Origin of the sequence: Pseudomonas sp. HN8-3 (assembly GCF_020790195.1) — a bacterium.
GTDB lineage: Bacteria > Pseudomonadota > Gammaproteobacteria > Pseudomonadales > Pseudomonadaceae > Aquipseudomonas > Aquipseudomonas synxantha_A.
Map to the genome: position 1 here is coordinate 56,080 of NZ_CP086206.1, position 56,060 is coordinate 112,139.

Annotated in this window: 55 protein-coding genes (2 of these 55 only partly in view); 25 read left to right on the forward strand and 30 right to left on the reverse strand. The window is 60.1% G+C overall.

Annotation, left to right across the window (positions count from 1 at the left end):
• Together LJX92_RS00270 and LJX92_RS00275 are read left to right on the forward strand one after the other, a co-directional pair.
• A protein-coding gene (locus LJX92_RS00270; protein ID WP_005783421.1) for a carbonic anhydrase crosses the window boundary here: on the forward strand, window positions 1-486 show its 3' portion. 243 nt of this gene lie to the left of the window's left edge; the window shows 486 of its 729 coding nt (coding positions 244-729); its start codon lies off the left edge, out of view; it ends in the stop codon at window positions 484-486.
• Window positions 487-571: 85 nt separating this feature from the next.
• On the forward strand, window positions 572-2,119 hold the full coding sequence (locus tag LJX92_RS00275; RefSeq protein WP_032878570.1) for a SulP family inorganic anion transporter: 1,548 nt from the start codon (window positions 572-574) through the stop codon (window positions 2,117-2,119).
• Between the two features lie 131 nt (window positions 2,120-2,250).
• On the opposite strand, the gene LJX92_RS00280 is transcribed toward LJX92_RS00275, so the two are convergent.
• Window positions 2,251-2,898, reverse strand: a complete 648-nt coding sequence (locus tag LJX92_RS00280) for a hypothetical protein (protein ID WP_032878569.1) — start codon at window positions 2,896-2,898, stop codon at window positions 2,251-2,253.
• A gap of 369 nt (window positions 2,899-3,267) precedes the next feature.
• Here LJX92_RS00280 and coxB point away from each other — a divergent pair, with 369 nt between their 5' ends.
• The 4 genes from coxB to LJX92_RS00300 all read left to right on the forward strand — a co-directional run bounded on the left by coxB (window position 3,268) and on the right by LJX92_RS00300 (window position 7,575).
• Window positions 3,268-4,395, forward strand: coding sequence for a cytochrome c oxidase subunit II (gene coxB, locus LJX92_RS00285; RefSeq protein ID WP_005783424.1), 1,128 nt, complete (start codon window positions 3,268-3,270; stop codon window positions 4,393-4,395).
• 58 nt (window positions 4,396-4,453) lie between these two features.
• Window positions 4,454-6,037 (forward strand): cytochrome c oxidase subunit I, encoded by a 1,584-nt coding sequence (gene ctaD, locus LJX92_RS00290; protein WP_005783425.1) that lies wholly within the window; start codon window positions 4,454-4,456, stop codon window positions 6,035-6,037.
• 63 nt (window positions 6,038-6,100) lie between these two features.
• Window positions 6,101-6,652 carry a cytochrome c oxidase assembly protein gene (locus LJX92_RS00295; RefSeq protein ID WP_078822713.1) on the forward strand — a complete coding sequence of 184 codons (552 nt, stop codon included), beginning with the start codon at window positions 6,101-6,103 and terminating at the stop codon, window positions 6,650-6,652.
• Window positions 6,653-6,687: 35 nt separating this feature from the next.
• Window positions 6,688-7,575, forward strand: coding sequence for a cytochrome c oxidase subunit 3 (locus LJX92_RS00300; protein ID WP_005783427.1), 888 nt, complete (start codon window positions 6,688-6,690; stop codon window positions 7,573-7,575).
• Window positions 7,576-7,581: 6 nt separating this feature from the next.
• Here the strand turns inward: LJX92_RS00300 and LJX92_RS00305 are convergent, their stop codons facing one another.
• On the reverse strand, window positions 7,582-7,785 hold the full coding sequence (locus LJX92_RS00305) for a twin transmembrane helix small protein (RefSeq protein ID WP_032878566.1): 204 nt from the start codon (window positions 7,783-7,785) through the stop codon (window positions 7,582-7,584).
• 32 nt (window positions 7,786-7,817) lie between these two features.
• Between LJX92_RS00305 and LJX92_RS00310 the strand changes: the two genes are divergently transcribed.
• Genes LJX92_RS00310 through LJX92_RS00330 form a run of 5 tightly spaced genes read left to right on the forward strand, consistent with a single transcriptional unit; the run spans window position 7,818 to window position 11,741 of the window.
• Window positions 7,818-8,582, forward strand: a complete 765-nt coding sequence (locus LJX92_RS00310; RefSeq protein WP_078822714.1) for an SURF1 family protein — start codon at window positions 7,818-7,820, stop codon at window positions 8,580-8,582.
• The gene (locus LJX92_RS00315; protein ID WP_005783430.1) at window positions 8,548-9,132 is read left to right on the forward strand and encodes a hypothetical protein; all 585 of its coding nucleotides are present in this window, start codon (window positions 8,548-8,550) and stop codon (window positions 9,130-9,132) included. Before LJX92_RS00310 ends, LJX92_RS00315 begins: the two co-directional genes overlap by 35 nt.
• Window positions 9,133-9,142: 10 nt before the next feature.
• Window positions 9,143-10,222, forward strand: coding sequence for a COX15/CtaA family protein (locus LJX92_RS00320; protein WP_228309165.1), 1,080 nt, complete (start codon window positions 9,143-9,145; stop codon window positions 10,220-10,222).
• On the forward strand, window positions 10,210-11,109 hold the full coding sequence (gene cyoE / locus LJX92_RS00325; RefSeq protein WP_005783432.1) for a heme o synthase: 900 nt from the start codon (window positions 10,210-10,212) through the stop codon (window positions 11,107-11,109). The genes LJX92_RS00320 and cyoE overlap by 13 nt, the downstream gene beginning before the upstream one ends.
• Window positions 11,106-11,741, forward strand: a complete 636-nt coding sequence (locus LJX92_RS00330) for an SCO family protein (protein ID WP_228309166.1) — start codon at window positions 11,106-11,108, stop codon at window positions 11,739-11,741. The genes cyoE and LJX92_RS00330 overlap by 4 nt, the downstream gene beginning before the upstream one ends.
• A 78-nt stretch (window positions 11,742-11,819) precedes the next feature.
• Here LJX92_RS00330 and LJX92_RS00335 read toward each other — a convergent pair whose 3' ends face one another.
• Genes LJX92_RS00335 through LJX92_RS00345 form a run of 3 tightly spaced genes read right to left on the reverse strand, consistent with a single transcriptional unit; the run spans window position 11,820 to window position 14,323 of the window.
• On the reverse strand, window positions 11,820-12,590 hold the full coding sequence (locus LJX92_RS00335) for a MetQ/NlpA family ABC transporter substrate-binding protein (RefSeq protein ID WP_032878561.1): 771 nt from the start codon (window positions 12,588-12,590) through the stop codon (window positions 11,820-11,822).
• Between the two features lie 51 nt (window positions 12,591-12,641).
• On the reverse strand, window positions 12,642-13,316 hold the full coding sequence (locus LJX92_RS00340; RefSeq protein ID WP_005783435.1) for a methionine ABC transporter permease: 675 nt from the start codon (window positions 13,314-13,316) through the stop codon (window positions 12,642-12,644).
• On the reverse strand, window positions 13,316-14,323 hold the full coding sequence (locus LJX92_RS00345; RefSeq protein WP_103734077.1) for a methionine ABC transporter ATP-binding protein: 1,008 nt from the start codon (window positions 14,321-14,323) through the stop codon (window positions 13,316-13,318). The genes LJX92_RS00340 and LJX92_RS00345 overlap by 1 nt, the downstream gene beginning before the upstream one ends.
• Window positions 14,324-14,588: 265 nt before the next feature.
• Between LJX92_RS00345 and katE the strand changes: the two genes are divergently transcribed.
• A complete protein-coding gene (gene katE / locus LJX92_RS00350; RefSeq protein ID WP_148854271.1) occupies window positions 14,589-16,730 on the forward strand; it encodes a catalase HPII in 2,142 nt (713 codons plus the stop codon).
• Between the two features lie 100 nt (window positions 16,731-16,830).
• Here katE and LJX92_RS00355 read toward each other — a convergent pair whose 3' ends face one another.
• Genes LJX92_RS00355 through zur form a run of 4 tightly spaced genes read right to left on the reverse strand, consistent with a single transcriptional unit; the run spans window position 16,831 to window position 19,621 of the window.
• Window positions 16,831-17,550: a PA5502 family lipoprotein gene (locus tag LJX92_RS00355; RefSeq protein ID WP_032878557.1), complete on the reverse strand. Its 720-nt coding sequence runs from the start codon at window positions 17,548-17,550 to the stop codon at window positions 16,831-16,833.
• Between the two features lie 37 nt (window positions 17,551-17,587).
• The gene (gene znuB / locus LJX92_RS00360) at window positions 17,588-18,376 is read right to left on the reverse strand and encodes a zinc ABC transporter permease subunit ZnuB (RefSeq protein ID WP_032878556.1); all 789 of its coding nucleotides are present in this window, start codon (window positions 18,374-18,376) and stop codon (window positions 17,588-17,590) included.
• A complete protein-coding gene (gene znuC / locus LJX92_RS00365; protein ID WP_005783440.1) occupies window positions 18,369-19,139 on the reverse strand; it encodes a zinc ABC transporter ATP-binding protein ZnuC in 771 nt (256 codons plus the stop codon). The genes znuB and znuC overlap by 8 nt, the downstream gene beginning before the upstream one ends.
• Window positions 19,139-19,621 (reverse strand): zinc uptake transcriptional repressor Zur, encoded by a 483-nt coding sequence (gene zur, locus LJX92_RS00370; protein ID WP_005783442.1) that lies wholly within the window; start codon window positions 19,619-19,621, stop codon window positions 19,139-19,141. Before zur ends, znuC begins: the two co-directional genes overlap by 1 nt.
• A 58-nt stretch (window positions 19,622-19,679) precedes the next feature.
• Between zur and LJX92_RS00375 the strand changes: the two genes are divergently transcribed.
• On the forward strand, window positions 19,680-20,609 hold the full coding sequence (locus LJX92_RS00375; protein ID WP_148854270.1) for a zinc ABC transporter substrate-binding protein: 930 nt from the start codon (window positions 19,680-19,682) through the stop codon (window positions 20,607-20,609).
• Window positions 20,610-20,721: 112 nt separating this feature from the next.
• Here LJX92_RS00375 and LJX92_RS00380 read toward each other — a convergent pair whose 3' ends face one another.
• Both LJX92_RS00380 and LJX92_RS00385 read right to left on the reverse strand, forming a co-directional pair.
• Window positions 20,722-21,675 carry a homoserine kinase gene (locus LJX92_RS00380; RefSeq protein WP_216090524.1) on the reverse strand — a complete coding sequence of 318 codons (954 nt, stop codon included), beginning with the start codon at window positions 21,673-21,675 and terminating at the stop codon, window positions 20,722-20,724.
• 55 nt (window positions 21,676-21,730) lie between these two features.
• On the reverse strand, window positions 21,731-22,021 hold the full coding sequence (locus tag LJX92_RS00385; RefSeq protein WP_032878552.1) for a DUF2782 domain-containing protein: 291 nt from the start codon (window positions 22,019-22,021) through the stop codon (window positions 21,731-21,733).
• A gap of 74 nt (window positions 22,022-22,095) precedes the next feature.
• Here LJX92_RS00385 and polA point away from each other — a divergent pair, with 74 nt between their 5' ends.
• Window positions 22,096-24,891, forward strand: a complete 2,796-nt coding sequence (gene polA, locus LJX92_RS00390; RefSeq protein ID WP_032878551.1) for a DNA polymerase I — start codon at window positions 22,096-22,098, stop codon at window positions 24,889-24,891.
• A 267-nt stretch (window positions 24,892-25,158) separates the two neighbouring features.
• Here polA and yihA read toward each other — a convergent pair whose 3' ends face one another.
• Window positions 25,159-25,800 (reverse strand): ribosome biogenesis GTP-binding protein YihA/YsxC, encoded by a 642-nt coding sequence (yihA, locus tag LJX92_RS00395; protein WP_005783451.1) that lies wholly within the window; start codon window positions 25,798-25,800, stop codon window positions 25,159-25,161.
• A gap of 192 nt (window positions 25,801-25,992) precedes the next feature.
• On the opposite strand from yihA, the gene LJX92_RS00400 reads away from it, so the two are divergent.
• From LJX92_RS00400 to LJX92_RS00425, 6 genes are all read left to right on the forward strand, one after another.
• Complete coding sequence (locus LJX92_RS00400) at window positions 25,993-26,214, forward strand: cytochrome (protein ID WP_228309167.1); 222 nt, start codon at window positions 25,993-25,995, stop codon at window positions 26,212-26,214.
• 33 nt (window positions 26,215-26,247) lie between these two features.
• Window positions 26,248-26,874 carry a c-type cytochrome gene (locus LJX92_RS00405; protein WP_032878549.1) on the forward strand — a complete coding sequence of 209 codons (627 nt, stop codon included), beginning with the start codon at window positions 26,248-26,250 and terminating at the stop codon, window positions 26,872-26,874.
• 167 nt (window positions 26,875-27,041) lie between these two features.
• The gene (gene dsbA, locus LJX92_RS00410) at window positions 27,042-27,677 is read left to right on the forward strand and encodes a thiol:disulfide interchange protein DsbA (protein WP_228309168.1); all 636 of its coding nucleotides are present in this window, start codon (window positions 27,042-27,044) and stop codon (window positions 27,675-27,677) included.
• A 10-nt stretch (window positions 27,678-27,687) separates the two neighbouring features.
• Complete coding sequence (locus LJX92_RS00415; protein WP_103734071.1) at window positions 27,688-28,566, forward strand: endonuclease/exonuclease/phosphatase family protein; 879 nt, start codon at window positions 27,688-27,690, stop codon at window positions 28,564-28,566.
• Entirely contained in the window at window positions 28,563-30,608 is a 2,046-nt protein-coding gene (locus LJX92_RS00420) for a GGDEF domain-containing protein (protein WP_228309169.1), read from the forward strand. The genes LJX92_RS00415 and LJX92_RS00420 overlap by 4 nt, the downstream gene beginning before the upstream one ends.
• A gap of 88 nt (window positions 30,609-30,696) precedes the next feature.
• Window positions 30,697-31,473: an N-acetylmuramoyl-L-alanine amidase gene (locus tag LJX92_RS00425; RefSeq protein WP_032878546.1), complete on the forward strand. Its 777-nt coding sequence runs from the start codon at window positions 30,697-30,699 to the stop codon at window positions 31,471-31,473.
• Between the two features lie 32 nt (window positions 31,474-31,505).
• Here the strand turns inward: LJX92_RS00425 and LJX92_RS00430 are convergent, their stop codons facing one another.
• Both LJX92_RS00430 and algB read right to left on the reverse strand, forming a co-directional pair.
• Entirely contained in the window at window positions 31,506-33,293 is a 1,788-nt protein-coding gene (locus LJX92_RS00430) for an ATP-binding protein (protein ID WP_078822725.1), read from the reverse strand.
• A 10-nt stretch (window positions 33,294-33,303) separates the two neighbouring features.
• Entirely contained in the window at window positions 33,304-34,650 is a 1,347-nt protein-coding gene (algB, locus tag LJX92_RS00435) for a sigma-54-dependent response regulator transcription factor AlgB (RefSeq protein ID WP_032878543.1), read from the reverse strand.
• A gap of 392 nt (window positions 34,651-35,042) precedes the next feature.
• Between algB and LJX92_RS00440 the strand changes: the two genes are divergently transcribed.
• The 5 genes from LJX92_RS00440 to LJX92_RS00460 all read left to right on the forward strand — a co-directional run bounded on the left by LJX92_RS00440 (window position 35,043) and on the right by LJX92_RS00460 (window position 39,441).
• Window positions 35,043-35,327 carry a hypothetical protein gene (locus tag LJX92_RS00440; RefSeq protein ID WP_228309170.1) on the forward strand — a complete coding sequence of 95 codons (285 nt, stop codon included), beginning with the start codon at window positions 35,043-35,045 and terminating at the stop codon, window positions 35,325-35,327.
• A 78-nt stretch (window positions 35,328-35,405) separates the two neighbouring features.
• Complete coding sequence (locus LJX92_RS00445) at window positions 35,406-35,570, forward strand: DUF1328 domain-containing protein (protein WP_003187386.1); 165 nt, start codon at window positions 35,406-35,408, stop codon at window positions 35,568-35,570.
• Window positions 35,571-35,572: 2 nt separating this feature from the next.
• Entirely contained in the window at window positions 35,573-36,040 is a 468-nt protein-coding gene (locus tag LJX92_RS00450; protein WP_216090526.1) for an inhibitor of vertebrate lysozyme family protein, read from the forward strand.
• 741 nt (window positions 36,041-36,781) lie between these two features.
• The gene (gene gltP, locus LJX92_RS00455; RefSeq protein WP_005783475.1) at window positions 36,782-38,113 is read left to right on the forward strand and encodes a glutamate/aspartate:proton symporter GltP; all 1,332 of its coding nucleotides are present in this window, start codon (window positions 36,782-36,784) and stop codon (window positions 38,111-38,113) included.
• Window positions 38,114-38,211: 98 nt separating this feature from the next.
• Window positions 38,212-39,441 (forward strand): nucleoside recognition domain-containing protein, encoded by a 1,230-nt coding sequence (locus LJX92_RS00460; RefSeq protein WP_005783476.1) that lies wholly within the window; start codon window positions 38,212-38,214, stop codon window positions 39,439-39,441.
• 90 nt (window positions 39,442-39,531) lie between these two features.
• Here the strand turns inward: LJX92_RS00460 and LJX92_RS00465 are convergent, their stop codons facing one another.
• From LJX92_RS00465 to LJX92_RS00540, 16 genes are all read right to left on the reverse strand, one after another.
• A complete protein-coding gene (locus LJX92_RS00465; protein WP_103734067.1) occupies window positions 39,532-40,143 on the reverse strand; it encodes an ABC-type transport auxiliary lipoprotein family protein in 612 nt (203 codons plus the stop codon).
• Entirely contained in the window at window positions 40,140-41,078 is a 939-nt protein-coding gene (locus LJX92_RS00470; protein WP_005783479.1) for an MlaD family protein, read from the reverse strand. Before LJX92_RS00470 ends, LJX92_RS00465 begins: the two co-directional genes overlap by 4 nt.
• Before the next feature lies 1 nt (window position 41,079).
• Window positions 41,080-41,883 (reverse strand): ABC transporter ATP-binding protein, encoded by an 804-nt coding sequence (locus LJX92_RS00475; RefSeq protein WP_014716351.1) that lies wholly within the window; start codon window positions 41,881-41,883, stop codon window positions 41,080-41,082.
• The gene (locus LJX92_RS00480; RefSeq protein ID WP_228309171.1) at window positions 41,880-43,028 is read right to left on the reverse strand and encodes an ABC transporter permease; all 1,149 of its coding nucleotides are present in this window, start codon (window positions 43,026-43,028) and stop codon (window positions 41,880-41,882) included. The genes LJX92_RS00475 and LJX92_RS00480 overlap by 4 nt, the downstream gene beginning before the upstream one ends.
• A gap of 54 nt (window positions 43,029-43,082) precedes the next feature.
• Window positions 43,083-44,114, reverse strand: a complete 1,032-nt coding sequence (locus tag LJX92_RS00485; RefSeq protein WP_005783485.1) for a DUF5924 family protein — start codon at window positions 44,112-44,114, stop codon at window positions 43,083-43,085.
• 69 nt (window positions 44,115-44,183) lie between these two features.
• Window positions 44,184-45,569, reverse strand: coding sequence for a M16 family metallopeptidase (locus LJX92_RS00490; protein ID WP_228309172.1), 1,386 nt, complete (start codon window positions 45,567-45,569; stop codon window positions 44,184-44,186).
• Window positions 45,570-45,627: 58 nt separating this feature from the next.
• A complete protein-coding gene (locus LJX92_RS00495) occupies window positions 45,628-47,286 on the reverse strand; it encodes a Na/Pi cotransporter family protein (protein WP_228309173.1) in 1,659 nt (552 codons plus the stop codon).
• A gap of 212 nt (window positions 47,287-47,498) precedes the next feature.
• A complete protein-coding gene (locus LJX92_RS00500; RefSeq protein WP_005783489.1) occupies window positions 47,499-48,266 on the reverse strand; it encodes a TerC family protein in 768 nt (255 codons plus the stop codon).
• 64 nt (window positions 48,267-48,330) lie between these two features.
• A complete protein-coding gene (locus tag LJX92_RS00505; RefSeq protein WP_003187405.1) occupies window positions 48,331-49,638 on the reverse strand; it encodes a CitMHS family transporter in 1,308 nt (435 codons plus the stop codon).
• Window positions 49,639-50,005: 367 nt separating this feature from the next.
• Window positions 50,006-51,967 carry a DUF4105 domain-containing protein gene (locus tag LJX92_RS00510; protein ID WP_032878535.1) on the reverse strand — a complete coding sequence of 654 codons (1,962 nt, stop codon included), beginning with the start codon at window positions 51,965-51,967 and terminating at the stop codon, window positions 50,006-50,008.
• Window positions 51,964-52,284: a DUF2388 domain-containing protein gene (locus LJX92_RS00515; protein WP_005783494.1), complete on the reverse strand. Its 321-nt coding sequence runs from the start codon at window positions 52,282-52,284 to the stop codon at window positions 51,964-51,966. The genes LJX92_RS00510 and LJX92_RS00515 overlap by 4 nt, the downstream gene beginning before the upstream one ends.
• A 26-nt stretch (window positions 52,285-52,310) precedes the next feature.
• Window positions 52,311-52,619, reverse strand: a complete 309-nt coding sequence (locus tag LJX92_RS00520; protein ID WP_032878533.1) for a DUF2388 domain-containing protein — start codon at window positions 52,617-52,619, stop codon at window positions 52,311-52,313.
• A 105-nt stretch (window positions 52,620-52,724) separates the two neighbouring features.
• Window positions 52,725-53,045 (reverse strand): DUF2388 domain-containing protein, encoded by a 321-nt coding sequence (locus LJX92_RS00525; RefSeq protein WP_032878532.1) that lies wholly within the window; start codon window positions 53,043-53,045, stop codon window positions 52,725-52,727.
• 328 nt (window positions 53,046-53,373) lie between these two features.
• Entirely contained in the window at window positions 53,374-53,589 is a 216-nt protein-coding gene (locus LJX92_RS00530) for a DUF1127 domain-containing protein (protein ID WP_005783500.1), read from the reverse strand.
• A gap of 318 nt (window positions 53,590-53,907) precedes the next feature.
• Window positions 53,908-55,401 carry an acetyl-CoA hydrolase/transferase family protein gene (locus LJX92_RS00535; protein WP_032878531.1) on the reverse strand — a complete coding sequence of 498 codons (1,494 nt, stop codon included), beginning with the start codon at window positions 55,399-55,401 and terminating at the stop codon, window positions 53,908-53,910.
• Between the two features lie 179 nt (window positions 55,402-55,580).
• Window positions 55,581-56,060 carry the end of an NAD(P)(+) transhydrogenase (Re/Si-specific) subunit beta gene (locus LJX92_RS00540; protein WP_005783504.1) on the reverse strand. The gene runs 957 nt beyond the window's last position, so only the last 480 of its 1,437 coding nucleotides appear in the window; the start codon falls outside the window, past its right edge; it ends in the stop codon at window positions 55,581-55,583.

Here is a 56,060-nt window from a genome sequence, read left to right on the forward strand (position 1 = left end):
TTCGTGACCCGTAACGTCGGTAACGTGGTGCCTCCCTACGGCCAAATGAACGGTGGTGTCTCCACGGCCATCGAGTATGCGGTGCTTGCCCTTGGTGTACAGCACATCATTGTGTGCGGGCACTCCGACTGCGGCGCGATGCGCGCGGTACTCAACCCAGACAGCCTGGAAAAGATGCCGACGGTCAAGGCATGGCTGCGTCACGCCGAGGTCGCCAAGACCATGGTCCATGACAACTGCGACTGCGCCAACGAAGGCGAGAGCATGGCGGTGCTGACCGAAGAAAACGTTATCGCCCAACTGCAACATTTGCGCACCCACCCTTCCGTGGCTTCGCGCATGGCCAATGGTCATTTGTTTATCCATGGCTGGATCTACAACATCGAGACCAGCGAAATTCGGGCCTACGATGCGGACAAAGCGGCGTTCCGACCGCTGAACGGCACCGAGCCGATCCCTTCAGCGACGCCTAAAGCGCGCTTCTAAAACACTTCCCTGCCGGGTAACGCGGTGGCTGCCATGGACGCAGCCAGGCTTTACCGCGCCCGGCGAATGCCTCGGGAGAGTCATCATGCGTGCTGCTCAATTGAAAGCTGTTTTGCCACGAGAGCTGCTCGCCTCGGTGGTTGTTTTTCTGGTTGCCTTGCCGCTGTGCATGGGCATTGCGATCGCATCCGGTATGCCGCCGGCCAAGGGGCTGATCACCGGGATCATCGGTGGCCTGGTGGTGGGCTGGTTGGCGGGGTCGCCGCTGCAAGTCAGCGGCCCGGCGGCGGGTTTGGCGGTACTGGTGTTCGAACTGGTGCGCCAACACGGCATGATGATGCTGGGGCCGATCCTGCTGCTGGCCGGCTTCCTACAACTGGTGGCCGGGCGTTTGCGCCTGGGTTGCTGGTTTCGTGTCACGGCGCCGGCGGTTGTCTACGGCATGTTGGCGGGGATCGGCGTGTTGATTGTGCTTTCGCAGATCCATGTGATGCTTGATGGGGCGCCCAAGCCATCCGGGCTGGATAACCTGGCAGGCTTCCCGGCGGCGGTGGCTGAAGCGCTTCCGACCTTGGGTGGCGGGCTCGGGTGGCAGGCCGGCCTGCTCGGTCTGTCGACCATGTTGGTCATGTACCTGTGGGACAAATTCCGCCCGCGGCAATTGCGTTTTGTGCCGGGCGCCCTGCTGGGGGTGGGGCTGGCGACCGTCACCAGTCTGGTGCTGGCCCTGCAGGTCAAGCGCGTGGAGGTCCCGGAAAATCTCGCGGATGCCATTGACTGGCTGCGCCCCAGCGATCTGCTCAACCTGGCTGACCCACAGCTGTTGATCGCAGCTTTCGCCGTAGCGTTTATCGCCAGCGCCGAAACCCTGCTGTCTGCCGCAGCGGTGGATCGTATGCACAGCGGCCAGCGTTCCGATTTCGATAAGGAATTGTCTGCCCAAGGTGTCGGCAACATGCTCTGCGGCCTGGTGGGTGCCCTGCCGATGACCGGCGTGATCGTGCGCAGCTCGGCCAACGTCCAGGCCGGGGCTACCACTCGCTTGTCGGCGATGTTCCATGGCCTGTGGTTGCTCGGCTTCGTGCTCTTGCTGTCGAGCGTGCTGCAAAGCATTCCGGTCGCGAGCCTGGCGGGTGTGCTGGTGTACACCGGGATCAAGCTGGTGGACGTCAAGGCGTTCAAGGCGCTGGGACGTTACGGGCGAATGCCGATGTTCACCTATGCGGCCACGGCACTGGCGATCATCTTCACCGACTTGCTGACCGGTGTGCTGGTGGGCTTCGGACTTACGCTGCTCAAACTGGCCTTCAAGGCTTCGCGGCTGAAAGTCAGCTTGATCGACCTGCCTCAAGAGGGGGAGATGGAGCTGCGCTTGACGGGTGCGGCGACCTTTCTGAAAGTGCCGGCGCTGACTCAGGTGCTGTCGGCGGTGCCTGCGGGGACCACGTTGCATGTGCCGCTGAGTAACTTGAGTTACATCGACCACTCTTGTCTGGAATTGCTGGAGGAGTGGGGACGGGCCAATGCGGCCAAGGGCTCGACGCTGGTGATCGAGGCACGGGGATTGAAGCGCCGGCTGGAAGGCCGAGTGCGTACGACGGTGGGAATAGGTTCGGCGCCGTCCGTTACCTGACGAAACCCGATCAAAAAATGTGGGAGGGGGCTTGCTCCCGATAGCGGTGGACCAGTCAAAATCTCTTTGGCTGATACACCCCAATCGGGAGCAAGCCCCCTCCCACATTTGATCGCCGTAAAATGGCAGTTTTATGCAGGCTGATCCAGCGTCAGCTCAACCCCAAGCTGGCGCGACAGGCACGGCCAGCGCTTCCATGCCGCTTCGGTGCTCGGGCTCTTCAGGGTCTCGCGGTACGCCTCGACCGACTCCAGCGCAAAACTGTCTTCGTTGAGCATTTCATCCACTGCGTGGTGTACGGCTTCATCCAATTGGTTGGCGAATGTTTCGCCGATCAATTGATGGGCAATCACGTTGGCCACGGTGGTATCCGCCGGAATCAACGGCTGGCCGAAATGCTTGATATACAGATCGTTGACCTCCTCCACCAAGCGATGGGCCAGGTAAGCTTCGTCCAGCAGGCCGTCCAGACCTTCGTGGCCGGCCAGGATCGCGGGGGGTTGCAGGAAGAAGTGTTCGGCGATTTTCAGCACCGGCTTGATCTGGCTTTCAATTCCGGCCTCGCGGGCCACGTCATTGGCAGCGTCCAGCAAATCGGGAACCAGGTCGATGTAAGCGGTGACAAAGCGCGTCATAACGATGTTGCGATCACCGTCAGCCAGGGAAATGGCCGAGTGCAGGTGCGGCAATTGTTGTCCCAACTGAGTGGCAAGTTGGCCGGTGCTGGCTTCGTGTTGATGGGCACGGGAAATCTGCTCGCGCAATGCGGCGGTGTTCATGAAGGCTCCAGTGAAACAGGCGTAGGAAAAGGGAGAGGATAAGGTAGTTCGTTTATACGAGCGCCTAAGACGCATTTGTCATAATTATTTCATGGTTATACGCAGGCGTTATATCGAAATGCCATCGTTCGTCGGATAAACGATTCCGCCGCCCATTTTACGGGGTCCGTCTGTCTGTTTCTATTCATTTGCCCCCACACATTGCGGGGTTGCTAGGGCTGTCTATACTCGATTTTGTACGCAATTAGCTGATGACGCCCAACTGCATGGCGCAGGCAAGGCTTGGCGGTTGTAAGCAGTATGGAAGCCGCTCCCTTGGCCGCAGGTGCAAACCGGCGGGATAACAAGAAACATAAAGGGGAACCCGCAATGACGCGACATCCACACGTATGGATGGGCCTCCTGTTGTGGTCGGTATTCGGCCAGGCGCACGCCGCCTGGACAACGAATATGGCGCCAGGGGCTACTGAAGTCAGTCACGCCGTGTTTGACCTGCACATGACCATTTTCTGGATCTGTGTGGTGATCGGCATCGTCGTGTTTGGCGCGATGTTCTGGTCGATGATTTTGCACCGGCGATCCACGGGCCAGGTCGCAGCCAAGTTCCACGAGAGCACCACGGTGGAAATTCTCTGGACGGTCGTGCCCCTGCTGATCCTGGTGGCCATGGCGATTCCGGCGACCAAGACCCTGATCAACATCTACGACAGCAGTGAGTCGGATATCGATATCCAGGTCACCGGCTACCAGTGGAAGTGGCACTACAAATACCTGGGCCAGGATGTGGAGTTCTTCAGCAACCTGGCCACGCCCGCCGAGCAGATTCATAACCAGGCCACCAAGGGCGAACATTACCTGTTGGAGGTCGACCAGCCGCTGGTGCTGCCGGTGGGTGCCAAGGTGCGCTTTCTGGTGACCGCCGCCGACGTGATCCACTCCTGGTGGGTGCCGGCCTTTGCGGTCAAGCGCGATGCCATCCCGGGCTTCGTCAACGAGGCTTGGACCCGTGTCGAGAAACCCGGCATCTACCGCGGCCAGTGCGCCGAACTTTGCGGCAAAGACCACGGCTTCATGCCCATCGTGGTCGAGGTCAAGTCCCGGGCCGACTACGACACCTGGCTCGGCGAGCGCAAGGAAGAAGCGGCCAAGCTCAAGGAGCTGACCTCCAAAGAGTGGACGCTGGACGAACTGGTGGCCCGTGGCGACAAGGTCTATCACACCACCTGCGTTGCCTGTCACCAGGCTGAGGGCCAAGGTTTGCCGCCGATGTTCCCGGCGCTCAAGGGCTCGAAAATCGCCACCGGCCCCGCCGCCGATCACCTGGGCATCGTCTTCCACGGTAAGCCCGGCACCGCGATGGCAGCCTTCGGCAAACAACTCTCGGAAGTGGATATCGCCGCCGTGGTGACTTACGAGCGTAACGCCTGGGGCAATAACAAAGGCGACATGGTCACGCCCAAAGACGTGCTGGCTTTGAAACAGGCCGAAAGCAAATGACTACTTTCAACGCCAATACCCTGAATCGCCCCGCTCACTCGCTTGCAGGAGAACGGCCATGAGCACTGTGATCGACCACGGTCATGCCGACCATGCCCACGGCCCCGCCAAAGGCTTGATGCGCTGGGTGCTGACCACCAACCACAAAGACATCGGCACGATGTACCTGTGGTTTGCCTTCACCATGTTCCTGCTCGGTGGCTCGTTTGCCATGGTGATCCGCGCCGAGCTGTTTCAGCCAGGCCTGCAGATCGTGCAACCGGCGTTCTTCAACCAGATGACCACCATGCACGGCCTGATCATGGTGTTCGGCGCGGTGATGCCGGCCTTCGTCGGGCTGGCCAACTGGATGATCCCGCTGATGATCGGCGCGCCGGACATGGCCCTGCCGCGCATGAACAATTTCAGCTTCTGGCTGCTGCCGGCGGCGTTCCTGCTGCTGGTCTCCACCTTGTTCAGCCCCGGTGGCGGGCCGAACTTCGGTTGGACTTTCTATGCGCCGCTTTCCACCACCTATGCGCCGGAAAGCGTGACGTTCTTTATCTTTGCCATCCACCTGATGGGCATCAGTTCGATCATGGGCGCGATCAACGTGGTCGCCACCATCCTCAATCTGCGTGCCCCCGGCATGACCTTGATGAAGATGCCGCTGTTCGTGTGGACCTGGCTGATTACTGCGTTCCTGCTGATCGCGGTGATGCCGGTGCTGGCGGGCTGCGTGACCATGATGCTGATGGATATCCACTTCGGTACCAGCTTCTTCAGCGCGGCCGGTGGCGGTGATCCGGTGCTGTTCCAGCATGTGTTCTGGTTCTTTGGCCATCCCGAGGTGTACATCATGATCCTGCCGGCGTTTGGCGCCGTCAGCTCGATCATCCCGACCTTCTCGCGCAAGCCGCTGTTTGGCTACACCTCGATGGTCTACGCCACGGCGAGCATCGCGTTCCTGTCGTTCATCGTCTGGGCGCACCACATGTTCGTGGTGGGCATTCCGCTGGTGGGTGAGTTGTTCTTCATGTATGCCACCCTGCTGATCGCCGTGCCCACGGGGGTGAAGGTATTCAACTGGGTCAGCACCATGTGGCAGGGCTCGCTGACGTTCGAGACGCCGATGCTGTTTGCGGTGGCCTTCGTGATCCTGTTCACCATTGGCGGCTTCTCCGGGCTGATGCTGGCGATTGCCCCGGCGGACTTCCAGTACCACGACACCTACTTTGTGGTGGCGCACTTCCATTACGTACTGGTGCCCGGCGCGATCTTCGGGATCTTCGCTTCGGCCTACTACTGGCTGCCGAAATGGACTGGCCACATGTACGACGAAACCCTGGGCAAGTTGCATTTCTGGCTGTCTTTCGTGGGCATGAACATGGCGTTCTTCCCCATGCACTTTGTAGGGCTGGCGGGTATGCCGCGGCGGGTGCCGGACTACAACCTGCAATTCGCCGACTTCAACATGGTTTCGTCCATTGGTGCCTTTATGTTCGGCGCCACACAGATCTTCTTCCTGTTCATTGTCATCAAGTGCATCCGTGGGGGTACGCCGGCACCGGCCAAGCCCTGGGATGGCGCCGAGGGCCTGGAATGGAGCGTGCCCTCGCCTGCGCCGTATCACACCTTCACCACCCCGCCGGAGGTCAAATGAATACCTCTGTGTGTTGCGAACGCGGTCCATGTGGGAGGGGCGCACCAGCCTTGGGTGGGTGTCATGTCTGACTCCGTGCCGATCAAACGCTTGGTCACCCGCCTGCTGATCCTGGTACTGGCGATGTTCGCCTTCGGCTTCGCGCTGGTGCCGATCTACGACGTGATGTGCAAGGCCTTCGGCATCAACGGCAAGACCGCCGGGCAGTACGAGGGCGAGCAAATGGTCGACCCCTCACGTCAGGTTCGGGTGCAGTTTCTGTCCACCAACGCCATCGACATGGTCTGGGAATTTCATTCCAAGGCCGATGAGATTGTGGTCAACCCGGGGGCGGTCAACGAGATGCTGTTCGTGGCCTACAACCCCACCAATAAGCCGATGACCGCCCAGGCGATCCCGAGTATTTCCCCGGCCGAAGCGGCCATGTATTTCCACAAGACCGAATGCTTTTGCTTCACCCAGCAAGTGCTTCAGCCGGGTGAGCGCATCGAGATGCCGGTGCGTTTTATCGTCGACCGCGCGATGCCCAAGGATGTGAAGCATTTGACCCTGGCGTACACGCTGTTCGATATCACTGCGCGCCAACCGCCCGTGGCCGCGAGGACCGGGGGCTAGCTACTGTTTGCCCCCTCAATCAGGAGAGCGAATACATGTCGACTCATGATACGTACTACGTACCAGCGCAAAGCAAATGGCCGATAATTGCCACGATTGGCCTGCTGGTCACCGTGTACGGCCTGGCGGTGTGGTTCAACGACTTGAAGGCTGCGCGCCCCGAATCCCACGGGCCGTGGATCTTTTTCGTCGGCGGCCTGTTGTTGGCCTACATGCTGTTTGGCTGGTTCGGTGCTGTGATCAAGGAAAGTCGCGACGGGCTGTACAGCGCGCAAATGGACCGCTCGTTTCGCTGGGGCATGACCTGGTTCATCTTTTCGGAGGTGATGTTCTTTATCGCGTTCTTCGGTGCGTTGTTTTATGTGCGGCACATGTCGGCGCCATGGCTGGCAGGTGAGGGCTCCAAAGGCGTTGCGCATATGCTGTGGCCGAACTTCGAGTTCGCCTGGCCCTTGCTCAATAACCCTGACCCCAAGCTCTATCCTGCGCCTGAAGGCACCATCAGCCCGTGGGGCCTGCCGTTGGTGAATACCATCCTGCTGGTGAGCTCCAGCGTGACCATCACCATCGCCCACCATGCCCTGCGTAAAGGCCATCGGGGTGCGCTGAAAATCTGGCTGGCGATCACAGTGCTGTTGGGCCTGGCGTTTCTCGGGTTCCAGGCCGAGGAGTACATCCACGCCTATAAAGAACTGGGCCTGACCCTGGGTTCAGGGGTATACGGCGCCACGTTCTTCATGCTGACGGGCTTTCACGGCGCCCACGTAACCATCGGCACCATCATTTTATTCGTGATGCTGATGCGCATCCTGCGTGGGCATTTCAACGCCGAGCACCAGTTCGGCTTCGAGGCGGCCAGTTGGTATTGGCACTTTGTGGACGTGGTGTGGATCGGGTTGTTTTTCTTTGTTTATGTGCTGTGAGGCGGATTACCAAGGCGCATGAGAGACCAGTTGGCCGCTGAAAAAGCCCCAGGCGATCAAGCCCACGGTGATCACGGCCAGTACCACACGCACGGTCAAGGCAGTGACGAGGCGGTTGGAGTTGCCCTCGTCCTTGACCAGGAAGAACAGGCCACTGAACAGGCTCACGACAGTCGCGATCAGCATCAGGGCAATGGCTGCTTTGAGCATGGTCTGGCTCCAGGGCTACAGAGGGAGGGGCGATGAGATCCAGTATAGCCAGTGCCATGCAGCGCTTTCGTCCAGGTATCGCGCCGACGCTGGTGGTGCTGGTGTTGCTGCCGCTCATGGTGAGCCTGGGGTTCTGGCAACTGTCCCGTGGGCATGAAAAACAGCTGCTGGTGGAGCGTTATGCCGAGCGCCGCGCTGCCGAGCCGATCAGCAGTGCGCAGCTCAATGATATGGCCGACCCTGCCTTTCGCCGCGTCCATCTTCGCGGGCAATTGGACGCTGCGCACAGCATATTGCTGGATAACCGTATGCGTGACGGCAAGGCAGGTGTCGAGCTGCTGCAACCCTTTCAGGACCAGGCTAGCGGCCTGTGGCTGTTGCTTAATCGCGGCTGGTTGCCGTGGCCGGACCGGCGCACGCCGCCGGCCTTCTCCACGCCTGAACAGGCATTGAATCTTGACGCCTGGGTGTACGTCGCCCCCGGCGAGACCTTCCAACTGCATGCCGACCCTGCCAGCGCGCAATGGCCACGTTTGCTCACCGCACTGCATCCCGCCGCGCTGTGGGACGAGCTGGGGCGCAGCGGCTTTGCCTACGAACTGCGTGCCGAAGCGGGCCCGGGTACGTACGAAACCACCTGGCCTATCGTTGCCATGGGCCCGGAAAAACACCTGGCCTACGCAGTGCAGTGGTTCGCCATGGCACTGGCACTGCTGGTGCTTTACCTCTACCTCGGATGGCACAACAAAAAGGAGAAGCCCCATGGGAGCGGCCATGAATCCACCCAGCACGTCTGAAACGCCGGACCGGCGCAAAGGGCGCTGGCAGCTGATTTTGATCCTCATGATGGTGATCGGTCCGATGGCGCTGGCCACCTTCATGTACAAGTTGCAGTTCTGGGTGCCGGACAGCCGCAGCTATCACGGTGAACTGATCGGCAACGGCCAGACCCGTGCCGATATCGGCGTGCAGGCCGGCGAAGGTCGGTGGCAACTGTTGGTCACCGCACCCACCGCCTGCGCCGCCGATTGCCAACAACTGGTGTACTTGGCGCGCCAACTGCAAATCAGCCTTGGCCGTGATGCGTCCCGCGCCAACCATGCCCTGGCGGCTGCGCAACCGCTGAGCACCGACTATGAGGCCAAGCTCAAGGCTGAGTACCCGCAACTGCAGCGCTACCCGCTGGATGTGTCGACCTTTGCCAGGAACGCCGCGGCGCCCGGTGAGGCTCAACTGTGGATCGTCGACCCCCACGGCAACCTGGTGCTGCGCTACGACGCCAAGGTCAAGGGCAAGGACTTGCTCAACGACCTGCGCCTGCTGCTGAAACTGTCGAACATCGGATAGGGGCACCGTCATGGCCAAGCCTGGATTTCGCCTCGCGCTGTTTGCCACCTTATTGGCGCTGATCGTCGTGCTGCTCGGTGCCTATACCCGGCTGACCCACGCCGGGCTCGGCTGCCCGGACTGGCCCGGTTGCTACGGCTTTATCAGCGTGCCGCAAAGCGAAGCCCAACTGGCCCATGCCGAACTGCATTTTCCGGATGCGCCGGTAGAGGCTGACAAGGGCTGGGCAGAAATGACCCATCGCTACTTCGCCGGCACCCTGGGGCTGCTGATCGCGCTGCTGGCGGCGCGTGCGTGGAGCCATCGACGCGATCCGGGCCAACCGGTGAAACTGCCATTGTTTGTATTGGTGGTGGTGTTCGCCCAGGCGGCTTTTGGTATGTGGACGGTGACGTTGAAGCTCTGGCCGCAGGTGGTGACGGGGCATCTGCTGGGCGGCTTTGCGACCTTGAGCCTGTTGTTTCTGCTCACTTTGCGCCTGTCCGGTGTGCTGCCTGCGTTGATTGTGCCCAGGCGCCTGCAATATTGGGCAACGGCGGGGCTGGTGCTGATAATCGGGCAGATCGCGCTGGGCGGTTGGGTCAGTTCCAACTACGCCGCCGTGGCCTGCGTCGACCTACCGACCTGTCACGGCCAATGGTGGCCGGCGGCGGATTTTGCCAATGGCTTTCACCTGACCCAGCATATCGGCCCCAATTACCTGGGCGGCCAACTTGATAGCGAGGCGCGCACGGCGATCCACCTGACCCATCGCATCGGCGCGGTACTGGTCACCTTGGTGCTATTGGGGTTGGCCTGGCAACTGCGTGCAGTGGGCATGACGCGGTTGGCGGGCTTGCTGCTGATCGCCCTGGCTGCGCAAATCTGCCTGGGTGTGAGCAATGTGGCGTTCGGCCTGCCGCTGCCGGTGGCGGTGGGTCACAACGCGGGTGGAGCGGCCTTGTTGCTGAGCCTGGTGCTGGTCAATTACCACGCCCGCACGAGCCTGGTCCGGGTTCGCGCCCCGCTGACGCTCGGTTGGCGGTTCATCCCGCGCAAACAGGTCTCAGGCCTGATCACCCTTAAAGGAGAGATGCCATGGCGACCCTGATCGGCGCAGGTCACGATCGGGCAATCTGGCGTGACTATCTGGAGCTGACCAAGCCCAAAGTGGTGGTGCTGATGCTGATCACCTCGCTGGTGGGCATGTTCCTGGCCACCCGCGCTGGCGTGCCGTGGACGGTGCTGGTGTTCGGTAACCTGGGCATTGCCCTGTGTGCAGGCGGCGCGGCGGCGGTGAACCATGTGGTTGATCGGCGGATTGATGCGCTGATGGCGCGCACCCATAAGCGGCCACTGGCTGAGGGCCGTGTATCGCCCGCTGCAGCATTGGCCTTTGCGTTGTTGCTGGCGGTGGCGGGCCTGGCGCTGCTGTTGGCGTTCACCAACCCGCTGGCGGCCTGGCTGACATTGGCGTCGCTGCTCGGGTACGCGGTGATCTACACCGGTTTTCTCAAGCGGGCGACGCCGCAAAATATCGTCATCGGTGGCCTGGCCGGCGCAGCGCCGCCGCTGCTGGGTTGGGTGGCCGTCACCGGGCATGTGAGTGCCGAACCCCTGCTGTTGGTGCTGATTATCTTCGCCTGGACCCCGCCGCACTTCTGGGCGCTGGCCATTCACCGCAAAGAGGAATACGCCAAGGCCGACATCCCCATGTTGCCGGTCACCCATGGTGAGCACTACACCAAGGTGCATATCCTGCTATATACCTTCGCCTTGCTGGCGGTGAGCCTGATGCCCTATGTCATCCATATGAGTGGCGTGCTCTACCTGGCCTGTGCCCTGGTTTTGGGCGCACGCTTTCTGCAATGGGCCTGGGTGCTGTACCGTGGCACCCAGCCGCACGCGGCGATCAACACGTTCAAGTACTCTATCTGGTACTTGCTGTTGCTGTTTATCGCCCTGCTCGTAGACCACTACTTACTGTTGAACCTATGACTCGAACTCAAAAAACCGTCTTCATCCTCGTGGCCCTGGTGGCGTTGATCATGGGCCTGACCGTCAACAAAGTGCTCTCGGGAAAAGGCCAGGGCGACCCGACCGCGCTGATCGACGCGGGCATCATCTTGCTGCCGCAAAGCCGCCAGTTGCCCGCAGTGAGCATGACCAACCAGGACGGTCAGTCGGTGCTGGCCAATGAATTGAAAGGCAAGTGGAGCCTCTTGTTCTTCGGCTACACCTTCTGCCCGGACATCTGCCCGACCACCCTCGCCCAGCTGCGCCAGATCAAGAGCGAGCTGCCCAAAGAGGCTGTGGATAAGTTGCAGGTGATTTTGGTCAGCGTCGATCCGAACCGCGATACTCCGGCCCAGCTCAAGCAGTACCTGGGTTACTTCGACCCGCAATTCCAGGGCCTGACCGGCGCGAATGTTGAGGATGTGCAGAAGGTTTCGAATGCCGTGAGCATCCCCTTCATTCCGGCAGATACCAGCAAGCCGAATTACACCGTGGACCACAGCGGCAACCTGGCGCTGATCGGCCCGGACGGTACCCAGCGTGGGTTTATCCGTGCGCCGTTGAACAACCAGAAGCTGGTAGCGCAGTTGCCAGGCTTGCTACAGCGCAAGTAGCAGGCAACACAAAGCAAATGTGGGAGGGGGCAAGCCCCCTCCCACATTTTGATCTCCGGTGTGTTGGAGATCGGGGCATCAGAACGCCGGCTTGATCGCGCCTTTGTACTTCTCTTCGATGAATTTTTTCACTTCAGGCGTGTGCAAGGCTGCAACCAGCTTCTTCACTGCGTCCGAATCCTTGTTGTCTTCGCGGGTCACCAGGATGTTCACATAAGGCGAGTCGCTGCCTTCGATGACCAGGGCGTCCTTGGATGGATCCAGCTTGGCTTCCAGGGCGTAGTTGGTGTTGATCAGCGCCAGGTCGACCTGGGTCAGCACGCGCGGCAGGGTGGCGGCTTCCAGTTCGCGGAACTTCAGGTTTTTATCGTTGCCGGTGATGTCCTTGATGGTCGACAGGATGTTGGTCGGGTCCTTCAGGGTGATCAGACCGTTCTTGGCCAGCAGCAACAGCGCACGACCGCCGTTGGTGGCGTCGTTAGGGATCACCACGTTGGCGCCGTCAGGCAGGTCGGCCAGTTTCTTGTACTTGCTGGAGTAGGCGCCCAGCGGCTCCAGGTGCACGCCGCCAACGCTCACCAGGTGAGTACCCTTGGCCTTGTTGAACTCATCCAGGTACGGCTGGTGCTGGAAGAAGTTGGCGTCCAGGCGTTTTTCAGCCACCTGCACGTTTGGCTGCACGTAATCGGTGAAAACTTTAACCTGCAAATCCACGCCTTCTTTGGCAAGGGCGGGCTTCACGAATTCGAGGATTTCCGCATGAGGCACCGGCGAGGCAGCGACCTTGATCGTCTCGGCATGGGCGGAAAACGCGGCAACGGCAGCGAAGGCAACCAGTAGTTTTTTCATCCAGCAAGCTCCTTGTTCGGGCATCTGCCGGCTGTGAGCCGGCAATGGCCGTTATTTTCGAGAAAAATGCACCACCAGCCTGTCGCCGACGGTTTGCAGAATTTGCACCAGGATCAACAGCATTACCACGGTGACTACCATCACATCGGTCTGGAAGCGCTGGTAACCAAAACGGATCGCCAGGTCACCCAGGCCACCAGCTCCGACTACACCGGCCATGGCCGTGTAGGAAACCAGTGTAATCGCCGTCACCGTAATCGCCGCAAAAATGCCGGGGCGCGCCTCGGGCAACAAGGCGTTGGTGATGATCTGGCGGGTGCTCGCACCCATGGATTGGGTGGCTTCGATGATGCCGCGGTCGACTTCGCGCAGGGCCGTTTCTACCAGCCGCGCAAAGAATGGCGTAGCACCTACGACCAGCGGCGGGATCGCGCCGGCAACGCCCAGCGATGTACCGGTGATCAGGACGGTGAACGGAATCATCACGATCAACAGAATGATGAACGGCAGCGAGCGCAGGATATTCACGATCAGCGACAGCAGCGCGTACAGGCCTTTTTGTTCGAACAGCTGGCGCGGGCTGGTCAGGAACAGCAGCACACCCAGAGGCAGGCCCAACAGCACGGTGAAGAACAGCGAGCCGAACAGCATGGTCATGGTGTCGCCGGTGGCGAGCCAGATTTCGGACCAGTCGATATTGGCAAAGAAACTCAGGAAAACGTCCATCAGCGCAGGACCTCCATGTGAACGTCGGCGGCGGTGAAGCGCGCAAACGCGGCCTCCATGTCACCGCCGGTGACGGCGAGGGTCAGTTGCCCGTAAGGGATGTCTTTGATGCGGTCGATACGACCGGCCAGGATGCTGTAGTCCACGCCTGTTTCGCGAGCGACGGTACCCAGCAATGGCGCGTAGGTCGCATCGCCCTGGAACGTCAGGCGTACGATGCGGCCCGGCACGTGGGCGAAGTCGTCGCGCTGCTCGCCTTCGTCAACCTGTTCGGCTTCCTGAACGAAACGCTTGGTGGTCGGATGCTTTGGGTGCAGGAACACATCGGCGACCGAACCTTGCTCGACGATCACGCCAGCGTCCATCACTGCAACTTGGTCACACACGCGGCGGATCACATCCATTTCATGGGTGATCAGCACGATGGTCAGGTTCAGTTCGCGGTTGATCTCGGCCAACAGTTGCAGGACTGACGCGGTGGTCTGTGGGTCGAGGGCGCTGGTGGCTTCGTCGCACAGCAGGATCTTTGGCTTGGTCGCCAGGGCGCGGGCAATACCGACGCGCTGTTTCTGACCGCCGGACAGCTGCGCCGGGTACTTCCTGGCGTGGTCCGACAGGCCGACGCGAGCAAGCAGCTCAGCCACGCGCTGGTCGATCTCCTTGCGCGACAATTCACCGGCAAGCGTCAGTGGCAGAGCGACGTTGTCGGCCACGGTCTTGGACGCCAGCAGGTTGAAGTGCTGGAAGATCATCCCGACCTGCTGACGGAAGCGGCGTAGGCCGTTGGCATCCAGGGCGGTGACTTCTTCATCGTCGACCGTGATCTGCCCGCCGCTGGGTTCTTCCAGGCGGTTGATCAGGCGCAGCAGTGTGCTTTTACCCGCACCCGAGTGGCCAATCAGGCCAAACACCTGGCCATTGGCGACGCGCAGACTGGTGGGGTGCAGTGCGGGGATATCCTTACCGGCGACGCGGTAGGTTTTATGGACGTTTTGAAACTCGATCACGTAGCGAACCTTGTGGGGCGCATTGAAAAGGGATCAGCGGTTAGCCGGGCGCGCATTTTAGCCTGTCCATCTAGTGTTTCTTAGCATTTATTTCGTATCCATCCAGCGATTTGGCAATAACGAGACCAAAGGTCATAAAAAAGGAACGGCGCAAAACCCTGTCAGTCACTACTTAAGCAATTCGATCTCCCGGGTGCCGTGCCTGGGGTTTCGCTCAAACGAGCCGGGGAACGCTCTGGCCACTTTGACTAAGGAGTTTTGACTGATGAGTACCAAGAAGCCAGCCACCCCGCCCAAGAGTGAAGTCGCGGGCACTGATACCCTGGACCGAGGCAATACCAACGCCAAATTGCAGGCGTTGGAAGAATTCCGTTCCGATGCGACCGGCCAGGCCCTGCGCACCAACCAGGGCGTGAAGATTTCCGACAACCAGAACAGCCTGAAAGTCGGCGCCCGTGGCCCTTCGCTGCTGGAAGACTTCATCATGCGTGAAAAGATCACGCACTTTGACCATGAGCGTATCCCTGAGCGCATCGTGCATGCCCGTGGTACCGGCGCCCATGGTTATTTCCAGAGCTATGGTGACCATTCGGCACTGACCAAGGCCGGTTTCCTGCGCACGCCTGAGCATAAAACGCCGGTATTCGCGCGTTTTTCCACGGTGCAGGGCCCGCGCGGTTCCGGCGACACCGTGCGCGATGTGCGCGGTTTTGCCGTGAAGTTCTTCACCGACGAAGGCAACTTCGACCTGGTGGGCAACAACATGCCGGTGTTTTTCATTCAGGATGCGATCAAGTTTCCTGACTTTGTACACGCGGTAAAACCTGAGCCGCACAACGAGATACCTACCGGCGGCTCGGCACACGACACCTTCTGGGATTTCGTGTCGTTGCAGCCGGAGTCGGCGCACATGGTGATCTGGGCCATGTCTGACCGGGCGATTCCAAAAAGCCTGCGCGCCATGCAGGGTTTTGGTGTGCACACCTTCCGCTTGATCAATACCGAAGGTAAATCCAGCTTCGTGAAATTTCACTGGCGCCCAAAAGTAGGCACGTGCTCCCTGGTATGGGACGAGGCGCAAAAGCTGGCCGGTAAGGACACGGACTATCACCGCCGTGACCTGTGGGAATCGATTGAGAGCGGCGATTACCCCGAGTGGGAACTGGGTGTGCAGATCGTGGCGGAAGAAGACGAACACAAGTTCGATTTCGACTTGCTCGACCCGACCAAAATTATCCCTGAAGAGCTGGTGCCGATCACACCGCTGGGCAAGATGGTGCTCAACCGTAACCCGGATAACTTCTTCGCTGAAGTCGAGCAGGTCGCGTTTTGCCCTGGCCATATCGTGCCGGGCATCGACTTTACCAACGACCCGCTGCTGCAAGGCCGCTTGTTTTCCTACACGGATACGCAGATCAGTCGGTTGGGCGGCCCCAACTTCCATGAGATTCCGATCAACCGCCCGGTAGTGCCTTTCCATAACGGCCAGCGCGACGCTCAACATCGCACCGTGATCGATAAAGGGCGGGCCTCGTACGAGCCGAACTCGATTGATGGTGGCTGGCCGAAAGAAACGCCTGCCGGTCCTGCCGATGGAGGTTTCGAGTCCTACTACGAGCGCGTCGATGCCAATAAAGTGCGCGAGCGCAGCGAGTCGTTCGGCGACCATTTCTCCCAGGCCACGTTGTTTTACAACAGCATGAGCCACCACGAGAAAGAGCACATCATCGCGGCCTACAGCTTCGAGTTGGGCAAGGTTGAGCGCGAGTTTATCCGGGCGCGCCAAGTCAACGAGATCCTGGCCAACATTGACCTGGAACTGGCCAAACGCGTGGCGCAGAACCTGGGCTTGCCAGCGCCGACCAAGGGCACAGTGCCCGCACGTGAAACATCGCTGAAGGAATCACCGGCATTGAGCCAGGTGAATTTGCTGTCTGGCGATATCAAGACGCGCAAAGTGGCGATTCTGGCGGCTAACGGCGTTGATGGTGCGGCAATTGATGCGCTCAAGGCAGCGCTGGAGGCAGAGGGTGCCCATGCCAAGTTGCTGGGCCCGACTTCGGCGCCTGTGACCACTGCCGATGGCAAGACGCTACCCGTAGATGCTTCGATGGAAGGCATGCCGTCCATTGCCTTCGACGCGGTGTTTATCCCGGGCGGTAAGGAGTCGGTGAAGGCGTTGAGCGGCGATGGCGTGGCGTTGCATTACGTACTGGAAGCGTACAAGCACCTCAAGGCGATTGCGGTGGCCAGTGATGTGAAACCGTTGCTGGACTTGCTGAAGCTGGAAGCGGATGCGGGGTTGATCGTGGGCGCTGATGCCAAGGCCTTCAAGGCGTTCTTTGCTGCGATTGCACAGCATCGGGTTTGGGAGCGGGAGCCGAAATCCAAGGCGATTCCGGCTTAAATTATCGGTTGTTTGTTAGATCGTCATCGCAGGCAAGCCAGCTCCCACACTTGAATGTGTTCACCCTTCAAATGTGGGAGCTGGCTTGCCTGCGATGCTTTTAGTCCGCCTTGCGCGGAATCAGCACAACCTGCGCCGGAATGTGTTTCAGGATCTGCCGGTGAATCTTCAGGTCATACCCCGAATCAATTCGTTTCACCCGTTTGGTCAGCAATGTGGCCAGCCACGGGTAATCCTGGGTGCGTGGCACCTGGATGCTGACATCGCACTGGTAATTCACCACGTCGGTGGCGATGGCATCCAACTGATGACGCATGTCTTCGACATCCGCGAGGTTCAGCGCCACGGTGGTGCTCGGCGCTGCGGGGTCGATGACCTTGGCCGCAGGCTTGGCTTCGGCGGCTTTCAACGCGGCTTCTGCCTGATCCAGTTCGGCCTTGCGCGCATGGCTGATAGCGCTGTTGACGCCACCGGTCAGTGCCGGGGCTTTTGGCATCAGCGCGCGGGCCCGGCTCAGGGCGGTGGCGGCGGCGTTGACATCGCCTTTTTGCAGCACGATCTGGCTGCGCTGCAGGTAGGCTTCGGCCAGTTGACGCTGATAGGCCTCAAGTGCGGGATCGTTGGGGGACTGGGCCTGCAACGCCGCAAGTTGGTCTTCGGCGGTTGCCAGTTCGCTGCTGGCCAGGTTTTGCTCCAGCTGCGCGATGGCCACAGCGCGTGAGTCCGGGGCCTCGGGGGCAGCGGGCGGCGTGCTTTGACAGGCACCCAGCAGCAGGGAAAATGCGGCAAGGAGCAGATAACGGGAGGTGAACGGCTTCATTCCTGCGACTCTCTATTTGCGCAAAAAGCGAGCAAGTCTACACCCCTCGACGGGGCAGGACAAAACTCAGCAGAAACAGGGCGGCCGCCGTAACCACAATCGACGGCCCGGCTGGCGTGTCCTTGAACCAGGACAGCGCCAGGCCCCCGCACACTGCACACATTCCCAAGAGGCTGGCGCCGATTGCCATCTGCTCCGGTGAGCGGGCATGACGCTGGGCGGCGGCGGCGGGAATGATCAGCAGCGACGTGATCAACAATACGCCGACTATCTTCATCGCGACAGCGATCACCACGGCGATGAGCAACATCAGGGCCATGCGCAGCCCTGCGACGGGCAAGCCTTCAACCCGGGCGAGTTCTTCATGCACGGTGATCGCCAGCATCGGGCGCCACAGGGCCACCAACAACACCAGTACGCCAGCGCTGCCGCCGAGGATCCAGGCCAGATCAGTCGGGCTGATCGCCAGCAGGTCGCCGAACAGGTAGGCCATCAGGTCGATGCGCACTTCATGCATGAAGCTCAATACCACCAGGCCCAGGGACAGGGTGCTTGGCGCGAGGATGCCCAGCAGGGTGTCGGAGGCCAGCGGCTGGCGTTGTTGCAAGGTCACCAGCAGTACCGCCAGCAGCAGGCAGCCCACGGTTACGGCGATGGTCGGGCTCACGTCCAGCAGAAAGCCCATGGCCACGCCCAGCAACGCCGCATGGGACAAGGTGTCACCGAAATAGGCCATGCGCCGCCAGACCACAAACGAGCCCAGCGGGCCCGCCACCAGTGCCAGAGCCAAGCCTGCCAGCAGGGCGTAGAGCAGAAAATCAGCCATGCTTGCAGCTATCTCCATGAACGTGGGGAGTATCGACAACGGCACCATGCAGGTCATGGGCGTGGTCGTGATGATGGTGGTAGATCGCCAGGCTCTGGGCGTTTTTGCCGAACAGTTCCACGAACGCCGGGTCGCCACTGACCTGTTCCGGGTGGCCGGAGCAGCACACATGGCGGTTGAGGCAGACCACCTGGTCGGTGGTGCTCATCACTAGGTGCAGATCATGGGAGACCATCAGCACGCCGCAGCCATGGCGGTCGCGCAGGCGGGTGATCAGGCTGTACAGCTCGGCCTGGCCGGCGACGTCGACGCCTTGTACGGGCTCATCGAGCACCAGCAACTCTGGCTCGCGCAACAAGGCGCGGGCCAGCAGCACGCGCTGCATTTCGCCGCCGGAGATGCTTTGCACCGGGCTGTCGATCACCTGCTCGGCGCCGACTTCCTTGAGCGCGGCCTGTGCACGGGCGCGGTCGACACCGGGCACCAGGCGCAGGAAGCGCAATACGGACAGCGGCAGGGTCGGGTCCACGTGCAGTTTTTGCGGCATATAGCCCACGCGCAGTTTGGGCTTGCGCCATACACTGCCGCTGTCGGGCTTGAGCAGGCCAAGCACGGCGCGCACCAAGGTGGTCTTGCCTGCGCCATTGGGGCCGATCAACGTGACGATTTGCCCCGGCTCCACGCTCAGCGCGATGTTTTCCAGCACGTTCTGTCCGGCGAACGTGACGCCGACCTGCTCCAGACGGATCAACGCGTTGCTCATCAAGCCCCCTGGCAGCCCGCGCACAGGCCGACCACTTCAACCGTTTGCCCCTCGACCTTGAAGCCGACGTCGGCAGAGCTTTGGATAATGGCGTCACTGATGCTTTTTTGTTCAAGCTCGATGGCCGCGTGGCACTCGCGACAGATCAGGAACTGGCCCTGATGCGCGTGCTCCGGGTGGTTGCAGCCGACAAACGCGTTGAGCGAGGCGATACGGTGAACCAGGCCATTTTCCAGCAGGAAATCCAGTGCGCGGTACACGGTAGGTGGTGCAGCGCGGCGGCCGTCCTGTTCGCTGAGTACGCCAAGAATGTCGTACGCGCCCAGCGGTTTGTGGCTCTGCCACACCAACTCCAGCACCCGGCGACGCAAGGCGGTCAGGCGCAAGCCCTTTTGTGCGCACAGGGTATCGGCCTCTGACAATGCGGTGTGCACGCAGTGAGAGTGGTCGTGGGGACGGCTGGCAAGCGGTGTTTTAGGCATGAGCGGCGACAGATATTTGATAGAGACGTTATTATGTTACCCGTTCCTACGCCATTGAGTGGTCATCGTGTCCCGACTTTTTCCCGTTTTTGTCGTATTTGTCACCAGTTTGTTCGTTGCGGGTGCCGCTCAGGCCGATGTGAAGGTGCTGACCAGCATCAAGCCGTTGCAGCTGATTGCCGCGGCGGTGCAGGACGGTGTGGCGGTTCCGGAGGTATTGCTGCCGCCGGGTGCGTCGCCGCATAACTTCGCATTGCGCCCATCCGACGTACGGCGCGTGCAGTCGGTGGACCTGTTGTATTGGATCGGACCGGACATGGAAACCTTTTTGCCGCGCGTGTTGAAAGGCCGTACGGCAAATACCGTGGCGGTGCAGGACCTGCCGGGGATGAAATTACGTATTTTCGGCGAAGATAGCCATTCCCACGCCGACGATGCCGACGAGCATGACCATGATCATCGACCTGGCAGCGTCGATGCGCATTTATGGTTGTCAACGGTGAACGCGCGGGTAATCGCCACGCGCATGGCTGCGGACCTCAGTGCGGCTGATCCTGCAAACGCCGAGCGTTATCAGAGCAACGCCAAAGCTTTTGGTGAGCGCCTGGATGCGTTGGATGCGCGCTTGAAAAAGCGACTGGCGAGCGTCGATGGCAAGCCTTACTTCGTATTCCATGAGGCGTTTGACTACTTCGAAGAGGCTTACGGCCTCAAGCACACCGGCGTATTCAGCGTGGCCGCCGAAGTGCAGCCAGGTGCCCAGCATGTAGCGGCGATGCGCACGCGCTTGCAGGAGGTGGGCAAGACCTGCGTGTTCAGCGAGCCGCCGTTGCGGCCGCGATTGGCCGAGACGCTGGTTGCCGGGTTGCCGGTGAAGTTGGCGGAGCTGGATGCGTTGGGTGGCTATACCCCGGCTACCGCTCAGGGTTATGAGCAGGTCCTGGAGAAGCTAGGTAATGATTTGGCTGGCTGCCTGGAGTCGCTTTAACCATCGCCGCATAACCAATGTGGGAGCGGGCTTGCCCGCGATGGCGGCGTGTCAGTCGACACCGCTATCGCAGGCAAGCCAGCTCCCACATTTTTTTGACCGAGTAGGCCTTTTAGAGCGCGAACGGCAGGTGGACACTGACCTGCTGGCGTTGCGCCAGACGGTGCTCGAACTCAGCGGGGTCGTGAATGAGAACATCCTGGCCGGCAAACGACTCCGCGGCGATCAGTCGTGACAACCAGAACCGTACGCACGCCACGCGCAGCATGGTCGGCCATAGCTCGGCTTCCTTCGCAGTAAACGGCCGCAGCCCTGCATAAGCCCCCAGCAGCGCCCGGGCGCGTTGCCCGTCGATCGCGCCATCGGCATCCGAACACCAGTCATTCAAGGCAATCGCCACGTCGTAGAGCATCGGCCCCGAGCAGGCGTTGTAGAAGTCGATCAAGCCCGTAAGGTGTGTGCCTTCGAACATCGCATTGTCGCGAAACAGATCGGCGTGAACGTTGGCCCGTGGCAGGCCGAGGATGTCAGCTTTGTGGGTTTCGATCTCGCTCAATGTGTCCTGCAGCAGGCGCTGCTGTGCGTCGTTGAGGTGTGAAATCAGCTGCGCGCCCTCACTGAGCATCCAGTCCAGCCCGCGGTCGGTCTTGCGCTCCAGCACTTTTTCGCCCTGAGTCGCCAAGTGCAGGTGGCCGAGCAGGTCGCCGACCTGGGCGCAATGTTGGGCGTTGGCGTCCTTGATGTGCTTGCCGGCCAGGCGCGGTTGCAGCAAGGCGGGTTTGCCCTTGAGTTCGCGCAAAGCGATACCGTCGGTGGTACGCAAGGCGTACGGCACCGGCAGGTCGGCGTCGTGGAGCACGTCGAGCAGTTCGATGAAGAACGGCATTTCTGCCACGGGGCCGCGCTCAACCAGGGTCAGGACAAACTCACCCTGCTCCAGGCTGATAAAGAAATTGGTGTTTTCGCTGCCAGCGGCAATCCCCTGGAAATCAAGCAGGCGGCCGAGCCCATAAGGGGCGAGAAAGGTTTCCAGCTCGGGCCGAGCCAGGGGGGTGAACACAGACATGGTTAAAACTGCCGTTACGGGCGCTGGCTTAGCAGCGCCGGTTAAAATTAAGAAATCATTTCCATTCGAAGATCTTCCATGACGGGATCAGCATATCCGGCTGGTCAGAGCGGATGAAGTTCGCATCGGTTCCGTCCGCGCGCACCAGGAAATACGGTGGAAAGCCTTTTTTTGTGATCTTGACTGCGTACAGGAAGCCGTTCTGGCGGTACTCCTGAATAGTCTTGTCGCCTTCCGTGCGAATGGTAACTTCCGGGTCTGCCGAAGGGGCATCGTCTGCCGCCATGGCAGCCATCGGAGCGAGTGCAATCAAACCGGTCAACAGCAGGCGATTGAATGTACGCATGATAACCTTGTCCCTTTGTTTTCATTGGTCCGGCTATTCTAGCGCCTGACCCGCCGAAAAGGTTGATCCTGCTCATGAGCCAAGCGCCCCTCGTCCTGGTGGACGGTTCTTCTTATCTGTACCGCGCCTTCCACGCGCTGCCACCGCTGACCACCTCCAAAGGCCTGCCGACCGGTGCGGTCAAGGGCGTGTTGAACATGCTCAAAAGCCTGCGCAAGCAGTACCCGGACAGCCCGTTCGCGGTGGTGTTCGACGCCAAGGGTGGGACCTTTCGCGATGAGATGTACGCCGAGTACAAGGCCAACCGCCCGAGTATGCCCGATGACATGCGCCTGCAAATCGAGCCGCTCCATCAAAGCGTGATCGCCCTGGGCTTCCCGTTGCTGTGCGTCGAAGGCGTCGAGGCTGACGACGTGATCGGCACCCTGGCGCGCAGCGGCGCGGCCGCCAGCCGCCCGGTGGTGATTTCGACCGGCGATAAAGACATGGCACAGCTGGTGGACGGGCACATTACCTTGGTCAACACCATGACCGGTAGCTCGATGGACGTTGAGGGCGTAAAGGAGAAATTCGGCGTCGCTCCCGAGCAGATCATCGACTATCTGGCGTTGATGGGCGATTCGTCCGACAACATCCCAGGCGTCCCGGGTATTGGGCCGAAGACCGCCTCGGGCTTGTTGGTGGGAGTGAATGGCGGCCTCAAAGAGCTTTATGAGCAGCTGGATATTGTGCCGACGCTGCCTATCCGCGGGGCCAAAACCCTGCCAGCCAAGCTTGAAGAGCACAAGGAGATGGCATTCCTGTCCTATCAGTTGGCGACGATCAAGATCGATGTGCCACTGGACGTGGGCCTGGATGACCTGCACCTGATCGAGCCGGATCGCGAAAAGCTGCTGGAGCTGTACACGCTGCTTGAGTTCAAGAGCTGGTACGACGAGATCCAGCGCGATGCCAAGCGTGTGGAGCTCAAGTCGGCGAGCGAGGTTGCACCTGCCGCCGAAACGCCGGTCGAGGCCGTTATATCGGTACCGGTAGAGGCGGTTTACACCACCGTCCTGGACCAGGCCACCTTCGACGTGTGGCTGAAAAAACTCAACGATGCGCCGTTGTTTGCCTTTGATACCGAAACCACCGGCATTGACGCTCAACAGGCGCAATTGGTTGGGGTCTCGTTTGCTGTGCAGCCCCATGAAGCCGCCTACATCCCGCTGACCCATTCCTATATCGGCGCGCCGGATCAATTGGATCGGGACACCGTGCTGCTGGCCTTGAAACCGCTGCTGGAAGACCCGACCAAACTCAAGGTTGGCCAGCACGCCAAGTTCGATATGAACATCCTCGCCAACTGCGCCATCGGTGGCGACCCTGCACAGGGCATCACTGTGCGTGGCATCGCCTTCGACACCATGCTCGAATCCTACGTGCTGAACTCCACGGCGACCCGCCATGACATGGACAGCCTGGCGAAGAAGTACCTGGACCACGACACGGTCAGCTTCCAGGACATTGCCGGCAAAGGCGCCAAGCAGCTGACGTTCGACCAGATTGCCCTTGAACAGGCAGGCCCTTACGCAGCCGAAGATGCCGATGTGACCTTGCGCCTGCATCAGGAGCTGCACGCAAAGCTGGCCGCGATCCCGAGCCTGGCCAGTGTGCTGACGGATATCGAGATGCCGTTGGTGCCGGTACTGGCACGTATCGAGCGCCAGGGCGCATTGGTGGACAAGGAGCTGCTGGGCATCCAGAGCATCGAGCTGGGTAACAAGATGGTCGAGCTGGAGCGCCAGGCCTTCGAGATCGCCGGTGAAGAATTCAACCTCGGTTCACCCAAGCAGCTTGGGGCGATTCTCTACGAGAAGCTGGGGATGCCGGTGTTGAAAAAGACCGGCAAGGGGCAGGCTTCCACCGCCGAAGAAGTGCTGGCCAAACTGGCCGAAGATGATTTTCCGTTGCCCAAGGTGCTGATGCAGTACCGCAGCATGAGCAAGCTCAAAAGTACCTACACCGACCGCCTTCCGGAGCAGATCAACCCTCGCACCGGGCGCATTCATACGTCTTACCATCAGGCGGTAGCGGCAACCGGGCGCTTGTCCTCCAGCGACCCGAACCTGCAGAACATCCCGGTGCGCACCGCCGAAGGGCGGCGGATTCGCCAGGCGTTTGTCGCGCCCAAGGGCTACAAGCTGCTGGCGGCGGACTATTCCCAGATTGAGCTGCGGATCATGGCGCACCTGTCCAAGGACGAAGGGCTGATGAACGCCTTCCGAAACGATCTGGACGTGCACACCGCCACGGCTGCCGAGGTATTCAAGGTTGAGCTGGCTGAAGTCACGTCCAACCAGCGCCGCAGTGCCAAGGCGATCAACTTCGGCCTGATCTACGGCATGGGTGCCCAGAAGCTCGGCAAGGACATCGGCGTCGATACCAAGACCGCCAAGGCCTACATCGATGTGTACTTCGCCCGCTATCCAGGTGTTCGCGAATACATGGAGCGCACGCGTGCCCAGGCAGCGGACCAAGGCTATGTGGAAACCTTCTTCGGGCGGCGCCTGTACTTGCCGGATATCAACTCCAACAAGCCTCAGGAGCGCGCTGCGGCAGAGCGCACAGCCATTAACGCGCCCATGCAGGGCACGGCGGCGGACATCATCAAGAAAGCCATGGTGCAGGTGGATAACTGGCTGACCGAGTCGGGCCTGGATGCCAAGGTAATCCTGCAAGTGCACGATGAACTGGTACTGGAGGTGCGTGAGGACCTGGTCCCACAAGTCAGCGAGAAGATTCGCGAACATATGAGTGCTGCAGCCCAGCTGGACGTACCGTTGGTGGTGGATGTGGGCGTGGGCGATAACTGGGACCAAGCGCACTGATTGCAGAGCTGCGCCAACACCGAGGTGCTGGCGCAGTGCTTTAGAGCGCAAATCGCCGTCAGTTATTTCCAATAGTTTTTTGGAGCTGCCGGAACTTAACCTGTGAACTGCCACTCAGAGTTACTGAATGGGTGGTGAAGCCCTTCAATGCTCCTATGTTGTGTTAAGTGTTGGCAGATATCTGGACCCCGCCCTAGCGGTCCGGAACTTGGACCCCGAACTTCCCTCCCCATACGAAGTCCGGGGTTTTTTTTGCCCGCAGAAAAGTTACTCGGTAGCTTCTGCGCCTTTGTCCGCCAATTCCATCCAGCCGGCCAGCACCGTGTAAGCCTCTTCCAGGCCCATGCGCTTCGGCGCCGAGAACAGCTGGATAGTGATCGTATCGCCCCAGCCTTTACGGATGTCGGACTGCACTTTGAGCAGCGTGTTCTTGGCTGCGCCGTAGGTGAGCTTGTCGGCCTTGGTCAGCAGGATGTGCATCGGCATGCCGCTGGCGACGGCCCAGTCGAGCATCAGCAGGTCGAAGTCAGTCATCGGATGGCGGATGTCCATCATCAGAATCAGACCCTTCAAACTCTCCCGGCCACCCAGGTAAGCCTCAAGGTGACGCTGCCAGTGCAGCTTCAGCGGGATAGGTACTTTTGCATAACCGTAGCCCGGCAGGTCGACCAGACGCCGATCATCGTCTAGCTTGAAGAAATTGAGCAGTTGCGTGCGACCCGGGGTTTTCGAGGTGCGCGCCAGGCTGGCGTGGGTCAGGGTGTTCAGTGCGCTGGATTTGCCAGCGTTGGAGCGGCCGGCAAAGGCGACTTCAAAGCCCTCGTCATCGGGGCATTGGTCCACTTTGGCGGCGCTGAGCATGAACGTGGACTGTTGGCACAGGCCGAGGATGGGATTCTTGAGTTGCATGAGATTTCCGATGTGGGCGGTGCCGAAAAAGGGTGCGGCAAGCGGTGTCGTTTCCGTTTCAGTAGCGCCAGTATATAATGCCGCAGATTTTGTGTGTGCTTTGTCCCAGCGAAGGATGAAGTTCACGGGAGCGAAAGACCTTTATTGCGCATTAGAACGCAAAACGCTCTCAAACCCTGAAAAGGTCGATGTATGGCCCCAATGGTTGCCGCTTTTGGTGTCCTGAACCCGCTTTACGGCGCTCAGGCTACACAGGATCCACAAGCGCTGTACAACCGAGTTTGCGTGGTCATGCTGATGCAGCGCGTGACCCAGGGTTTCAAGGCAATGCCGCCGCGTGGTTTGTGCATGGACTGCAGTACTGAGGATTACCAGGCCGTCATTGAGTTGGCGGTGAGTAAACCCGGTAGATAACTCTTAAACCCTTAGCCGTAGTTGGATTAGCTGATGAACAAACTGATCGTGAGTCTGCTGTTGACCTTGGGCATCACAGGCGCTGCCGTCGCTGCAGAGGGCCCCGTCAAAGGTGATGCCACTGCCGGTCAAGCGAAAGCCGCCGTATGTGGTGCCTGCCACGGGCCGGATGGCAACAGCCCGGCGCCGAACTTCCCCAAACTGGCCGGCCAGGGTGAACGTTACCTGAGCAAGCAGATGCACGACATCAAGGACGGCAAGCGCACAGTGCTGGAAATGACCGGCATGCTGACCAATCTCAACGATCAGGACCTGGCGGACCTCGCGGCGTATTTTGCCAGCCAGAAAGGCAGTGTGGGAGCTGCTGATCCTAAGTTGGTCGCTCGCGGAGAAAAGCTGTTCCGTGGCGGTGACCTGGAAAAAGGCTTGCCTGCCTGCACCGGTTGCCACTCGCCAAATGGCGCTGGCATCGCCGCCGCTGGCTTCCCGCACCTGAGTGGCCAGCATGCTACCTATATCGCCAAACAGCTGACCGATTTCCGTAAGGAAGAGGCCGGACGAGCGAATGATGGCGACGCCGCAATCATGCGCACCATCGCTCGCAAGCTGAGTGACGAAGACATTGCAGCCGTCTCCAGTTACATCCAGGGCCTGCATTAAGTTGCACGCAACGTTAACACTCGATTAATCCCGCGATGCAAGCATAAAAGGGTGGCTCAGGCCGCCCTTTTTTGTGGCCGCTGCCGTTACACTAACGAACTCATGCCCGCGTAGACCTGTCACAACAAAGGTCGCGTGAGGCGACTTTATTTGTCCAGGAGTAAAGCATGCGTAATCTGATCCTCAGCGCCGCTCTCGTCACTGCCAGCCTCTTCGGCATGACCGCGCAAGCAGCCGATGTGCCGCTTGAAGCCGGTAAAACCTACGTTGAATTGGCTAACCCTGTACCGGTGTCGGTACCCGGCAAAATCGAAGTGGTGGAGCTGTTCTGGTATGGCTGCCCGCATTGCTACGCTTTTGAGCCGACCATCAACCCATGGGTTGAAAAGCTGCCCAAGGACGTTAACTTCCGTCGCCTTCCCGCCATGTTTGGTGGCCCATGGGATGCCCACGGCCAACTGTTCCTGACGCTCGAAGCCATGGGCGTGGAACACAAAGTACACAACGCTGTTTTCGAAGCGATCCAGAAGCAGGGCAAGCGCCTGACCAAGCCGGAAGAAATGGCTGACTTCGTCGCCACCCAGGGCGTGGACAAGGACAAGTTCATGGCCACTTTCAATTCCTTCGCCATCCAGGGCCAGATCAAGCAGGCCAAGGAGCTCGCGCAGAAGTACGGTGTGCAAGGCGTTCCAACCCTGATCGTCAACGGCAAGTATCGTTTCGACCTGGGCACTGCCGGTGGTCCTGAAGCGGTCCTCAATGTTGCCGACCAACTGATCGCTAAAGAACGCGCAGCCAAGTAAGGGGCCCGCCATGCGCCGTTGGGGTACCGAACGCGTCGTCGGCCTGCACGAGCCGCAGGTCAACGAACACCACCTGCAAGCCACGGGCCTGCCGGCAGACAGCCGCTTGCGCCTGCTCAGCTTCAACATTCAGGTGGGCAACAGTACCGAGAAATACCGGCACTACCTCACCCGTGGCTGGCAGCACGTTCTACCGCACAAGGGGCGTACCGGTAACCTGCAGAAGATCGGCGACCTGCTCAGCGACTTCGACCTGGTCGCCTTGCAGGAGGCTGACGGCGGTAGCCTGCGCTCGGGCTACATCAACCAGGTGGAGCATCTTGCCCAGCTCGGCGCGTTTCCGTACTGGTATCAGCAGCTCAACCGCAACCTGGGGCGCCTGGCACAGCACAGTAATGGTGTGCTCAGCCGCTTGAAGCCGACCGCCATCGAGGATCACCCGCTGCCGGGTCCGAAAGGTCGCGGTGCGATCCTCGTGCGTTTCGGTGAAGGCCCTGACGCCTTGGTGGTGGTGATGATGCACCTGGCACTCGGCGGACGTACCCGCAACCTGCAGCTTGCCTATGTGCGTGACCTGATTGGTAACTACAAGCACCAGGTGTTGATGGGGGACATGAACACCCATGCCAACGACCTGTTGCAGAATTCCCCGCTGCGCGACCTGGGCCTGTTGGCCCCGCAAGTCGAAGCCACATTTCCCAGCTGGCGCCCGCAGCGCTGCCTTGACCACATCCTGCTCAGCCCGAGCCTTACACTGGAAAGTGTGCGAGTGCTGGCGCAGCCCATTTCCGATCACCTGCCCGTCGCGGTAGAGATTCGTCTGCCGGGTTCGCTTACCGCTGATGCATTACCCGCGTTGAGCCCAGGCCCTCGCGGACCTCTTGCATGAGCGACGACGCCCAGCGCTGGAAAGAGAAATACCTCAAGAGCATCGAGCAACAAGACAAGCTCGAACGCCGCTGGGCCGCCCGCCTCGACCTGCTGCGCCGCGGCCTGGTGCGCAGCACGCTGGCGGCTGAAGGGACCGACCGCGCTGTTGATCAATGCATGAAAGAAATGCGTGATGTAGTGCGCACGGACGACATGGACGCAGCCCTCGCCGCGCTGTTGCCGCGCCTGGAAAAGGCTGTGCTGGATTCCGAGCAGCGCCGCGAAACCCGGGTTGACCAGATCAGCACCGCACTCACGGCCCTGGTTTCCCAGTTGCAAAGGCTTGCGTTGCCCCGCGAGGTGGCCCGCCCGCTGAAGGCCTTTGCCAAACAGCTCGATAGCCGCGTCGGCCAGGCGCGGGAGATACCGCTGTTGCTCAGTGAGCTAAGCAGCCTGCAAGGGCAGGCGCTGAATAATCTGGAGCCTGAAAGCGAAGCCTCACGCGCGGGTCCTGGGCTGCTGCAGCGCCTGTTTGGCAGTAAGGAGGCATCGAGTGAAGCGCCGCAGGTTGACGCTGCGCCACTGCCCACCGCGCAGGTGGCGCCGTCAAAGCCCGCTGCGCCGCCACCTTCGCCCGAGCCGCAGGAGCCCGTACAGTCCGAAGAGTTGACCCAGGCCTTGCGTGCCTTTGCACCGCAACCACAAACGCCGCTCGCTCCCGCATCGGAACTGGTAGCGCCGGCCCCGGTGGAAGCGGCTCGCGACACCTTCGCATTCGAGGCACCGCCTTCTGCAGCCCCGATTGCTTCACCTGTGCAGGCCCCTGAGCCGCCGATAGAAGAGCCGGCCCCTGAAAGCGCGCTCGCCGCCTTTATTGAAGCGCCGCAGGTTGAAGTCGACGCGCCGGATCAAACCAGCATAGGTAGCCTGTCTCTCCCGCCGGTGCTGGAAATTCCCGAGCCCGACGAACTGCAGTCCGATGGGATATACGCCCTGCCCGACTCGCCTGAGCCGTCCTACAGCTCGGTGGCCAAGCACATTGAAGATACGTTACTGGGCCTGTTGGAAGATCTGTCCCTGCCTGAACGTCACCGGCCCCAGGCCGAAGCCATGCGCGAGCGGCTTGCCCACGGCTTGAATTGGTACGAGCTGATCCCGATCCTGGATGACCTGGCGGTGCTGATGCTGGCGATCACCGACAGTGGCCAGCATGAGTTCGAGGCTTATCTCAAGCAACTCAACGAGCGCCTTGAGGCATTTCAGGGCCACCTGCAGGTTGCCAGCGAGGGCCACGCCGATAGCAGCCTGGCCGCGCGGGAGCTGGATACGCAGATTCGTGAACAGGTCGACGGGTTGCAAAGCAGCGTGCAGGAAGCCGCCGATCTGAGCAGCCTCAAGCAGGTACTCGAAAGCCATCTCGAAGGCTTGCTCGGGACCATGGACGAGCATCAGCAGCAGCGTGACCAACGTGAGCAGGAAGTGGCGGCGCGCCTCAAAACCCTGGCTGAGCGGGTGGCCAACATGGAGCAGGAAGCCCAGGGCTACCGTGAGCACCTGGAAGTACAGCGCCAGAAGGCCTTGCTCGATCCGCTAACCGGCCTGCCCAACCGGGCAGCGTGGAGCGAACGCCTTGATCACGAGGTCAACGCCTGGCATCAACGCGGCAACAGCCTGTCGCTGGCGATGCTCGACCTGGATCATTTCAAGCGCATCAATGATGGCTACGGTCATCTGGCGGGTGACAAGGTGCTCAAGATCATCGCCAACGTGCTGAGCAAGCGCCTGCGGCCCACCGACTTCATCGCGCGTTTCGGCGGTGAGGAGTTTGTGCTGCTGATGCCCGACTCAGCCTTGGCGGATGCCTTGGCTGTCGCTCAAGTATTGCGCGCGGCCATCGAGGCATGCCCGTTCCACTTCAAGGGCGAGCCGGTGACGATCACGGTGTCCATGGGCGTAGCGCAGTTTCAACCTGGCGAGCGCAGCGACTTGGCCCTCAAGCGAGCCGATGAAGCGCTTTACAGGGCCAAGGCAGCGGGACGCAATCAAGTGCAGGTGGCATAAAAGATGTTCCATTTTGTAATTTGACCGCCGGGCTAATTACGTTACGTTACACTGTTGCATTATCGTCTCTCAGTGTACTGCTCCTGCCATGAAATCCTTGTCTATTGCTTTTGTGTTTCTCCTGCTCGCCGGTTGCGCCAGCGGCCCGCGGCTGAATACCAGCCACCCTTCGGTGAACCACGACAACCGCGTGCAGTTTGTTGTCGTGCATTACACCTCTACCAACCTTGAGCGCTCGCTGGCATTGCTGACCCATGGCCAGGTGAGCAGCCATTACCTGATCGGCGACGACGCCTCAGGCACCATCTACAAGCTGGTGGATGAAAGCCAGCGTGCCTGGCACGCGGGGGAAAGCGAGTGGATGGGGCGCACCTGGCTCAATTCCAGCTCCATCGGCATCGAGATCGTCAACCCTGGGTTCCGTGATACGCCGACAGGGCGTGTGTGGTACCCGTATTCCGAAGCGCAGGTGCAGTCGCTGATCGTGCTGCTCAAGGACATCAGCAAGCGTAACGGTATCGACCCCAAGAACATCATCGGGCATAGCGACATTGCCCCACTGCGCAAGCTGGACCCGGGGCCGCTGTTCCCCTGGAAGCGTCTGGCCGCAGAAGGTCTGGCCGTCTGGCCGGATGCACAGGCCGTGGCACGATTCCAGGTGCAGTACGGCGCTCAGCTGCCGAGCGTCACCTGGTTCCAGGAAGAACTCGCTCGCCTGGGCTATCAGACGCCGCAGACCGGGGAGCTGGATGTGGCCACGCGGCACGTGATCGCCGCCTTCCAGATGCGCTTCCGCCCTTCATTGTTTGATGGCACTCCGGATGCTGAAAGTGCTGCGATCCTGCGGGCCTTGAACCAGCGCTGATTGTGTATAGGTAGGAGCGAGCAAGCTCGCTCCTACAACGGTAATGCCATATAGAACTGCGTACCCTGCCCTGGTCGTGAATACACGCCCATGCGGCCGCCGTGCAACTGCACGATCTCCTTGCACAGGGCCAGCCCCAGGCCCGCGCCGCCTTTCTTGCGACCCACCTGCACAAAGGGTTCGAAGATTCGCCCTTGCTGGCCATAGGCGATACCTTCGCCGTTGTCTTCAACACTGATAATCACCCGTTCGCCATGGCGCCGTGCCTGCAGGCGAATCTGCCCGCCTTCGGCGGTGTGGCGCAACGCGTTGCCGAGCAAATTGTCGAGCACGCGCTCCAGTTGCACCTGGTCGGCATACAGTCGCGGCAACTCCGGCTGGGCTTCCACCAGCAACTCAATGTGCTGCGCATTGGCGGGTTCGGTAAATCGCGCCCGTGCGTGTTCCAGCAGGTCGGTCACATCGCAGGCCCCCAGGGTGAGTTTTTGTAGGCCGTTCTGGTAGCGCGAGAAGTTGAGCAAGTCGTTGATCAACTGCATCAGGCGTTGCATTTCTTCGTTGACCGTATCCAGCAGGTCCGCTTCACGGGAGTCTGCCGGGAACTTCGCTCGCTCGCGAAACAGGCCGAAGGCCATATGCATGCCGGTCACCGGCGTGCGCAGCTCATGAGAGGCGCGCAACACGAACTCGCTACGCACTCGTTCGAAGGCGCGCTGTTCGGTAACGTCATGCAGCACCATCACAGCCCCCAGAATATGACCCTGTGTATGGCTCACAGGGGTCAGGCTGTAGGTCAGCAGGCGCAGTTCGCCCTCGACCTCTACTTCCAGATCATCCGGCGCCCGCTCCAGGTTGCCGCCGCGCAGCACCAGTTGCAGTTGTTCATCCATCTCTGCACGACCCAGGGCTTCGCCCAGGCCCTGACCTAGGCGCTCTTCGTCCCAGCCCAGTTGGCGTTGTGCAACCGGGTTGAGGTGCTCCAGGCAGCCCTGCCGATCAATCATCAGCAGGCCGTCATCAATACTGTCGAGCACGGCTTGCAGGCGCTGTTGGCCGGCCAGCAGTTCATCGACATTGGTGGCCTGATGCTGGCGCAATGCTTCGGCCATGATGCCGAAACGGCGGGTCAGCTGATTCATTTCCGCTGCTGAGGAGATAGGCAGCGTCACTTCAAAATCGCCCTGTCCGATCTTGTCGGCGGCTTTGGCCAGTGCCTCGATCGGTCCGCCAAAACGCCGCGCGATGCCATGGGCCGTGACAAAGCCAATGATCAACACTGCGAGGCCCACCAACCCGAGCAGCCCTGCAATCAATAACGCGCGCTCACGGGACTTGTGCTCGCTGGCGCTGATGTTCTCCAGTGCCTGCTTGTGATCGGCAATCAGTCCGTTGCGCAGTATGTTGAAGGTTTCAGTGATTTTTTCCTTGCTGCCCGGCGGCGGTGTTTCCTGCTGGGATTGGTCGAACGCTTCGAGCAGGTTCTGGTAGTCGGAGCGGGCCTGGCCAAAGCCATGGCTTTTACCGATCGACTGCTCATGGGCAACGCCTTGGTCCAGCAGGTCGAAATAATGCTGCTTGGAGGCCCTCAGGGCCTCAGGGTCGGGTCGTTTCTCCAGCATCATGATCAGCTGGTCGCCCAGGCTCTGACGCAATTTGAGTCCCAGATCCAGGGTGATGAAGTTACTGCGAATCAGCGATTCCTGGGTCTTGGCCATTTGCATGACGCTGACCAGGCCCAGGATCAATCCCAGCAAGGCCACGGTGATCAGCGCTGAAATGCTCAGAAATAACCGAGTGCGCAGTTTCATCGCGAGCTTCATAAGGTCCTGCTCACAGGTTGTACTGTTTGCGTTTGCGGTACAGGGTCGACGCGTCGATGCCGAGGGTGCGGGCTGCTTGATCCAGCGTGTCACTGGTGGCGAGCACGGCGCCGATATGGGCTTTTTCCAGCTCGTCCAGGCTCAACGCCGCGCCGATACGGGGCGCGTTGTTGGTCGGTTGCTCAGCCATCCCCAAATGGCTGATCTCTACCTTCTCCTGAGGGCAGATGATGCTGGCGCGTTCCACTACGTTACGCAGCTCGCGAATGTTGCCGGGCCAGCGATAGTTGAGCAGCGCTTCACGGGCCTGATCACTGAATCCGCGCGCGGGGCGGGCGTATTCCTTGACGAAGCGTGCCAGGAAGCGGTCAGCCAGGGTAAGGATGTCTTCACTGCGTTCGCGCAGCGGCGGCAGGTGCAGGGTGATGACATTGAGGCGGTACAGCAAGTCTTCCCGGAAGCGGCCGTCGCGCACCATGTCTTCCAGGTTCAGGTTGGTGGCGGCGAGGATGCGCACGTCGGCGCGGCGGGTGACTGGGTCGCCCACACGCTCATATTCCTTATCCTGAATGAAGCGCAGCAGCTTTGGTTGCAACGTGAGGGGAAAATCGCCGATCTCGTCGAGAAACAACGTGCCGCCGTCAGCCTGGTTAACGCGTCCCAAGGTGCTTTCACTGGCGCCGGTGAACGCGCCGCGACTATGGCCGAACAGTTCGCTCTCCATCAGCTCGGCGGTCAGTGACGGGCAGTTGATGGTCACGCAAGACTTCTTGGAGCGTTTGCTCCAGCCGTGAATGGCACGGGCCAGCTCACCTTTACCGGTGCCGGACTCGCCGAGGATCAAGATGTTTGCATCGGTCCCGGCCACTTGGCGCGCAGTTTCCAGTACTACCATCATCGACGGGCTGTGAGAGTCGAGGCCATCCTTGGGCTGGCGCACTGCGCCTTCCAGGGCCTCCAGTCGCGCAGAGAGCTGGCGTACTTCCAGTTGCTTGGCGGTGGCCAGGCGCAATTGGTCCGGACTGCAAGGTTTGACCAGATAGTCGGCGGCACCGGCCTGGATTGCGTCCACGGCGGTATCCACGGCGGAGTGGGCCGTGACGATCACCACACGCATCCACGGAGCCTGGATACGCATCTGCGCGAGTACATCCAGGCCGTTGTCCTCGCCCAGGCGCAAGTCCAGAAAGCACAGGTCAAACACCTGGCGCTGCATCAGGGCATCGGCCTGGGCGGCGCTGTTGGCGGTGGCAACGGTGTAGCCCTCGTCTTCCAGGCAATAACGGAACGTGCGGAGGATTGCGGATTCGTCATCCACTAAAAGAATGCGGCCTTGAAGCTCCTTGGCTGAATCCATCTGTCCCGCGCTCCTTAACTATTAAATAAGATGGTGTTTAGTCCCGGAATAATCGGGCAAGTTGCATGGTTTATTCTGATTCATAAAAGGCATCTTCGTGTAGGTATCTACACGCCTTCCTACAAAGCGCCGGCTGATAGCCTTTTTGTGCGTTATCGCGACTTCGGCAACTGAGCGTGCGCTTTCGATCCCCTGACCCGACCACTGGCCATCGTGCATTTCGCACGGCATCTAAAGAGGCATCGTGCAGGATGCTGGGTGCAACATCCTTTCATGTCACATAATCTATTGATTTTATTGTGTTTTATTTTGCAATAAAGCTGGCACGCAGTCTGCAATATCCCTCCCAAGAGTGTCATGAACGAATAATCAGAATGCGGGAGAACAGCAGCATGACTCGCCAAAGCCTCAGCCAATTGCGTGTATCGCCGCTGCGTATGCAGCAGGGCCTGTTTGCCAGCCTGGCCTTGATGGTCACGTTGATTGCCGGCCAGCAGATGCAGCACTGGCAGCAGAGTGAGCAGCCAGCCCCGCAATTTGAGCGTCCGGTGATGACCCAGAACCATTTCCGTTCCATTGGCAGCGCTAGCGCTAATGTAACTGCCCCGCAATTGAGCTTGATCGATCAGGATTCCACCCTGGATGAACTGCCTGCTCAAGAGCGTTGGGTGTTCTAGGCAAGAACAAGTCGCTTGTGTTGAGCGACTGCACGGCACTACCGCTGTTACCCCTATAGAAGCATAAGGAGAATCACCATGTTGAGTTGGGCAATCACATTTCTGATCATCGCCATTGTCGCTGCAGTCCTGGGCTTCGGTGGTATCGCTGGCACCGCCACCGGCATCGCCAAGATCCTGTTTGTCGTCTTCCTGGTGATGTTCATTGCTTCGTTCTTCTTTGGTCGTAAAGGCCGAGGTTGAATATGACCACTCTGCCGTTTAAAGCCTTGGCTGCCGCCCTGCTACTGGGCGGCAGCGGCCTGGCGATGGCCGCCAATGACGGGCAATCCCGGGCGAACGAATTGCTCAATTCGGATCCGCAATACCGTGAAACCTGGCAAGGCGTGGTGAAGAAAGAAGAGCGTCTGCCGGAATGGGTGATGAACCTGTCCGGCACCGCTGAGCAAATGAACGCTGTCGAGGAAGATGGCGACAAGTACTTGGTCGGGCCGCTGTGTGAAACCGCGGATACCTGCCGGAGCAAGCGTTTGATCGTGGCCTTCAGTTTCGATAAGGAAGATGCCTACGCGATGTTGGTGGAAGTCCCAGCCGGTTTGCCGGCCGACAAGTCCCCGACACGGCATGCCGATTACCGTTTCCTCGGTAAGCCGGATGAAGGCATGCAAAAGCTGTTGATGGAACAACTGAAGAAAGATCCGAATTGGTACTAGGTTCCGTCTGAGACGGAGCCAGCGTCCATAGAAAGAAGCCCCTGCGCTTCTTTCTGTTTGCATCACTCGCCAAGGGTGGTGCATGACCAGGGGGCCGGGTTGCTCTGATCGATCAAGATCGGCGTGACCTACGGGCACAGGGAGTGCCTGCGAAAGGGCCGGGTCAGGCGAAAAGCTGCGACGCAAGTTCACAAGTCCTCAAGCTTGCTGAACTTGCGGCGGGCTTATGACTCTCATGCCCGCGCTTGGCTCTCGCTTCATGGCTCTCGCGTTATGCCTCTCATAGTCGCAATTTTGCTTTTTGCCTCTCGCCAACCATTGCCGGGTATGTCGACGCGACCATCTATCGAGAAATTTTCGGACGCGCCATAGGACATTTCTGGTCCTAGGTGGTGGATTTCTCACGCATTTCTGCCAAACGTTGCAAGTCGTTCAGCATCACTGAGCGAGCCTGATTTGGCCGCCTCACGGCATATTCACCCGCCTGAATGGCGTATTCGAACTGACCGTTTGGACAATTATTTTCAAAAAAAGCCATGCCGATTCGGCATAGGGTAGGCGTTTACGGCATTAGACGTCGCTCCCTTGCATGGGAATAGTTGCGCCTTTTTTCGCCTACCAGTAAGCCATTTCGGCCACGCTGCGGTGACCTTCCATGGAGGCTGATGCACACACTTTTTCGCTTTCGAGCGTTGCAGCTGGCGCATTTGCCATAAGTCCACTTGAAGTAAGGGTAATGACATGAAGAAGGCAAAGCTAAGCCTCGCCTGGCAGATCCTCATCGGTTTGGTACTGGGGATCGCAATCGGTGCAGTGCTCAACCATTTCAGTGCTGAAAAGGCCTGGTGGATCAGCAATGTATTGCAGCCGGCAGGCGATATCTTTATCCGCCTGATCAAGATGATCGTGATCCCGATTGTGATTTCCTCGCTGATCGTCGGCATTGCCGGTGTGGGCGACGCGAAAAAGCTCGGTCGCATCGGCGTCAAAACCATCCTTTACTTCGAAGTGGTCACTACCATCGCCATCGTGGTTGGCCTGCTGCTGGCCAACCTGTTCCACCCGGGCGCCGGCATCGACATGAGTACCCTGGGTACCGTCGACATCTCCAAGTACCAGGCCACCGCCGCCGAGGTGCAGCATGAACATGCGTTCATCGAAACCATCCTCAACCTGATCCCATCGAACATCTTCGCGGCGGTTGCCCGTGGTGAAATGCTGCCGATCATCTTCTTCTCGGTGCTGTTCGGCCTGGGCTTGTCGAGCCTCAAGCCTGAGCTGCGCGAGCCGCTGGTGACCATGTTCCAGGGCGTGTCCGAGAGCATGTTCAAAGTCACTCACATGATCATGAAGTACGCCCCTATCGGCGTGTTTGCCCTGATCGCGGTGACCGTCGCCAACTTCGGCTTTGCCTCCTTGCTGCCGCTGGCCAAGCTGGTGATCCTGGTTTACGTCGCCATCCTGTTCTTCGCCTTCGCGGTACTGGGCCTGATCGCCCGTCTGTTTGGCTTCTCGATCCTGAAAGTGATGCGCATCTTCAAGGATGAGCTGGTACTGGCTTACTCCACCGCCAGTTCCGAAACTGTGCTGCCCCGGGTGATCGAGAAGATGGAAGCCTACGGCGCGCCGAAGGCGATCTGCAGCTTCGTGGTGCCGACCGGTTATTCGTTCAACCTCGACGGTTCGACCCTGTACCAGAGCATCGCGGCAATCTTTATTGCCCAGCTGTATGGCATTGACCTGTCGATCGGCCAGCAACTGATGCTGGTTCTGACCCTGATGGTTACCTCCAAAGGTATCGCCGGCGTGCCGGGTGTGTCCTTTGTAGTGTTGCTGGCTACCCTGGGCAGCGTGGGCATCCCGCTGGAAGGCTTGGCGTTTATCGCCGGTGTCGACCGTGTGATGGACATGGCGCGTACCGCACTGAACGTGATCGGCAATGCCTTGGCCGTATTGGTCATCTCCCGTTGGGAAGGCATGTACGATGACGCCAAGGGCGAGCGCTACTGGAACTCCCTGCCGCACTGGCGCAGCAAGGAAGCGTTGCCAGCCGGCGAGACTACTCGCGGCTGATAGCACGATTGCGCTGACACGAACCCCGGATAATTCCGGGGTTTGTCGTTTCTGTCAGCCCCGCTATCATTCGCCCCATCTTTCGGGGGATTCAACTGATGCTAAATGGCCTGTGGCTTGGCTTCTTTGTCGTGGCAATGGTGTCAGCACTGGCGCAATGGCTGGTGGGCGGTAACGCCGGGATTTTTGCGGCGATGGTCGAAAGCATTTTCGCCATGGCCAAATTGTCGGTGGAAGTCATGGTGCTGCTGTTCGGCACCCTGACCTTGTGGCTGGGCTTTTTGCGCATCGCTGAAAAAGCCGGGATCGTCGATTGGCTGGCCAAGGCGCTCGGCCCGTTGTTTCGAAGGCTGATGCCGGAAGTGCCTGCCGGTCACCCTGCCATCGGCCTGATCACCCTCAACTTCGCCGCCAACGGTTTGGGCCTGGACAACGCCGCCACGCCCATCGGCCTGAAAGCCATGAAGGCCTTGCAGGAACTCAACCCCATCCCCAACACGGCGAGCAACGCGCAGATCCTGTTCCTGGTGCTCAATGCGTCCTCGCTGACCCTGTTGCCGGTGACCATCTTCATGTACCGCGCCCAGCAAGGCGCCGCCGACCCGACGCTGGTGTTCCTGCCGATCCTGCTGGCCACCAGCGCATCGACCCTGGTGGGCCTGCTGTCGGTGGCGGTGATGCAACGCCTGCGGTTGTGGGACCCGGTGGTGCTGGCTTATCTGATTCCTGGCGCATTGGTGCTGGGCGGCTTCATGGCGCTGCTGGCGACACTCTCGGCCACGGCGCTGGCCGGTTTATCCTCGATCCTGGGCAACCTCACGTTGTTTGGCCTGATCATGCTGTTTCTGGTGATCGGCGCGTTGCGCAAGGTCAAGGTGTACGAGGCCTTCGTCGAAGGGGCCAAGGAAGGCTTCGACGTGGCCAAGAACCTGTTGCCCTACCTTGTAGCGATGCTGTGTGCGGTGGGCGTGTTGCGGGCCTCGGGCGCGTTGGACTTCGGTCTGGAAGGGATTCGCCATGTGGTGGCCTGGACGGGCATGGATACACGGTTTGTCGATGCGCTACCGACTGCGATGGTCAAGCCTTTCTCCGGCAGTGCGGCACGGGCGATGCTGATCGAGACCATGCAGACCCAGGGTGTGGACAGCTTCCCGGCCTTGGTGGCGGCGACAATACAGGGCAGTACTGAGACCACTTTCTATGTGTTGGCGGTGTACTTTGGTTCGGTGGGCATCCAGCGCGCACGACATGCGGTGGGCTGTGCGTTGCTGGCGGAGTTTGCCGGTGTCGTGGCGGCTATTGCGGTGTGCTACTGGTTCTTCGGTTAAGCCTTAAATTGCCATTGCAGGCAAGCCAGCCCACATTTTGATTTGTGAATACAATCAAAAGTGGGAGCTGGCTTGCCTGCGATGAGGCCCTCAGCGTCTAGGTGCTGTATTGCCCTGCGCCACTACCCAATCCACCACCTGCTTATTCAACTGATCCCCGGCCTGGCCAAAAGCAGCCACCACCGCCGGCACCTTGGTATCACCCACCGGCTGCCTTACCTCAAACCGCCGGCTGGCAATAATCCGCTGATCGCTGCCGCGCACCAAACGCGCATCCAGGCGAATCACCACCTCCACCGCGTCACCCCGGTATTCACTTTGAAACGCCTGCAACTGCCCGCCCAACTCATAGTCGGCTTGCAGGTTGGTCTCGTCAGTACTCAGCAGCGTTACCCGTCCATCGCGTTGGAAGCCGTCCAGCAGGCGGTTGCGTAAGAGTACCGGCGCCGGGTCGCTCCAGCGTGAGTTCGCATAGCTGCTGATCAGGTTGCCGTCAGGCACCACGGCAATGCGTGGACTGTCGAGAAACTCGCTGGTCTGGGGTTTGGCTACGCGCAGCGACCAACTCACCGGCGTGCCTTGGGTGGTTGGTTGGGTGGACACCAGGCGGTACACGTCTGACGGGTCAGGCTTGGGCAGAATCGAGCAGGCGCTGAGCAGTGCCAGGGCCACAGGGGCGATCATCAGGTAAGCACGCTTCATGGCGTGAACTCCTTGTTCTTGTCACTGCCCAGCAGGTAACCGCTGGGGTTGGCTTCCAGGCGACGGGAGATGGCGCGCAGCGAACCGAGGGTTTCACGCAGCTCACGCACCGCTGGCGCCAGTTCGTTGAGGCCCTGCATACCGCTGTTCACCGAGTCCTGGTTGTTGGTCAGCAAGCTGTTGATGGTGGCGGTGCTTTGCTCCAGGGATTTCATCGCCTGCTCGGCGCTGCCGAAGGCTTGCTTGCCTTGCTCGTTGAGCAGGCCATTGGCGCTGCGCATCAACACGGTGGTTTGTTCCAGCGCGGCACCCGCCTGTTTGCTCACCTGCATCAATTGCTGCATTACCACCTTGATGTCGCCGCGTTGCTCGGCGATGGCACCGGTGGTTTGTTGCAGGTTATCCAGGGTGTTGCTCAAGCGTTCGACGTTTTCCCGGGAGAACATGTGGTTGGCGTTGTGCAGCAGCAGGTTGACGCTGGTCATCAGGTCGTTGCTGTTATTGAGCAGGCGAGCGATGGGCGATGGCGAGGCGATGATTTCCGGCAGGTTGCCGTTCTTGCCCTTGAGTTCCGGGCTCTGCGGGGTGCCGCCGCTGAGCTGGATGATCGAGGTGCCGGTGATGCCGGTCAGCGCCAGCTTGGCCTGGGTGTCTTCCTTGATCGGCGTCTGCCCGGCCAGGCGGATGCGGGCGAGGACGCGACGCGGGTCTTTGGGGTCCAGGCGCAGGCTGGTGACGTCGCCTACCTTGATCCCGCTGTACTGCACCGCACTGCCTTGGGACAGGCCGCTGACCGCTTCGTTGAAGATCACTTCGTAATCCTGGAAGGCGCTGTCGACGCTGGATTTGGCCAGCCATAGGCCGAAGAGCATAGCGCCGACCACCACAATTACGCTGAACAGTCCGATCATCACATGATGGGCTCGGGTTTCCATGTCATACCTCGTTGAGCGATTGAGCGGCATCCAATGCCGCGCGGCCCCGGGGGCCGTGGAAATATTCGTGAATCCAGGCGTCGTCCGTTTCCGAGACGACATCGATGGCGTCGGCCACCAGCACTTTCTTCTGCGCCAGCACCGCCACGCGGTCGGTGATGGTGTACAGCGTGTCGAGGTCGTGGGTGACCAGGAACACGCTCAAGCCCAACGCATCGCGCAGGGTCAGGATCAGTTGGTCGAACTGCGCTGCGCCAATCGGATCGAGGCCAGCGGTGGGTTCATCGAGAAACAGGATGTCCGGGTCCAGTGCCAGCGCACGGGCCAGGGCCGCGCGCTTGATCATGCCGCCGGACAACGAAGCCGGGTATTTGTCGGCGGCCGACAGGGGTAGCCCGGCCAGGGCCAGCTTGACTGCCGCCAAGTGCTCGGCGTCGGCGCGGCTGAGGCCGGCATGTTCGATCAATGGCAGGGCAACGTTCTCGGTAACGGTCAGCGAGGAAAACAGCGCGCCCTTCTGGAACAGCACGCCAAAGCGCCGCTCCACCAGCGAGCGTTCGTGCTCAGGCAGGCTGGGCAGATTCTTGCCGAACACCCGCACCTCACCTTCGCTGGGCCGACGCAGGCCGACGATGCTGCGCAGCAGCACCGACTTGCCGCTGCCGGAGCCGCCGACCACTGCCAGAATCTCGCCTTTGTATAAATCCAGGTCGAGGTTTTCATGCACGCTCTGGCTACCAAAGCGGTTGCACAAGCCGCGCACTTCAATCACCGCCTCAGTGGGCGCACGGTGTAGACGACTCACCAGCCCATCTCCATGAAGAACATCGCGGCGACCGCATCCAGCACGATCACCACAAAAATCGATTGCACCACGCTGGAGGTGGTGTGCGCGCCGACTGATTCGGCGCTGCCGCTGACCTTAAAGCCTTCCAGGCAACCAATGGCCGCAATCAGGAAAGCGAAGATCGGCGCCTTCACCATGCCTACCAGAAAGTGCTGCACGCCAATGTCCGATTGCAACAGCGAGAGGAACATCGCCGGTGAAATATCCAGGGCCACCGCACACACCACGCCGCCGCCGACAATCCCCGAGAGCATCGCCAGGAAAGTCAGCATCGGCAGCGCCACCAGCAGCGCCAGAACCCGCGGCAATACCAGCAGCTCCATCGGGTCCAGGCCCAGGGTGCGGATGGCGTCGATTTCTTCGTTGGCCTTCATTGAGCCGATTTGCGCGGTGAACGCACTGGCGGTACGGCCGGCGATCAGGATCGCGGTGAGCAATACGCCGAATTCGCGCAGGAAAGAGAACGCCACCAGGTCCACGGTAAAAATCGTTGCGCCAAAACTCTTGAGCACGGTGGCGCCAAGAAACGCCACCACCGCGCCCACCAGAAAGGTCAGGAGGGCCACGATAGGTGCGGCATCGAGACCGGTCTGTTCGATATGGGCGACCATCGGCGTAAGGCGCCAGCGCTTGGGTCGAAACATCCCGCGGACGAAGGTCTCAAGGATCAGGCCAATAAAACCCAGGAGTTTCTTGGCGTCTTGCCAGACGGTGTCCACCGCGCGGCCGATACGGGCCAGCACCTGGATGCCAGCGCTTTCTTCCGGCTCTTTGAGCGGGACGCAAAAATCATTGAGGGAGCGGTAGACCGTCTTGAGCAGCGCCCGGTCGGCGGCCGACAGGCTGCAATCGGTCTGCTCGGCGCAGTGCTGGATGCGGTCGGGGCCCAGCAGCTCGACCAGCAGTGACGCGCCGGCGGTATCCAGCGCACCGAGGCCGTTAAGATCGATGCGGGCGCCGGTGTCGTATTGGCCGTCGAGTGTGTCCGACAGCTTTTTCAGGTTGGCGTAGTGGGCAAGCGTCCAGTCGCCGGTAATCCGCAGCGAGGGCGGGTTGCTGGACGTATCAAGATGGGCTGCGCCGGCGGTCGTGCGAGTGGTCATAAGCTCCGAGCTTGTTTGGCTATCCACAATGGCTACGTAATAGCACGATCTGACCTACTTTGGGTTGTCCGCTTGTGCTGTGTCGATCACCTTGAAGCGCAAGACGCCGATCACCTGGCCGTCCTCGGTGAGGACCTGCACTTGCCAGCGCCCCGCTGCGTCGCCCGGGAAATTCTGCTTGTGCGTCCAGGCGCGATAGCCCTCCTTGCGCCCACCATGGATATCCAGGGCAATGCGGTCGACTTCCTTGCCGTTGAATTTCCACACATGGTAGATCCGCTCATCCAGCCCGCGTGGGGCGTTGATCGCGGTGTAGGCGTAGAGGCCACCGCTGCGCAACTGGTCGGCGGTGACCTCCTTGAGGTCATCGCCCGGGGTGCGATCCTGCAGTTGGGTGCTGATGGCGACTTCGGTCATCCACAGGGTGGCCGGCGGCACCCAACTGCGCAGGAACCAGCCGGCGCATCCGATCGCCGCCGTGACCCCCAGCAGCATCGCCCAGCCTTTGAGGCTGCGCAGCGGCAGGCTGACCGCCAGGCTCGGGATCGACAGCGCCATGGCCACGCCCAGCGCCAGCTTGTAACTCTGGGCAGTGGTCAGGTGCATGATAATCGGCAGCGCGGTGAGCAATGCGGCAAACAAGGTCAGGGTGTGCAGGGCCAGGAACAGCGAGCGCTTGGGCGCCAGCCACTTGTAGTACAGCGGGTCGATGATCGACACCAGTGCCGCCGCGCCGAGCAGGCCGGTGAACAGCGATTGGCCGCTGTTCCAGGCGGTGGTGACGAAAAAGAACGGCAGCACAAAGAACAGGCTTTCCTGGTGGATCATCTGCGTGGCATAGCGCAGCAGCGGTTCCGGGATCTCGCGCTTGAAGAGCTTGGCAAACAGTTGGGTGAAGCTGTTTTCCAGCATCAGCCACAACCAACTGACCAGCATGATGACGGCGATCCAGCTGGCCATGCCTTGCTGGCGGTCCACCAGGATGAAGCTGCCCACACCCGAGATAAAACCGCCGAGTGCAATTACCCCTGGGTAGCGCTTGATCAGTTCGAGGATGCGCTGGATTAGATGGGTCAGGTTTGGCATTCGGCGGTTCGCAGTCTTTGTAGGAAAAAATCCCAGACAGAATAACGTCTTAGCGCTGGGCTCGGTGCTTCATTCCATGATCCGTTGGCGATAACGCCGAACGCCAATCAACACTATGGCGATGAGCCCAAGAACGCCCGCACCTATCCAGGTCAGGGCGTCATAGCTCAACAACGGCTTTTCGATGCGCCAGTAGCCCGGTTGCTTGAAGACCTCGCGCATCGCCTGGTTGGTTTGCGAAAGGCTCACTGCCTTGATGCGCTTGACCGGGTCGCTGAAGCGGCCGTCAGCGTAGTCGCCGGCGGCACTCCAGTAATAATCGGCCAACGCACTGTTGCCCTGTACCGCCCAGGCTTGGCGGGCAATGGCAGCCTGCTGCAGGCGAGTGAACACCTTCGGGTCGAGGCCGTCCTTGAGCAGTTGTGCCTTGAGGTCTTGCAAGACTTGCTCGGCTTCAGGGAGATTTTCCCGTTCGAGGTCGGCGTTCAGGCTCAGGAAGCCTACGCCGCCCAGCACTTCGCGTTCGCTCCACGGACCGTAGGACAAACCGTGCTTCAGACGCAGTTGTCGATACAGCGCCCAATCGAGATAGTCCTTGAGCAGGTCGTAGGTTTCGTCATGCTGGTCGTCCAGCACCGGCTCGGGGAACAGCCAGTGCAGTTTGGCGCCATCGCCGACCCAGCCATGCACCAGGTCGCGGTGGCGGGCGGCGGTGTGCTGGATCTGCGGCAGCGGGCGATGCTCGCTCGGGTCTACCGGGTCGAGCTGGCCGTAGGTGCGTTCCAGGTAGGCTGGCAGCAGCTTGTCCAGATCGCCGACGACGATCAGGGTCATGTTGTTGGGCGCGTACCAGGCTTTGCGCAGTTTCTCCAACTGATCGCGGGTCAGGTGGCCGACCTGCGCGCGTTCGGCGCATTTGAGCCCCAACTCGACGGCTAATTGGTTGCTGGCGCTGTGGCCCAGGTCCTGGCGATCCAGCAAACGTTGCAGGTGCGAATAATGGCCGCCGTCTTCGCGCTCGACCACCTGCTTGGCGGCGTTGATATTGGCATCGGTCAACTGCGTGCGGGTCAGGATTGCCAGCAGCAGGTCCAGCACCTTGCGTTGGTTGTGCGCGGGGGCCTCGATGACGAATGTGGTGTCGGCGTTGCTGGTGTAGGCGTTCCATTCGCCGCCCAACGCTTGCATGCGGTCTTCGAGGTCGCCTTCGCCACCGCCGTCGATGCCGCTGAACAGCAGGTGTTCGAACAGGTGGGGAAGCTCTTTGTCTTCGCAACCGAAATCATCCAGGCCCACGCCGACCACCAGGCGGATGGCCACGTGCCCGCGTTCGGTGCCCGGTTTGAGCAGCAGCTGCAGGCCGTTGGGCAAGGTGTAGCCCTCGACTTGCTGACGGTCGAAGGCAAAGGTGTGTGCCGATCCTAGAAGCAGGCAGGCGAGTAACAGGCGACGCATAACAAGCTTCCTGGCGAGTGAGGTCCATTGTTAACTGACTTCACTGGCCGTCGTACGTTCAGGGCGAATGGGTGATGTCGGCAATATCTTCGGTGGAGAGTGCGCCATTGTCGGACGTTTCCAAGACTACATAAGCGCTGCTGCAAAACAACGAGTTCAAGCGTTTCATGTCGGCGATCAGCTCCAGGTGCAGGGAGCTGGTTTCCAGGCTCTGTACGATTTTGCGCTGCAGGCGGCTGACATGGGCGTGAGCCAGGCGACGTTCCTGGGCGCGGAAGCGGCGCTTTTCACGCAGCAATTGGCGAGCGCTCTCCGGGTCGCCGCTGAGGAACACCGACAGACCCAGGCGCAGGTTGGCGATCAGCTGGCTGTGCAAACCGCTGAGTTCTTCCAGGCCCACTTCGGAAAATTGCCGCCGCTGCGAGGTTTTCTGCTGCTGGACCTTGCGCAACATGCGTTCGATCAAGTCACCTGCCAACTTCAAGTTGATCGACAGCTCGATGATCTCAGCCCAGCGGCGGTTGTCTTGTTCGCTCAGGTCTTCACGGGGCATTTGCGCCAGGTAGAGTTTGATCGCGCTATAGAGCGCCTCGACATCATCGCTGAGGCTGCGCATTTGCTGGGTGATTGCGGTTTGATTACCGCGCAGCACCTCCTGCATGGAGGTGAGCATATTGTCGATCAGGTCACCCAGGCGCAGGGTTTCGCGGGCGGCGTTGGCTAAGGCCAGGCTCGGCGTGGTGAGCGCGGCCAGGTCGAGGTGGCGTGGTTTGGCCTTGCCATTGGTTTCTTCGCGCTCGGGCAACAGCCAGGCGCACAGCCGCGCCATAGGGCCAATGGTGGGCAGCAGAATCAAGCAGCGCGTGACGTTATAGAGCAGGTGAAAGGTGATGACCATGCCTTGTGCGCTGTAGTCCAGACCGTCCATCCAGCCCACGAGCGGGTCAAGCACAGGAATGATCAGCAACAGGCCGATCAGTTTGTACAACAGGCTGCCCAGGGCCACTTGGCGGCCGGCGGTGTTTTGCATGCTGGTGCTTAGAAATGCCAGCACACCGCTGCCGATATTGGCGCCGATCACCAGGCCGATGGCCACGTGCAAACCGATCACGCCGGCGCCGGCCAGGGTGGCCGTAAGCAGCACGGCGGCGAGGCTGGAGTAGGAAATCATTGCGAACAGCGCGCCGACCAGGGCGTCGAGCAAGATATCGCCGGTCAGCGAGGCGAAGATCACCTTGACGCCTTGGGCATGGGTGATGGGCCCGGCGGCCTCGACGGTCAATTGCAGCGCAAGGATGATCAGCCCAAGGCCGATCCCCACCCGGCCCAACTGCCCTGCCCGCGTCTGTTTGCGCGACAGGAAGAAAATCACCCCAAGGAAGATCAGCAGCGGCGACAGCCAGGACAAGTCGAAGGTCAGCACCCGCGCCATCAGCGCGGTACCGACGTCGGCGCCAAGCATGGTGGCCAAGGCCGGTGTAAGGCTCATCAACCCCTGGCCGACAAAGGAAGTGACCAGCATCGCCGTGGCGTTGCTGCTTTGCACCATGGCGGTCACCAGGATCCCGGCGATAAAGGCCAGCCAGCGCTTGGACATGTTCTGCCCGATGACTTGGCGCAAGTTGGAGCCGTAGACCCGCAGGATGCCGGTACGGACGATGTGCGTGCCCCAGATAAGCAGGGTCACGGCGGAAAGCAGATTGAGCAGGGTCAGCATGCTCGGCCCCCCGTGTGGGTGCGCTCCAGGAGGAGCGAAGGAAAGTTACCGCGTGCCGTTCTACGTCTTGTACTTAAGCTGTAGTTGGCTAATGGGCTCTGCGCCAGCATCGCATAGCTAAACTCCGGATTGAAACAAAACTGTCATGAAATCAACTTTTTGGCAGACGAAAAAATGGGGCGCAAGCGCCCCATTTCAGCCGCGTGTCAGGTTTATTGACCCGGAATGTCTTTACGCAGTTTCACTGGATCCTGCTGCTTCTTCTTTTTGGCGATGGCGGTACGCATCTTGATGTTCACCGCTTCCACTGCCAGCGAGAACGCCATGGCGAAGTAGACATAGCCTTTTGGCACATGCACGTCGAAGGATTCGGCGATCAGCACGGTACCCACCACCAGCAGGAACGACAGCGCCAGCATTTTCAGCGACGGGTGCTTGTCGATGAACTCGCTGATGGTGCCGGCAGCCAGCATCATCACCAGTACGGCCACGACGATTGCAGCTACCATCACCGGCACATGGGAAACCATGCCGACGGCGGTGATCACCGAGTCCAGGGAGAACACGATGTCGATGATGGCGATCTGGATGATGGTGTAGATGAACTTGCCACCGGCGCCTTTGGGCTCGTCGTTGGTTTCGTCTTCCCCTTCCAGGGCGTGGTACATCTCCTGGGAGCTTTTCCACAGCAGGAACAGGCCACCGAAGAACAGGATCAGGTCACGGCCGGAAATGCCCTGGCCAAACACCACGAACAGGTCGGCGGTCAGTTGCATGACCCAGGTGATCGACAGCAGCAACAGGATGCGCGTGACCATGGCCAGTGCCAGGCCGAAGATCCGGGTGCGCGCCTGCATATGCTTGGGCATGCGGCTGACCAGGATCGAAATCATGATGATGTTATCGATGCCCAGGACGATCTCGAGAGCCGTCAGGGTGAAGAAGGCAATCCAGATTTCCGGATTGGTCAGCCATTCCATGTGTATTCCTTTGAGCAAGTGTTAAACCGCGCAAGCTGTAGCGCCGCGCGGTGAGTCAGTACGATTATAGAGTGCTGAACAGCGGAAAAATCCCCATCAGCAATGCGGCGAACATTATGCACAGGCATACCAGCACTGCCCACTTCAAGGTGAAGCGTTGGTGGTCGCCGAACTCAATACCCGCCAGCGCCACCAGCAAGTAAGTCGAAGGTACCAGCGGGCTGAGCAGGTGCACGGGTTGCCCGACGATCGACGCACGGGCCATTTCTACCGCGGTGATGCCGTAGTGACTGGCCGCTTCGGCCAATACTGGCAGTACGCCGTAATAGAACGCATCGTTGGACATGAAGAAGGTGAACGGCATGCTCACCAGCGCAGTGATCACTGCCAGGTACGGGCCCATGGCTTCCGGGATGACCGCCAGCAGGCTTTTTGACATGGCGTCGACCATGCCGGTGCCCGACAGGATGCCTGTGAAGATCCCGGCGGCGAAGATCAATCCGACGACCGCCAAGACGCTGCCGGCGTGGGCCGCGACGCGGTCTTTCTGCTGTTGCAGGCACGGGTAGTTGACGATCATCGCGATACTGAACGCCACCATAAACAGCACCGGCAGCGGCAACAGGCCGGCAATCAGGGTGCACATCAGGGCCAGGGTGAGGGCGCCGTTGAACCAGATCAGTTTCGGGCGGCGGGCGTCGGGGAATTGCGACACGCTGATTTCGCTGTGGTCGATCTCGTCGCCCTGCAGGTGCAGTTCACCCAGGCGTGCGCGCTCACGCTTGCCGTACATGTAGGCAATTACCAGGATCGCCACGACGCCAGCGGCCATGGCCGGAATCATCGGTACGAAGATGTCGGACGGATCAACATGCAACGCACTGGCCGCACGAGCCGTCGGGCCACCCCAGGGTGTCATGTTCATTACACCGCCGGCGAGAATGATCAGACCGGCCATGATCCGCGGGCTCATGCCTATGCGCTGGTACAGCGGCAGCATGGCGGCGACGCAGATCATGTAGGTGGTGGCGCCATCACCGTCCAGGGATACCACCAAAGCCAGCACGGCAGTGCCGACCGAGACTTTCAGCGGGTCGCCCTTGACCATCTTGAGGATCTTGCGCACGGCCGGGTCGAACAGGCCGGAGTCGATCATCAAGGCAAAGTAGAGGATGGCGAACATCAGCATCACGCCAGTTGGCGCGAGCTTGGTGATGCCTTCGAGCATCATTGGGCCGATCTTCGGCGCGAAACCGCCGAACAGTGCAAACAGGATGGGCACGATGATCAAGGCGATCAGCGCAGACAGGCGCTTGGTCATGATCAGGAACATGAACGTGATGACCATGGCAAAGCCAAGGAAAGTCAGCATAGGAATACTCCAGGCGTAGCGCGGCTAGGGAATGGCGAACCGGGTGAGGGTCAGCGCAGAACGAAAGGCACGAGGCGTACGGGTGGAGTGGGTGCGAACAGGCAGGTACGAGCGGACATCGGGAATCACCATTGTTGTTGTTTACAGCCGGTCTGTTGCCGGCAGTTGGGGCGATCCTAGACGGGTAAGCTTTCAGCCAGCTTTCGCTGGAGAAACTGGTGACACACGGTTTTAAGGCTCATGCAGATAAAAATGTGGGAGGGGGCTTGCTCCCGATAGCTGGAGTTCAGTCAATATTTCCAGTGACTGATACACCGCTATCGGGAGCAAGCCCCCTCCCACAATTTGATTGTGTACCGCTATGTTTTTAGGGCAGTTCGAGGCCGCCGGCCGCTTTATGCAGCGCACGCAGATGCTCACCCAACTGCTTGAGGTTGGCCTCACAGGCCGCAATCTCGGCAGCGCGGGCCGGATCGAGCAGCGCCCTCACCTCTTTATCCAGCTCGCCGGTCAATGATTGCAACTGCTTCTGACGTTCGGCGCTCTCCGACTCCAGGCGCTTGGCTTCCGAAGGTTGCGGTAGGCCATAGCCGCCACTGTCGAGCAACTCGGCCGGACGACTGAGAAAGCCACTGTTGGCGAGGATCTGTTGCAGCGTGTTGTTGGCTTTCTCCATGCCGCCATTTTTCAGCTCGCGGGCATTGAGATAGCGCTGTTTGACTTCGTCCTGAGCGAGCATCAGTTGCTTGCGATAGCTGGCTTGTTCAAGCAACAACAATGCAGCGCTGGTACGCAGGTCGGCCTGGCTGAACCACTGGCGGCGCGCTTGCGCATCCAGGGCCAGCCAGTCTTCGACCTGGGTCTGCTTGATCGGCAGGCGCTTGCGCAGTACATCGAACATCGCCTGGTAGCGTTCGCGGAATGAGTCGAAGTGGTACCCCAGGCGCAACGCCTCACGCTTGTCATTCAATACGCTGGTATCGGCCAGGCCACGTGCGCTGAGCACTTGCAGCAAACCGTTGGGGGTGATGTTGTCCAGGCCGGTCAGTTGCGGGTTGGCACTGCCACTGCGTAACAGTTTCAGGCTTTCAACCGCACAGTTGTTGGAGATAAAGAAATAGTTGCCGTCATAGCTCCAGTGCATTTCAGCCGCATGCTCGACGGTGTCGTTGATTTCCTGGCGGTTGAGCTTCAGCGGTACCGACGCCAGGCCTCGTAATTCGGTCTTGGTGTATTCATCGATGACCTGGGCCAGCGGCAATACGAACAATCGCGACGGGTACTTGCCCACCAGGCCATCCCAGCTCGACAGCTGTACGTCACCGACGAAGGCGCGGTAGGACAGCACCAGGTGGCGGTCCAGATCCAGCCGACAGTCAGGGCCACGCGGGCGACCTGGCGCGCAGATCACCAGCCGCAGCATGCTATGGCCCCAGCGGCTCACCAGATTCTGGTTGGCTTCGGCGAGCAGGTAGTCGATTTCATACACCCGCTCCGGGTCTATTTGCCCCAGTGGCGTCTTGGCGAAGTCATTGCCGGCGTTCAGGAACGGGTATGTCTTGGCACAGGGTTGCTGTTCGGGCGGCGCCCAGCCGAAATGTTCCTTGTAATAGCGGAACAGCGCGGGGCGTCGGCAGGCGTAGCTGGGGTCGAGGAGGAAGTACTCCATGTTGACCGCCACGAACTCCAACGGGCTGGTGGTTTCGTAGATGTCCGGGCTGCGCACCACCTGATTGTTATGCTGTTCACGCTCGCCGCGGCGGCCGACATATTGTGGCCAGCCGGCGAGGTCCAGCAGGCGGGGATCATCACTGAGAGTGAAGCGCCGGTCGTTCTGGCCACGGCATTGATCGGGCAGGCCGATCAAGCCGGTAATGTTGTTCTGGCGACTGCAACGCTGGATCAGTGCGCGCTCGTCTTTGGGCCACAGGCGTGCGCGGTCATAGATGTGGGTCAGTTCATGCAGCACCGTGGCGAGCAATTCCTGGCGCACGGTGCCGTGGGGGCGATTGGTTTTGAGGGTGGCGGCGCTGCCGTCGGTCAGGCTGGCGAGCAGGTTTTGATTAAGGTCCAGCTCGGACACCAGGGACGCCTGGCCATAGGCATTTTCAGGCATCTTGTCGGTCCAGCCGACATCAATCCGCCGATCCAATTGCTCGACAAAACGTGGCGGCAAGGCGCGCAGCGCTTCATCGAGCAATGCCTGGCTGGCCTGCTGTTCGGCCGGGCTCAAACCATCGGTTTTGAGCCGCAGTTGCAGGCTGGCCTGGGCTGTACTTGCACACAACAGCACAACCCCGGCCAGGAGCCAGGTTTTGATGCGCCTCACAGAGCGAGGATAGCTTCGGCGAGGGTCTGGTCGCTGGCATCACGGGCTTCTGGCACGCGGGTGCGAAGGGTATCGAACGCAGCTTCAAGCTGGGCACCACGGATCTCTCCATTCGTGGCTACGAAGCTGGCGGCGTCGTCGTGGGCTTCGCGCACGATTTTGGAGTCGCGGATGGACGTGGTGGTGTCTGAGGTGAAATCAATGGTGCGCGCCGACGCACGCACGATGATGTTGCTGGTGGCTTTCAAGGTTTGCGCCTGGGCGACATCGACCAAAAACAGCAGGCCGAGGGCGGCGACGATCAACGGGCTACGCATCGAGTGACTCCGAAATACAAAGATAACTATTGGACGAGAATTGCTTGCGCCAGTTCAAGGTCGCTCGCATGAAGTTTTGGCCGACTGTGGCGCAGATAATCCAGCGCGGACTCCAGGCGTGCGCCCCGCCATTGGCCGTCAGTGGCAATGAAAGCGGCAGCATCATCCTGAGCGGCCATCACCAACTTGTTGTCGAACGGCGCAGAGGTCACCTTGCCGGTGGCATACACGCTGACAACGGTGCTCTGGGTGGACACATCCATGGCCAAAGCCAAGGGTGACCAGCAGGCGCAAAACAGTACGGGAACAATCAACAGGCGGTATGAAAAAGCCATGGGACTCGACAACTGAAAACGAGCGCCAAGGCTAGCGCAATGACCAGGCGAGGGCCAGCGCCGAGGCATTCGGGAGCGGCAGGCGCTCCCGTCTGTTGCCGCAGATCAGATCGCCAGGATTGCCTGTGCCAGCTGTGCATCGGTAGCGATGGCCAGTTGCGGCGCTTGCTGGCGGATGTGGGCCAGGGCGCTTTCCAGTTTCACGCCACGGATAGCGCCTTCGCTGGCGACGAAGCTGGCTGCGTCATCACGGGCGGCCTGTACGACCTTATTGTCGCGCAGGGAGGAGGTCGCATCGGAGGTGGCGTCGGAAGTGGCTTTCAGGGCGCCAACGATCGAGTCGGTGGTCATGATGAAGCTGCTCGCGTTAGCGTTGGCGGCCAGGGTCAGCACAGCGGCGGTGCACAGCAGGCGAAGGCGGGACATGGGGTAACTCCTGTAGACGAAATAAGGTGGCGCGACGCGGCCACAGTGAGACGGACTGGGACTGTTGAGCATCAGACGCTCGCTCTACAGGGTTCGCCACGTGGTGAGTGGATATTAGGCTTGGACCGGTGCAACAGGAAGCCTGTAATTTAACTGTACTGGTTAATAATAATTTTATTAAAACTGTACCTGTAGGTGGAAATCCTACCGATTCAATGCCCTTTCGCAGAAACAACAAAGCCCGCCTCCGGTTACCCGGGGCGGGCTTTGCTTTAACAAATCAGAGTGCTGGCGGTGGACCCGGTGGGTCAGGGCCAGCGGGCGCTGCTTAGCGCCAGAACGGCTTGCTCAGCTCTTCGTAGCGTTGAGCTTCGCTGATACCGGCGTCAGCCAGCAGACGCGAATCCAGGCGAGCCAATTGGTGGCGGCTGGAGATGCGGCGCTGCCACAACATCAGGTTGGCGAGAACGCGCAAAGGCAGGGAAGCGTTAGTGTTTACAGCTTTCTCTTCGAAGAACAGTTCGGAACTGAGTGTACGTTCCATGATGACATCCTTCCGCTTGTGGCGGGATTAGGTAGTGGTTTAACTGATGCCAATGATCCTCCTCCGGCGCAAGACTCTCTAGATACAGTTCACCTGTATTGTGAGGGGCCAGTTAACTGTTTAATACGGCTGTACGGTACGGAAATGGGGCAACTGTACCTGTGCGCACCCAAAAGGTGCGAAATGGGTGTTTTCAAGATGAGTTGTGGGATATTTAAGTAGGAAATGAGCGGTACAGTAGTACAGTTTTTTGCATAGACACTGGCTAGGCTGCCGAGCTGATGAAACTGTAGTTGCATCAGCTCGGATCTGTATTCATCAAGCCTTGAGCATATGCCCGGTTTCTTCCAGGTTGATGTGCCAACTCAGTGCCTGGCGCAGGATATGCGGCGTGTGCCCACCGATGGCGCAGGCGGCTTCGAAGTAAGTATTGAGCGCGTCGCGGTAGGCCGGATGCACACAGTTGTCGATGATCACCCGCGCACGCTCCCGCGGTGCCAGGCCGCGCAGATCGGCCAAGCCCACTTCGGTGACGAGGATGTCCACGTCATGTTCGGTGTGGTCCACATGGCTGACCATCGGCACCACGCTGGAAATCGCGCCCCCCTTGGCAATCGATTTGGTGACAAAGATTGCCAGGTGCGCGTTGCGCGCGAAGTCCCCGGAGCCGCCAATGCCATTCATCATCCGCGTGCCGCAGACGTGGGTGGAGTTGACGTTGCCGTAGATATCGAACTCCAGCGCGGTGTTGATACCGATGATGCCCAGGCGGCGCACCACTTCAGGATGGTTGGAGATTTCCTGTGGGCGCAGTACCAGCTTGTCTTTGTAGTGCTCCAGGTTGCCGAAAACGTCGGCATTGCGGCGCTCCGACAAGGTAATCGAGCTGCCGGATGCGAAGCTCAGCTTACCGGCGTCGATCAGGTCGAAGGTCGAATCCTGCAGCACTTCCGAGTACATCGTCAGATCTTCGAAGGGCGAATCGATCAAGCCACACATCACCGCGTTGGCAATGTTGCCGATCCCGGCTTGCAGCGGGCCGAGTTTGTTGGTCATGCGTCCGGCATCAACTTCCTGCTTGAGGAAGTTGATCAGGTGGTTGGCGATGCCTTGAGTGTCACCGTCAGGCGGCGTCACGGTTGAGGCAGAGTCGGCCTGGTTAGTGACCACGATAGCGACGATTTTCTCTGGCGGGATCGGAATCGCAGTGCTGCCAATGCGGTCGTCGACCTTCACCAGCGGGATAGGCGTGCGCGTCGGCCGGTAGGTCGGGATATAGATGTCATGCAGCCCTTCCAGGTTCGGATTGTGCGCGAGGTTGATCTCGACGATCACGTGCTTGGCAAAAATTGCGAAGCTGGCTGAGTTGCCTACGGACGTGGTGGGCACGATGTGCCCTTGTTCAGTGATGGCGACCGCTTCGATTACCGCAATGTCCGGCAACTTGAGCTGGTTGTTGCGCAGTTGCTCGACGGTTTCCGATAGGTGCTGGTCAATAAACATCACCTCGCCAGCATTGATCGCTTTGCGTAGCGTGCTGTCGACTTGAAACGGCATGCGTCGCGACAGTACGCCAGCTTCAGTCAGTTGCTTGTCCAGGTCGTTGCCCAGGCTGGCGCCGGTCATCAGGGTGATTTTGAGGGGCGAAGTCTTGGCGCGTTCGGCCAGGGCGTGGGGGACGGCCTTGGCTTCACCGGCGCGGGTGAAGCCGCTCATGCCGACGGTCATGCCGTCCTCGATCAGTGCAGCGGCGTCTGCCGCGCTCATGACCTTGTTCAACAACGAAGGCAAGCGGATACGATCACGGTACATGAATTGTTATCTCAGGCTACGGAAGCAAGGTGGGCAGTGTAGTGATTTCAAAAAGTTTCGGCCCGCTACCATGGTCGAATGCCAGGTGGCGATTTAGAGCCTTTGGTCGGGTTTCATCCGCTAATAAAAAACCCCAGCCTACGTGAGGCCAGGGTTTCGGGTATTGCGCTGGCGCAGTGTTATTCGACGGCTTTGACCATATCTTCGATGACCTTCTTGGCATCACCGAAGACCATCATGGTCTTGTCCAGGTAGAACAACTCGTTATCCAGGCCTGCATAGCCGCTGGCCATCGAGCGCTTGTTGACGATGATGGTCTTGGCCTTGAACGCCTCGAGGATCGGCATACCGGCAATCGGTGAGTTCGGATCGTTCTTGGCCGCCGGGTTGACCACATCGTTGGCGCCCAACACCAGCACCACGTCAGCCTGGCCGAACTCAGAGTTGATGTCTTCCATCTCGAACACCTGGTCGTAAGGCACTTCGGCCTCGGCCAGCAGCACGTTCATATGCCCAGGCATACGGCCCGCCACCGGGTGGATCGCGTACTTCACGGTGACGCCGCGATGGGTGAGCTTCTCGGTCAGCTCTTTAAGCGCGTGTTGTGCCCGTGCGACAGCCAAGCCATAGCCCGGCACGATGATGACCGTGTCGGCGTT

Coding starts and splice junctions, on each gene's coding strand:
- LJX92_RS00460 (WP_005783476.1), top strand. CDS start 38,212: ATGCTAAATGGCCTGTGGCTTGGCTTCTTTGTCGTGGCAATGGTGTCA.
- LJX92_RS00490 (WP_228309172.1), bottom strand. CDS start 45,569: ATGCGTCGCCTGTTACTCGCCTGCCTGCTTCTAGGATCGGCACACACC.
- LJX92_RS00430 (WP_078822725.1), bottom strand. CDS start 33,293: ATGAAGCTCGCGATGAAACTGCGCACTCGGTTATTTCTGAGCATTTCA.
- LJX92_RS00440 (WP_228309170.1), top strand. CDS start 35,043: ATGACTCGCCAAAGCCTCAGCCAATTGCGTGTATCGCCGCTGCGTATG.
- LJX92_RS00505 (WP_003187405.1), bottom strand. CDS start 49,638: ATGCTGACTTTCCTTGGCTTTGCCATGGTCATCACGTTCATGTTCCTG.
- LJX92_RS00480 (WP_228309171.1), bottom strand. CDS start 43,028: ATGACCACTCGCACGACCGCCGGCGCAGCCCATCTTGATACGTCCAGC.
- LJX92_RS00315 (WP_005783430.1), top strand. CDS start 8,548: ATGGGAGCGGCCATGAATCCACCCAGCACGTCTGAAACGCCGGACCGG.
- LJX92_RS00470 (WP_005783479.1), bottom strand. CDS start 41,078: ATGGAAACCCGAGCCCATCATGTGATGATCGGACTGTTCAGCGTAATT.
- LJX92_RS00400 (WP_228309167.1), top strand. CDS start 25,993: ATGGCCCCAATGGTTGCCGCTTTTGGTGTCCTGAACCCGCTTTACGGC.
- LJX92_RS00485 (WP_005783485.1), bottom strand. CDS start 44,114: ATGCCAAACCTGACCCATCTAATCCAGCGCATCCTCGAACTGATCAAG.
- znuC (WP_005783440.1), bottom strand. CDS start 19,139: ATGAGCAACGCGTTGATCCGTCTGGAGCAGGTCGGCGTCACGTTCGCC.
- yihA (WP_005783451.1), bottom strand. CDS start 25,800: ATGCAACTCAAGAATCCCATCCTCGGCCTGTGCCAACAGTCCACGTTC.
- znuB (WP_032878556.1), bottom strand. CDS start 18,376: ATGGCTGATTTTCTGCTCTACGCCCTGCTGGCAGGCTTGGCTCTGGCA.
- LJX92_RS00310 (WP_078822714.1), top strand. CDS start 7,818: ATGAGATCCAGTATAGCCAGTGCCATGCAGCGCTTTCGTCCAGGTATC.
- katE (WP_148854271.1), top strand. CDS start 14,589: ATGAGTACCAAGAAGCCAGCCACCCCGCCCAAGAGTGAAGTCGCGGGC.
- LJX92_RS00330 (WP_228309166.1), top strand. CDS start 11,106: ATGACTCGAACTCAAAAAACCGTCTTCATCCTCGTGGCCCTGGTGGCG.
- zur (WP_005783442.1), bottom strand. CDS start 19,621: ATGCCTAAAACACCGCTTGCCAGCCGTCCCCACGACCACTCTCACTGC.
- LJX92_RS00450 (WP_216090526.1), top strand. CDS start 35,573: ATGACCACTCTGCCGTTTAAAGCCTTGGCTGCCGCCCTGCTACTGGGC.
- LJX92_RS00495 (WP_228309173.1), bottom strand. CDS start 47,286: ATGCTGACCCTGCTCAATCTGCTTTCCGCCGTGACCCTGCTTATCTGG.
- LJX92_RS00275 (WP_032878570.1), top strand. CDS start 572: ATGCGTGCTGCTCAATTGAAAGCTGTTTTGCCACGAGAGCTGCTCGCC.
- LJX92_RS00335 (WP_032878561.1), bottom strand. CDS start 12,590: ATGAAAAAACTACTGGTTGCCTTCGCTGCCGTTGCCGCGTTTTCCGCC.
- LJX92_RS00320 (WP_228309165.1), top strand. CDS start 9,143: ATGGCCAAGCCTGGATTTCGCCTCGCGCTGTTTGCCACCTTATTGGCG.
- LJX92_RS00300 (WP_005783427.1), top strand. CDS start 6,688: ATGTCGACTCATGATACGTACTACGTACCAGCGCAAAGCAAATGGCCG.
- LJX92_RS00465 (WP_103734067.1), bottom strand. CDS start 40,143: ATGAAGCGTGCTTACCTGATGATCGCCCCTGTGGCCCTGGCACTGCTC.
- LJX92_RS00515 (WP_005783494.1), bottom strand. CDS start 52,284: ATGCGTAGCCCGTTGATCGTCGCCGCCCTCGGCCTGCTGTTTTTGGTC.
- algB (WP_032878543.1), bottom strand. CDS start 34,650: ATGGATTCAGCCAAGGAGCTTCAAGGCCGCATTCTTTTAGTGGATGAC.
- LJX92_RS00530 (WP_005783500.1), bottom strand. CDS start 53,589: ATGGAACGTACACTCAGTTCCGAACTGTTCTTCGAAGAGAAAGCTGTA.
- LJX92_RS00535 (WP_032878531.1), bottom strand. CDS start 55,401: ATGTACCGTGATCGTATCCGCTTGCCTTCGTTGTTGAACAAGGTCATG.
- coxB (WP_005783424.1), top strand. CDS start 3,268: ATGACGCGACATCCACACGTATGGATGGGCCTCCTGTTGTGGTCGGTA.
- LJX92_RS00405 (WP_032878549.1), top strand. CDS start 26,248: ATGAACAAACTGATCGTGAGTCTGCTGTTGACCTTGGGCATCACAGGC.
- LJX92_RS00420 (WP_228309169.1), top strand. CDS start 28,563: ATGAGCGACGACGCCCAGCGCTGGAAAGAGAAATACCTCAAGAGCATC.
- LJX92_RS00305 (WP_032878566.1), bottom strand. CDS start 7,785: ATGCTCAAAGCAGCCATTGCCCTGATGCTGATCGCGACTGTCGTGAGC.
- gltP (WP_005783475.1), top strand. CDS start 36,782: ATGAAGAAGGCAAAGCTAAGCCTCGCCTGGCAGATCCTCATCGGTTTG.
- LJX92_RS00380 (WP_216090524.1), bottom strand. CDS start 21,675: ATGTCTGTGTTCACCCCCCTGGCTCGGCCCGAGCTGGAAACCTTTCTC.
- cyoE (WP_005783432.1), top strand. CDS start 10,210: ATGGCGACCCTGATCGGCGCAGGTCACGATCGGGCAATCTGGCGTGAC.
- LJX92_RS00385 (WP_032878552.1), bottom strand. CDS start 22,021: ATGCGTACATTCAATCGCCTGCTGTTGACCGGTTTGATTGCACTCGCT.
- dsbA (WP_228309168.1), top strand. CDS start 27,042: ATGCGTAATCTGATCCTCAGCGCCGCTCTCGTCACTGCCAGCCTCTTC.
- LJX92_RS00520 (WP_032878533.1), bottom strand. CDS start 52,619: ATGGCTTTTTCATACCGCCTGTTGATTGTTCCCGTACTGTTTTGCGCC.
- LJX92_RS00295 (WP_078822713.1), top strand. CDS start 6,101: ATGTCTGACTCCGTGCCGATCAAACGCTTGGTCACCCGCCTGCTGATC.
- LJX92_RS00280 (WP_032878569.1), bottom strand. CDS start 2,898: ATGAACACCGCCGCATTGCGCGAGCAGATTTCCCGTGCCCATCAACAC.
- LJX92_RS00500 (WP_005783489.1), bottom strand. CDS start 48,266: ATGGAATGGCTGACCAATCCGGAAATCTGGATTGCCTTCTTCACCCTG.
- ctaD (WP_005783425.1), top strand. CDS start 4,454: ATGAGCACTGTGATCGACCACGGTCATGCCGACCATGCCCACGGCCCC.
- LJX92_RS00340 (WP_005783435.1), bottom strand. CDS start 13,316: ATGGACGTTTTCCTGAGTTTCTTTGCCAATATCGACTGGTCCGAAATC.
- LJX92_RS00415 (WP_103734071.1), top strand. CDS start 27,688: ATGCGCCGTTGGGGTACCGAACGCGTCGTCGGCCTGCACGAGCCGCAG.
- LJX92_RS00525 (WP_032878532.1), bottom strand. CDS start 53,045: ATGTCCCGCCTTCGCCTGCTGTGCACCGCCGCTGTGCTGACCCTGGCC.
- polA (WP_032878551.1), top strand. CDS start 22,096: ATGAGCCAAGCGCCCCTCGTCCTGGTGGACGGTTCTTCTTATCTGTAC.
- LJX92_RS00355 (WP_032878557.1), bottom strand. CDS start 17,550: ATGAAGCCGTTCACCTCCCGTTATCTGCTCCTTGCCGCATTTTCCCTG.
- LJX92_RS00445 (WP_003187386.1), top strand. CDS start 35,406: ATGTTGAGTTGGGCAATCACATTTCTGATCATCGCCATTGTCGCTGCA.
- LJX92_RS00425 (WP_032878546.1), top strand. CDS start 30,697: ATGAAATCCTTGTCTATTGCTTTTGTGTTTCTCCTGCTCGCCGGTTGC.